Origin of the sequence: Pelagovum pacificum (genome assembly GCF_016134045.1) — a bacterium.
Lineage (GTDB): Bacteria > Pseudomonadota > Alphaproteobacteria > Rhodobacterales > Rhodobacteraceae > Oceanicola > Oceanicola pacificus_A.
Window position 1 is genome coordinate 2,787,487 of sequence record NZ_CP065915.1, and the last position, 56,785, is coordinate 2,844,271.

Here is a 56,785-nt window from a genome sequence, read left to right on the forward strand (position 1 = left end):
AGTTCGTCGGATCCGCAAACAGCTTGCGCAGAAGCGCGTTGGTCACCGAGTGACCCGCCCGGATGCCCGTATAACGGCCAAGCAGCGGCGCCCCGGCGAGTGCGAGGTCGCCGAGCGCGTCGAGCATCTTGTGCCGCACCGGCTCGTCCCGGTGGCGCAGGCCGCCGGGGGACAGGACGAGGTCGCCTTCGAAGACGACGGCATTCTCCATGGTGCCGCCGAGCGCGAGGCCATTGGCGCGCATCGCCTCGACATCACGATTGCGGCAGAAGGTCCGGCTGTCGCACAGCTCACGGACGAAGGCGCCGTTGGCCATGTTCAGCACTTTGTGCTGGTGGCCGATCGCGCCGTCGGTGAACTCGATCTCGAACTCGATCTGCAGGGACGTCGCAGGCGAAAGGCGCGCGTAGGCGTCGCCGACGCGGACCTCGACCGGACGAAGTACCTTGATCGCCGATTGCGCTGCGCCCTGCGTCGTGATCCCGGCATCGAGGATGCCTTTCACGAACGGCGCGGCGGATCCGTCGACGATCGGCGCTTCGGGTCCGTCGAGCGCGATGCGGGCGTTGGTGATTCCACATCCGGCGAGCGCTGCCATCACGTGTTCGACCGTGGAGACGTCAGCGCCCTCTTCCGACACGATGCGGGTCATCAGCGGGGATTGCTGGACAAGGTCCCAACGCGCCGGGATTCGGGCCGCGCCGAGATCGCCGCGTACGAAGACGATGCCGTGATTGACCGGCGCCGGGAACAGGCCCATGCGAACAGGCCGGCCCGTGTGCAGGCCGGTGCCTTTGAACCAGACAGGTTGTTCGAGCGTGCGTTGCAAGGGTCAGTTTCCGTTCAGGCGTTCGTTTTCGGACGGGTCAGTGTTTCGTTAACACCCGACGTAGTGGTGGGGTGCCAATCCCTCAACTCACTCTTTGCAACCGTCTGAAACATCGCTGCCGCAGTGCGGCAATCGGGACTCACCGGCCGGCTATGTCGCCTGCAAGCGCCTGCTTTTCATGCATTTTCCGGATCGACCGGGCGGCCTTCCGGATTCGCAACGCGGGCATGAAAATGGGGCCGGCTCTGGGGGAAGCCGGCCCCTTTCGACCCCTGGAGGTCGTCCGCCCGCCCCGCGCCTGAAACGGGGCGGCGGTAGGTCAGTTCGCCTGGCGGCGCAGGAAGGCCGGGATCTCGATCCGTTCCTGCTCGGGATCGGGCTCCGGCTCGGAGTGATCCTGATGCAGGGTGCGAACCTGCGGCTGCGGGCGCTGGTTCGGCTGCTCGGCGGCGTGGCCGGTCATCCGGTTGATCAGCGAATTGATCCCGAAGCGGGGGCGATCTTCGTCCTCGTCACGCTCGCGGCGTTCGCCAGCGACATGACCGCTGCTCCGCTCGGCCGGAGCCTTGGCAACGGCGGCGCGCAGGCGATCGACGGCCTCGGACGACGGCTGACCGGCGGACGGTGCGCGCGGTGCGATGAAGTTGTCGCTGTCGGCATCGAGCGACGGCTCGGGCCGGGGCCGGTAGGCCGGGGGCGGCAGTTCGTCGTCGGCGTAATCGTCCTCGAAGATGTCTTCGGCCTGCTCGGAGGCGGTTTCCTCGTCATCGAAGAGGCTCGGCTCGGGCTGCTGGCGCGGGGCTGGTTCGGCCGGGCGCGGGGTCGGGGCGGCAGCGGCCGGGGCCTGACGCGGAACCGGTGCGGGCTCGGGCGCGGCTTTGGGCTCGGGCGCGTTGCGCGGCGTCACCGACGACATCGCACGGCGCGGCACCGGCGTTTCGTTGGCACGCTCGACCGCGTCGATGCCGGTGGCGACGACGGAGACGCGCATCTTGCCTTCCATGTCGGTGTCCAGCGTGGAGCCGACGATGATGTTGGCTTCCGGGTCCACCTTCTCGCGGATCTGGTTGGCCGCCTCGTCGAGCTCGAACAGGGTGAGGTCGTAGCCACCCGTGATGTTGATGAGCACGCCCTTGGCGCCGTTCAGGCTGATCTCGTCGAGCAGCGGGTTCGCTATGGCCTTCTCGGCGGCCTGGATGGCGCGATGTTCGCCTTCGGCCTCGCCCGTGCCCATCATGGCCTTGCCCATTTCGTCCATCACGGCGCGGACGTCGGCGAAGTCGAGGTTGATGAGACCCGGACGAACCATGAGGTCGGTCACGCCCTTCACACCCTGGTAGAGCACATCGTCGGCGAGCGCGAAGGCTTCGGTGAAGGTCGTGTTTTCGTTGGCGAGGCGGAAGAGGTTCTGGTTCGGGATGATGATGAGCGTATCGACGACCTTCTGGAGGGCTTCGACGCCGTCCTCGGCCTGCTTCATCCGCTTGCCGCCTTCGAACTGGAACGGCTTGGTGACGACGCCGACGGTCAGCACGCCAAGCTCACGCGCGGCCTGCGCGATGATCGGGGCCGCACCGGTGCCGGTGCCGCCGCCCATGCCAGCGGTGATGAAGCACATGTGCGCCCCGGCGAGGTGATCGACGATCTGTTCGATGCTTTCCTCGGCGGCCGCAGCACCGACGGTGGCCCGGGCGCCTGCGCCGAGCCCTTCGGTCACTTTCACGCCCATCTGGATCTTGGCGGGCGCCATCGACTGCTGAAGAGCCTGGGCGTCGGTGTTCGCGACGACGAACTCCACCCCGTCCAGCTGCTTCTCGATCATGTTGTTGACCGCGTTGCCGCCCGCGCCACCAACGCCGAAAACGGTGATGCGCGGCTTGAGCTCTTCGTGCCCCGGCATGGAGAGATTCAATGTCATGTCAGTCCGCCTGTTCTTTTGCCGACCCGTCCCGCCAGGCCGTTTTTACCTCTATTGCACAATCCTAACGATCGTGACTCGGCTCGTCACGCCAAAACCGCAATAAATCCACAAAATATGCGCGAAACGACCTCGGAGCCGGCGACATCATGCCGGTTCTCCGATCTGTAGCGGGCTGAAGACTGCCGGCTACGATATATGGCGTCGTCAGGAATGCGCGCCGCAGCGCGCGCTGCGTCGGTCCCGGTCGGCGATTCTGGTCATGGCGACTGCTCGGTCTGCCGTATCTGGCCGCCTCTGCTGTGGGCGACTCTGTGGATATAGTCCTACCGCCGGGGATTCCGGGCGGCAAGGCATTTCGAAATGATGGCCGCGGCGGAGCGGCGAACGGCCTGTGCAGGCCGTTCCCCTGCCCTTACCAGTTGTCCTTGAACCACTTCACCGCGCGCTTGAAGCTGCGGGCCGGGTAGCGTTCGGCGGGGATCTCGAAATCCCACCATTCGTCCTGGGGATGGGCCGCGAAGAGCGACAGACCAACCGCCGACGCGAAGGCCGCGCCGGTCGCCGCCTGCGGCAGCCCCTGGACGCGCAGCGGACGGCCGAGCCGCACCTGCTGGCCGAGAATCTTGGAGGCCAGCCCGTCGAGGCCTGGGATCTGGCTCGCTCCGCCGGTCAGCACGATCTGCTGGCTCGGCAGATGCTCGAAGCCGGCGGCGTCGAGGCGGGCGCGTACTTCCTCGAGGATCTCCTCGACGCGGGGGCGCATGATGCCGATCAGCTCCGCCCGGCTCACCTTGCGGCGGTCGAGTTCCCAGTCACCGGTGTCGCCGCCGATCTCGATCTGTTCGCGGTCGTCCATGCCGGTGGCGACGAGGCCGCCGTAGAAGGTCTTGATGCGTTCCGCGACCGACATCGAGACCTGTAGCCCCATCGAGATGTCGCTGGTCACGTGATCGCCGCCAAGACGCACGCTGTCGGCGTAGATCATGTGCTTGCGCATGAAGATCGAAATGCCGGTGGAGCCGCCGCCCATGTCGATGCAGGCCGCGCCCAGCTCCTGCTCATCCTCGACCAGAGACGAGACGCCGGAGACATAGGCCGAACTCGCCAGCCCCGCGATGTCGAGGTCGCAGCGGTTCACCGCGTGGATCAGGTGCTGCACGGCCATGTCCTCGACCGTCAGCAGGTGCATGTCGCAGGTCAGCTTGTTGCCGATCTGGCCGCGCGGATCGGCGAGGCCGGAGCGATGGTCGAGCGCGAAGTTCACCGGCTGGGCGTGGATCACGTGCCGGCCGTGGCCGTAGTCGGGCACGTCGCAGTTGGCGAGCACGCGACCGATGTCGGCCTCTTCCACCATCTGCCCCTGCAGATCGATGGACCCGTCGAGCCCGTAGGACCGGGGCCGCGCGCCGGACATGCAGGCAATCACGTGGTCGACCCGGACCTGCGCCATCTTCTGCGCGGCCTGCACAGCGGTGCGGATCGCGCGCTCCGTCTCGGCCATCGCGTCGATCTCGCCGAAGCGCACCCCGCGCGAGCGGGTGGTCGCGGCGCCGATCACGCGGAAGGAGCTTTGCCCGGCCATGGAGCCGACGCCGTCGCTCTCCTTGAACCGTTCCGGTCCGTCGAACCGCAGGATGAGGCAGGCGATCTTGCTCGTGCCGACGTCGAGGATCGCAATCACCCCGCGTTGCATCGCCGCCCTGCGCACATTGCGCATCGCCCGCTGGCTTTCGTAGAGCTCCTTCATCGTCGTCCCGTTCCCCTAGTCTCCGTCGGTCTCGCTCGTCCGTCTCAGGGCCGCCATCGCGGGCGGGTTGAGACGGAGCGTCGGACGTTCGGCATTGCGCATGTCGACGGCCGAGATGTCCCGGCCAAAAAGATCTTTGGCCTCGTGCAGCGCAATCACGCGCTCGAGGGCCTGTACGGCGCCGTCCGATGGCAGCAGGACACGCTGGTCCCCTGCCAGAACGACGTCCCAGCGGCGCTCACCCATCCGGACGAGTCCGCGCATGTCCTCGCCAAGCGGGCGCGCGGCGGCATAAAGCGCGAGGGCCTCGTCGAGCGCGTCTCGCGCGCCGTCGCCCACGATGAGCGGCAGATCGGGCCGGTCGGCGCGCGCCTCCAGCGGTGCGATGAAGGCACCCGTGTCATCCACGAGCTTCAGCCCGTCCTGCGCACGCCACACCGCGACCGGTTCGCGCTGCACGACCTCGACTTCGAGGATGCCACCCGAGCGCACCTGCAGGCGGGCGCTCTCCACCGCGTTCACCGCCGAAACCGTCTCGCGCAGACCTTCGAGGTCGAGCTCAAACGAAGAGATCGGGAATTCGAGTTGCACGACCTCGCCGATCTGGCGGGCGAGGTCGGCATCCGCACCTTTCACGGCGAGTGAGCCAACCATGAATTCGGGGCGGTTGCGGAAGTCGTCGCGGACTTCGGCATACTTTTCCATCAGCAGTTCGCGGTTGGCGGGCTGCGAGACCCAGATCGCGGAGATTGCACTGACGAGGATGAGTGGCACGCCAGTCCGAAGGAAGCGCGTGAAGCCGGGCGACAGCATCAGGCGGTTGTACCGGTAGCGCCAGCGGCTCGGCGCCGGATCGCGGCGGGTGGTCTCGCGCCGGTTCGCGACGGAGGCGGCGGCGGCGCGACGTCTCACCGATCGCATGACGCGTCCTCCACCAGTCGGGCACAAAGGTCAGGGAAGGAGATACCGCGATGCGCCGCCTGTTCGGGCGCGAGCGACGTCGGCGTCATGCCCGGCTGCGTGTTGGTCTCCAACACGACAAGCCCGTCGAGCCCGCGGCTGTCGTCCCAGCGGAAGTCGGTCCGCGACAGGCCGCGGCAGCCAAGCACGCGATGCGCCCGCTCAGCGTAATCGGTGCAGGCCGCGTAGACGTCAGCCGGTACCTCGGCAGGCACGACGTGGCGCGAGCCGCCCTCGGAATACTTGGCGTGATAGTCGTACCAGCCTTCCGAATAGATGTCGGTGACGCAGAGCGCCTCGCCATCAAGCACGGAACAAGTCAGGTCGCGGCCGGGAACGTAGGTCTCGACCATGACCGTCTCCGGCATCTTCTCGTCCATCAGCGGCGGCCCGTTCGCGCCGTCCGTGACGAGGTAGACCCCCACGGAGGAGCCTTCGTTGTAGGGCTTCACCACGTAGGGCGGAGCCATCACGTGTGCGCGTCCGACCTCGGCCTTGCTGGCAAGCAGGCTTTCGACGACCGGCAGGCCCTCGTTGCGGAACGCGGCCTTGGCGCGCTCCTTGTCCATGGCCAGGGCGGAGGCGAGCACGCCGGAATGAGTGTAGGGAATGCGCAGCCATTCGAGCAGGCCCTGCACGCAGCCGTCCTCGCCCCACCGGCCGTGGAGCGCATTGAACACCCTGTCGGGGGCTTCCGCCCTTAGGCGCTGGACGAGGTCGTCACCGGCGTCGATCTCGACCACGGAATAGCCTGCGTCGCGCAAGGCAGCCGCGCACTCCTTGCCGGTCGACAGAGAGACCTCGCGTTCGGCCGAAGGACCGCCCATCAGGACTGCAACCAGTGCGGACTCCCCGCCTGTCATTCTGACACCGCCTCACGCGGGCCGTTCGCGCGACCCGTCAGTTTCTGCATTTCCGGAGTGCCTTGACCCGTTGCCTTCGGATCGCGGCGTACCTGCTCGTTTTGTTACGGGATCGGTTCGCCGACCCTCATGATTTCCCACTCTAGCGTGAGCCCGGAGGTTTCGTAAACCCTTTTTCGGACGGACTCGCCCAACGATTCAAGGTCTTGCGCGGTCGCATCACCGGCGTTGGTCAGGAAGTTGGAATGTTTCAGGTTCATCACGGCGCCGCCCACCGTCGCGCCGCGCATTCCCGCATCGTCGATGAGCTTCCACGCCTTGAGGTCGTGCGTGTCGTCATCCCGTCCGGTCGAGGAAAAGCCCGCCGGATTGCGGAAAGTGGAGCCCGCGGTGCGGTCCTTCGTCGGCTGCGTCTCGTCCCGCCGGGCGACCTGGTCCGCCATCTTCCTGGTCAGCGCATCGGCGTCGCCCTCGGGCGCCTCGAACAGCGCGTCCACGATCACGGCACCGTCTGGCAGCGCGGAGGAACGATAGGCCAGCGACAGCGCCTCGGCCGGCAGGACCTTCACCTCGCCGGAACGGAGGACGACCGTCACTTCGACCAGGTGGTCCTTGGTGTAGACGCCGTAGCAGCCCGCGTTCATCGTGACCGCGCCGCCGATCGTACCGGGGATCGTGCGCAGGAACGTCAGGTCGAGCCCCGCCGCTGCCGCGCGCTTCGCCACCTGCGCGTCGAGCGCGGCGGCCCCCGCCCGGACGCGGTTGCCCTCGATTTCGGTGCCATTGAAGCCACGGCCAAGCCGGATGACGACACCCCGCACACCGCCGTCGCGCACGATCAGGTTGGAACCGACACCCATCGGAAAATGCGGCACCTCGGGCGGAAGCGCGGCAAGAAAGTCGGACAGGTCGTCGAGATCGGCCGGCTGGAACAGCCAGTCCGCCGGCCCTCCGACCCGCATCCAGGTAAGGTCGGCGAGCGGGCGGCCTTGGGTCAGTCGGCCCCGGACTTCAGGAAGCTGTGTCATGGGGCGTTGTCTGCCCCGCTTTTCTCCGGCGGTAAAGGCCGGCGAGACCACCGACGAGGATGCCCACCGCGACCGGGGCGATCATCACGAAGGCGATGATACCGTAGCCGATCGCGTCCCAGCCGCTGTCCTGCGCCCTGCCCTCGAACACGAACCAGGCCGCGACGAGCGCCAGCATCACCATCGACAGGATCCACGGCAGGGTCCGCCCCTTGCGGGTCAGCACGAACCCCGGCCCGATCCCGATCGCGATGCCGATGAGAACGATGATCGTGACCTGGCCCAACGTGGCGATCCTCTCAGACGCGATTGCTCTCGCTGCGGGTCAGCTGACGCCGGACCCAGCGGGCGAGGAAATACATCGGCCAGCGCAGGATCGACATGCCCGCGGCGAGGCAGATCAGTCCGACCCACGGTCCGTTCTGCCAGGTCACGAAGCCGAGCAGCGGAATGCCGAGCACGATCAGGATGAAAGCACGCCGCCAGTGGCTGTCCTTCGACGGGATCATCGCCATGACGTGCGCGAGGATCACCCAGCTGCAGACAAGGATCAGGGACAGGCTCATCGCGGGATCTCCTCAGTGGGCAGGCCCGCGGCCTTGCGGATCAGGTAAATAAGCGGACGGCGGAACATCGACAGGAAGGCGAAGACGGCGAACGCGCCGAGCCACCAGCCGTGGTCGATGGACAGCCAGACGATCAGGACCGGCGCGGCGGCCAGGAGCGGCAGGCCCGTCCAGCCCTGCCGGCGGATCGGCAGCATCGCGGTGAAGGTCGCGACCACGACCCAGACGATGCCGGCGATGAGGGATGCTGTCATGGCTGCTGCTCCGGTTCGGAATGACGGACCCGCGGCGGGATAGAACCGGGATCTGGCACCATTATGGCACTCATCCGACCAGTCCCATCATAAGCCGCCGCATCGGGCGCATCGCGACGAGCCCGCCGCCGAGCACAGCGAACCCGGTCGCCGCCTCGCCGGGATCTTCATTCCAGTGCAGCAGGAGCAGAAGGCCGGCCACGACCGCGAAGGCCCAGACGGCCCGGCGCAGGATACGGGATACGCTCGCCCCGATGACCAGAAGCGCGACCCAACCAACGATCCACTCCCAGCTCATCTCGGCGCTCACTTCGCGAGCCGCTTGGGAAGGTTGTTCGCCCAGGCGCTAATCGTCCCGGCGCCGAGGCAGACCACGATGTCGCCGTCCCGCGCCTGCTCCCGTACCAGGCGTTCCAGATCGTCCTCGGAGGTGACGGCGCGGGCGTGCCGGTGGCCGGCGCGGATCAGGCCGGCGACGAGGTCGTCACGGCTCGCGCCCTCGATCGGGTCCTCGCCGGCGGAATAGACCTCGGCGATGGCGACGACGTCGGCCTCGTTGAAGCAGTTGCAGAAATCTTCGAACAACGAATGCAGGCGCGAGTAGCGGTGCGGTTGGTGAACGGCGATTACCCGCCCTTCGGAGGCCTGGCGCGCGGCCTTCAGGACAGCGGCAATCTCGACCGGGTGGTGGCCGTAGTCGTCGATGATCGTGACGCCATCGACCTCGCCCACCCGCGTGAAGCGGCGGTTCACGCCACCGAAGGCGGCCAGCGCCTCGCGGATTTCATCAATTTTCATGCCGAGGTGGCGCGCGACGGCAACGGCCGACAGGGCGTTGCTGACGTTGTGGTCGCCCGGCATGGGCAGGGTGCAGCCCTCGATCACCCGCTCCTCGTTCCGCAGCGCAATATCGAAGTGCGCGATGCCCTTGGCGTAGGTCAGATTCACCGCGCGCACGTCGGCCTGCGCGTTGAAACCGAAGGTCACGACGCGGCGGTCGGTGATCTTGCTCACCAGCTTCTGCACTTCGGGATGGTCGGTGCAGCAGACGGCGAGACCGTAGAACGGGATGTTGGAGACGAAATCGTAGAAGCCCTTGTGCAGCGCTTCCTCGGTGCCCCAGTGCTCCATGTGCTCGGGGTCGATGTTGGTCACGATGGCGATCGTCGCGGGCAGACGGTTGAAGGTGCCGTCGCTCTCGTCCGCCTCGACGACCATCCATTCCCCCTCGCCCACGCGGGCGTTGGAGCCGTAGGCGTGGATGATGCCGCCGTTGATGACGGTGGGGTCGAAGTTGCCGTGATCCAGCAGCGAGGCGACCATGGTGGTGGTCGTCGTCTTGCCGTGTGTTCCGGCGACCGCGACGTTGGACTTCAGGCGCATCAGTTCGGCCAGCATCTCGGCCCGGCGGACGACGGGGAGGCCACGGCGCCGCGCTTCGTCGAGCTCGGCGTTGCCGGGCTTGATGGCGGAGGAAATCACCACGACTTCGGCGTCAGTGAGGTTGTCGGCGGTCTGGCCCTCGAAGATCTCCGCGCCGAGCGACTTGAGCCGTTCCGTGATCGGCGTCGACTTCAGATCGGAGCCCTGCACGGCGTAGCCGTGGTTCAGCAGCACTTCGGCGATGCCGGACATGCCGATCCCGCCGATCCCGACGAAGTGGATCGGACCCACGTCCAGCGGCAGCTTCGTTGGCGCCATCATCTTAAGGCTCCCGTCCATCATGTCCCAGTTTTCCTCTACTTTGCTGCCGTCTCTTCGACCAGTGCGACGAGCCTCTCCGTCGCGTCCGGTATCGCCTGCCCCATCGCCGCACGCGCCATCTGGGAGGCCCCGGCCGGGTTGCCGAGAACGAGCTCGATCTGCTCGGACAGCGACTCCACCTGGAGCTTACTCTCGGGCATGAGGATCGCGGCGCCGGCCTCGACGAGGCGGCGGGCATTGGCGGTCTGCTCGTCCCGGATCGCGCTCGCCAGAGGCACGAGGATCGAGGGGCGGCCGATCACGCCGATGTCCGCGACCGACGAGGCGCCGGAGCGGCTGATGACCAGCTGCGCTTCGCTCATCCGGTCGGGAACGTCGTGAAAGAAGGTCTGCACGTCGGCGTCTATGCCCTCGCCGTAGTAATAGTCGGCGACGCGCTCGACATCCTCTTCGCGGGCCTGGTGGCTGACGCGGACATGCTGGCGGATCTCGCGGGGCAGCGCGCTGATTGCCGGCGGCACGATGTCGGAGAGGATGCGCGCACCCTGGCTGCCGCCCATCACGAGGATCGACATCGGGTAGTCGCCGGGGCTGATATAGGGCGCGCCCTGCCGGGCGAAGACCGCGCCGCGCACCGGGTTGCCGATGTGCGTGCCTTCGACACCCTCGGGCAGTTCGGTCGGCCACGTCCCGCAGGCGACCGCGTCGACCCGCTTGGCGAACAGCTCGTTCACCCGACCGAGGACGCCGTTCTGTTCATGGATCAAGCGCGGGATTTTCATCAGCGTCGCCGCCGAGAGCGCCGGGATCGTCGGGTAGCCGCCGAAGCCGATGACCAGCGCCGGCCGGTCCCGCTTCATCGACCGCCGGGCCGCCATCACGCCGCCTGCCACGCGGAACGGCACACCGACCTTCGCCAGCGGTCCGCCGCGCGCGAAGGTGGCGGAGGAGATCACTTCCTGCTCAACCGCGTCAGGAAAATTGCCGGTGTAGCGCGCGCCCCTCGCGTCGGTCGACAGCTTCACCCGCCAGCCGCGCTCAAGCATCGCTTCGGCCAGCGCCTGCGCGGGAAACATATGTCCGCCCGTGCCACCGGCCGCCATGATGAGAAGCGGGTCGGCCATACCTTACCGGCCCCGCCCGAGGAGGATATCGCCGAGATCGCCCTGCGGCCGCGTCCTAGTGAAGGCCAGCAACATGCCGACCGCGATGCCGCTGGCAATGACGGAGGAGCCACCGTAGCTGACGAAGGGCAACGTCATGCCCTTGGCGGGCAGCAGCCGCACCGCGACGCCGGTGTTGATCATCGCCTGGACGCCGAAGGAACAGGCCAGCCCGCAGCCGGCGAGGCGGATGAAGGGATCGCGCTCCCGCATCAGGCGGATCAGCGAGCGGACGACGACCGTGCAATACAGAAGGATGATCGCGAGGACGAGGATCAGGCCGTACTCCTCTGCCGCGACCGCGATGATGAAGTCGGTATGCGCGTCCGGAAGCGACCATTTCACCGTGCCCTCGCCGACGCCCGTACCGAAGAAGCCGCCCTCGCGGATGGCGTTCGTGGCGTAGCCGAGCTGCGTGCGGGGATCGACCTCGGGCGACAGGAACCCGTCGATGCGGCGCGCGAAGTGTTCGGAATTGTGGTAGGCGAACGTCCCGCCCGCGACGGCCATGCCCGCCAGGCCGAGCAGCAGCGCCATCGGCGCGCCGGCGACGAAATACATTACGCCCCACGAGAACAGGACGAGACAGGCCTGCCCGAAGTCCGGCTGCATCGCGAGGAAGGCGACGATGATGATCGCCAGCACGAAGGAATAGCTCTTGCCCGGCGGCCCGCCGAGCTCCTGGCTCGCCGCCATGAACCATGCGGCGACGACAACGAAGCCGGGCTTGAGGAATTCGGACGGCTGTACGGATGCGAAGCCGAAGGAATACCAGCGCACCGCGCCCTTACCGAAGTCGGTGCCGAAGACCGGCAGCAACATGACCGCGGCGAGCGCGGCGGCGAAGCCGATCGTCGCGATCCGCCGCACGAGCTGCGGCGACATCATCGACACGATGAACATCGTCAGCAAGGCGAGCGCGCCGAAGCCGAACTGCCGTTTCACGTAGTAGAACGCATCGAGTCCGTTCTTGCTCGCCAGCGGCGGAGACGCCGCGAAACCGAGCAACATCCCGATCCCGAACAGGATCAGGATGCAGGACATCGTCCATTTGTCTATTGTGCGCCACCAGCGCGGGAGGATCGGATCCCCTGCCGCCACTGGCACCGTGCCATGGACCATTTCCGTCATGGAAGCACCGCCGACTGCCTCTGCCTGTCCGGGTTATTCCCGGATCTGACCTGAAGCCTAACCTCAACTGCCCGGCTTGGCCAGTCCCTAGTGATTCGCCCCGCCCTTGCAGGCGGGGAGCCGTTCGCGCGCCCGGTCCGGGTGAGTGGAGGCCGGCCCGGGCGCAACGGGTCGGACAAGCGGCCGCATTGCCCGACTGTGACGTCGGAGCGCCGAGGGGCGCCCCGGTGTGGGGAGACGGATCAAACCAGCGGCAGCACGCCCGCCTGCGCGGCACGGACGGCGGCTTGGGTCCGGCTGGCCACGTGCATCTTCTCGAGGATGCGGCGAATGTGGGTTTCGACCGTATGTGCGGAAATGCCGAGCAGCGTCGCGATCTCCGCGCTCGACTGTCCTCTTGCGACCTGGGACAGGACTTCGATCTCGCGGGCGCTGAGACGGGAAACGGTGGATACGGGCGTCGCGTCGGTCGTGCCCTCGGGGGATTTGTGCATCATGGACGACTCCTTGGCGTCTTTCAGCTGCGCCCTATCAACGACCCCCGCCCCCGAACCCAGTGTCCCCCGGTTTCGCTACAGCCGATACGGCCTGTAACATCTGTGTAACAAGGGCCCGCACTGCGGTTTCGACAAAAGGAAAAAGGGCGGTATAGTGTCTGTAACCGAAATGTCGGTTGCTTCGGGACATCGGGTGACGGATGCCGGCAGACGACCCAGGACAGAGCAGACTCGCGGCGGAAGCGGCCCGACTGGCGGCAGCGCCTGCGCTGTCACGATCGGCCCGAAATCGCGAACTGCTCGACTACCTCGTCCGCGAAACCGAAGCGGGCCGCGCCGGACGGGTGACCGAGACGGCGATCGCGCAGGACCTGATGGACCGGGACGCCGGTTTCGACCCGGCGTCCGATCCGATCGTGCGGGTCCGGATGCGCCGTCTTCGGGATGCGATCGCCGCCGCCTATGCCGAGGAGCCCGAGCGCACTGGCGACCGGATCGAACTGCCTCGTGGCGGCTACACCGTGGTCCTTGTCGAAGGCAGTCCCGCGGAGCCCGCACCCGCCGCCGAGCCGACTGCCAAGACCAGGCGAAGACACCCTGCCCTGCTCGCCGCTGCCGTCTTGCTGCTGCTCGCGCTGATCGGCGGCTTCGCCTACTCGGGCAGTTCCCTCTCGCGGCTCATCGCGCAGTTCAGCGAGCCGGTGATCCGGGACTATCCCGTCGTGTCGGTCGAGCGCCTGCGCAACATGACCGGCGACGCGGCGAACGACGTCTTCGAGGCCGGCTTCCAGAGCCAGCTTGCCAGCGACCTCCAGCGGTTCGACCGGGTCCGTGTCGTTGCTCCGACTTCGTCCGGCGAGATGGAGATCAAGCCGGATTACCGTCTTTCGGGCGAGATCCTCGCGCTCGAACCGCAGGTCGACCTCGTCCTGCGGCTCTCGCGGACCGATCATGCCGGCGCACTTGTCCACCGCCGCTTTACCCGAACCGCCGGTGAAAACTATTTCGAACTGCTGGCCGAGATCTCTGAGGAAGCGAGCGGCCGCCTCGGCGGACCCGGCGGCGACTTCAGCCAGGCCGCCGAACAGACGATGGCGAAGAACCTCGGCCTGCCCGACAGCGACAACCTGGCCGCGTTCCGCTGTGTGATGGAAACCGATCGCTTCCTGTTCGACTACGAGCCCGAGCAATTCGACGTGGCGTGGAACTGTATCGAGCCGCTGGCCCAGGACTCGACCGATCCGACCGTGCTCGCGGCCTGGTCCGCCCTCGTCACCCATTCGGTGCCGGAGTTCCAGATGATGGACACCTCCGCCATCTCGACGCGCCACACGCCGGAAGAGGCGCTCAACGCCGCCGAGCACATCGTTGCCGTCAACCCGCTCAGCGACACGGCATTCCTGCAGTTCGGCGCAGTGCTGAACGTCCAGGGCAACAGCGAGGCGGCGATCGCCGCGCTCTCCCGCGCGCGGGCCCTGAACCCGGGAAACCCGACCGCCGCCGCAGTGCTGGCCTACGCCTACATGGCCAACGACCGGTTCGAGGAAGCCGGCACGGAGGCCGAGGCGGCGATCCGGCGCAGCGCTGTGCCCGCGCCCTACATGTACGTTCCCCTGTTCGTCGCCGCCGTTGTCGAAGGTGACGGCGAGGCGGCGATGGAAGCCGCCGAAGCCTATGCGCCACAGGCCGGGCCGGGGGTCGACACGGTCCGGCTGATCGCCGCAAAGGTCGCCGGCCGCTCCGATATCGTCGATGAGCTCGCCCCCGTCGTCGCACGTCTGGACGATCCGCTCTACGGCCTGTCGGCCTTCGTGCAGGGGCCGGTCGGCACCAGCGCCTTGAGGGACGCCCTGATCTCGACCGGGGTCAGCCTCGAGGACAGCTGAGGGCCATTGCCCTTCCCACCGCACCTGCCATAGCGTCGCCCCATGTCGGCCGATCGCCCTCTTCTCGGCATCCTGTTGATGCTCTGCTTCTGCGTGCTCGCCCCGCTCGGCGACAGCATGGCGAAACTGCTGGGCGGGACGATACCGCTCGGCGAGCTGATCTTCTTCCGCTTCGCCGTGCAAGGCTTCCTGCTATTGCCGCTGGCGCTTCTGCTCGGCAAATCCCTGCGGCTGCGTGCGAAAATCTACCGGGGTATCTTCTATCGCACAGTCGCGCATGTGGTCGGGCTGGCGGCGATGTTCGCCGCGCTTCAGTATCTGCCCCTCGCCGACGCGGTCGCCATCGCCTTCGTGATGCCGTTCTTCATCCTGCTGTCGGGCTGGATGTTCCTCGGCGAGGAGGTCGGACCGCACCGGCTGTCGGCCTGCCTTGTCGGGTTCGGCGGCACGCTTCTGGTGATCCAGCCGAACTTCACCGAGGTCGGCTGGCCCGCCTTCCTGCCGCTGATCGTGGCGATTGCCTTCGCTGCCTTCATGCTCACCACGCGCACCATCGCCCGCGAGGTCGACGCGGTGACGATGCAGGGCATTTCCGGACTGATGGCGCTGCCCATCGTCGCGGTCGCCATCCTGCTGCTGCGCCCCGCCCCGGTAGCCGAGATCATCCCGCCGCCACGCGACGTCTGGTGGCTCCTCGCGGCGTTCGGCCTGGTCGGGACCTTCAGCCACTTCTTCATGACGTGGTCTCTGAAGTTCGCACCCGCCTCGACACTGGCGCCGATGCAGTACCTCGAAATTCCGTTCTCCACCTTCTTCGGCTGGCTGATCTTCGGCGATCTGCCGGACGGGCTGGCCGGGCTGGGCATCGTGATCCTGGTAAGCGCCGGCCTCTACATCATCGCGCGGGAGCGGGCCATCGCGGTGCGTCCCGTTCCGCCAGCGCCGCCAGCGTCCTGACGACCTCGCCAAGCGCATCGCGCGCGAGGATCACCAGCATCCCTGGATCGTCCATCGCCAGCGTCACCGGCCCCGTCACTTCGTTCGACGTGCCGATCAGGTCGTCCGGCGTGAAGACCAGCCCGTCCAGCGGCCAGCGGAGCCCGTCGGACCGACCGGTCACGCGGCGCATCGGGAAAAGCGAGAAGACGTCCCGCGCCGGCAGGTCGAGCGTCAGTCGAGGCGGCGCGACGAAGGTCACGTTTTCTTCACCGAGGACGATGCAATAGCGATGCGGATGACGGACGAGCACCGTCATCGCGGCCAGCTCGTGGTCGAGTCGCCCGCCGGTCATGCCCACTGCGATGACGAGCGGTGCCTCGATGGACCGGAGCGCCTTGTCGAAGTCCGTGGTGGACTGTTCCGCGATCCTGTGGATTCGCCCCTCCAGGGCCTGAGACCCCTGTTTCGTAAGGCTGTCCATGTCCCCGATCACCGCTTCGGGCCACAGTCCGGCGGCGAGTGCATGGTCCCCTCCTCCGTCCACCGCCACGACTGTCGGCGCAAACGAAACGGCCGTTTCAAGCTCATTGTCGCGGGCGGGCGCCCCGCCGATCAGGGTGACGGGGGTGGGTGATCGAACAATGGGATCAATCAAGGCGGATTGTGTCCATATCGCTCAACATTCCCCAAAGTGGTCACTAAATGAACCCCCGTTACTCCTTATCCCGTTCCTTATTCGGAACCAATTCATGGTAAGCAAGCCTTGGTGGGCGAGAGAGAAAGTGAGTATCAGATGGCGGAACCGAGCAAGATTCTAACGGTATCCTACGGCACCTTCTCGTGCACCCTCGAGGGATTCGACGACGCGTTCGACACGATGAAGGCCATCGCGGAGTATTTCCGCGACCTTGCCGCGGACGATCGTTATTTCGGGGCGGAGCCGCCGACACCCGATCCCGAGATGCTTGCACGAATTGCCGAACGCGAAGTCGAGCGCCGGGTCGAGGCGCGGCGGGAGCGCGGTGGATATATCCTGCGTCCCGCCCTCGGCACCGCAGCGGCTGCAATGGCCCCGCAACAGCAACCTGCGTCCCAGCAGCAGCAACAGCCCCCGAAGTCCGCGCCGAAGGACGACGACAAGAGCGCCGTTGCCGCCGCGCTCGACACGTCGGACGCGGAGCAGGACGAGGCCGCGACCGAGGCCGACAAGGTCACAGACCTGTCCGCCCTCCTCTCCGAGGATAAATCCGCGCGCGCCGCCGAAGACGCGCCCGAGGAGACTGCCACGGCGGAAGAGGCTGCCGAAGAGCCTGCCGCCGCGCCGGAGCCCGAAGAGGAGTCCGTCGCTGCCGAGCAGCAGTCCGAAGCGCCCGCCGCGCCCGACGTCGAAGGTTCCGAGGACGAGACCCCGGAAGAGGTCGCAGACCTTGAGACGGACGCGCCGGAAGAGGCCGAGGCTGAGCCGGAGCCCGTCGAAGAACAGGTCGAAGACGCTGCCGATGACGACTCCGCCGCTGAGGTCGCCGAGGCGGAAGAGCCCGCCGCAGAGGCCGAACCCGAAGTCGCCGCGCCGCCCCCCGCGCCGGAAGCGCCCAAGCAACGCGCCTGGGCCGACCTCACCGACGACGAGAAGCGCTGGCAGCGCAAGGCCCGCGCCGCCAAACGCGAGCTCGAGCGTCGTGCCGAGGAAGAGCGCAAGGCAGCCGCTGCCGAACAGGCCGCCGCCGAAGCCGAAGAAGATGCCGCCGACGGGGCCGTTACCGAGGCGGAAGCCGTGGTCACGCCCACGCCGGCCCCCGTCCGCCGTGAAGCTGAAAGCGTTGCCGCCAAGCTCGCCCGCATCCGTGCCGTGGTCGGCCAGTCCTCCGACGATGACATCGAGGACGAACCCGAGGACGCCACCGCCAGCACCACAGACGAGAAGGTCGAAGATGAGGCAGCCGACATCGCCGCCTTCGAGGACGAGGTCGAAGACGACGTCGCCCTGACCGAAGTCGACACGGTCGAGGATGACGAGCCCGAAGACGCCCTTACCGCCTCGGATTCCGACGACGATCTGGCCGCCGCTGAAGAAGAAGACGACGATGACGGCGACTCCGTGCTCGGCAATCTGCTGGCCGAAGACGAAGCCGCCCGCACCGCCGCCGAAGAGCCCGCGCCGGTCGAAGTGGACGTTTCGGAAGCCGCAGACGAGACCGAGGTCGCCACAGACGAGTCGGACGAGATCGAACAGCCGAAACCGGCGCCGATCCGGGCCCGCGTCGTGCGCATGAAACGCAGCGACTTCGAGGCGAGCCTCGCCGCCGAGGCCGAGGACGACACCCCGGCTGCGGCCCAGGTGGACGACGAGGTCCGTCCCGGCGCCGACGTCGAACCGCCCGAGGACACCGCTCCGCTCCACGATCTCGCCAGCCTCGACGGCATCGACGAGTTCGACGGCCTGGTCGCGGGTGACGACCAAACCGAAAGCCAGCTTTCGGAAGAGGACGAGGCCGCCCTGCTCGACGAGCTTGCCGAGGTCGAACGCATCGGCCGCGCCGACGAGGCAACGACCGATCAGGCGTACGACGACGAAGACGAGGATGACGGCGTCTACGTACTTGAGAATGCGACGCCCGAGATCGCCGAAGAAGACGAGCCGGACACCGTCGCGGAAGAACGCCCCGCCGAGGAGGAGCACGACGTCGTCGCCCACGACGAGGATGACGATCTGCCCCGTCGTGGTCGTGGCTCGCTGCTGACCGGCTCCCCGGAGTCAGACGAAGCCTCGATGTCGCGCATCCTCTCGGAGACAGACGCCCAGCTTCAGGAGCCGGAAGGCAACCGTCGCCGGCAGGCCATCGCGCATCTCAAGGCGGCCGTCGCCGCGACCGAGGCGGCCCGTCGCCTCGGCGAAAACAGCGGTGGTGCGGCCGAGGGCGAGGAGAACATCTTCCGCGACGACCTCGATCAGGTGGTCCGCCCGCGCCGTGCCGTGCGGCCCGAGAACCGCTCCGACCGGCCGCGTCCGGCACCGCTGAAGCTCGTGGCGTCGCAACGCGTCGACGTGCCCGGCACCGACCGGCCGAGCGCCGACCACTCCGCCGAGGCCCCGGTTCGCCCGCGCCGCGTGACCAGCGGTGGCGCCGCGGCGCGACCGGTGGCGAGCTCCGAACAGGATGCCGACTTCGCCCGGTTCGCCGCGGACGTCGGCGCGGCGAGCCTGACCGACCTGCTCGAAGCGGCGGCCGCCCACGAAGCCTTCGTCGAAGGGCACGAGGACGTCTCCCGTCCGCACATCATGAAGAAGGTGCAGGCGATCATGACGGACGAGTTTACCCGTGAGGACGGCCTGCGCGCGTTTGGCACGCTGCTGCGGCAGGGTCGGATCGAGAAGGTCCGCAACGGGCGCTTCCAGGTCTCGAGCCAGACCCGTTTCCGCCCGGTGCGGGCCGCGTCCGGCGATTGACCGGGTGATGGGTTTCTAACCCATCCTACGAAAAAGGCCGGTCCCGAGGGGGCCGGCCTTTTCATTTTGCGATCAGCGCTCGTCCTCGGGCGGTTCCTGGCCGACACCCTCGAACACCTTCTTGAAGGGCAGCGCCCAGAGGATGCCGAGGACGGCATAGACGAGGAACTCGACCCAGATCGGCGGACGGCCGAGCAGGTTGAGGATGGTGACCGTCACGACAATGTAGACCGGCAGCCCGACCAGCAGGATCAGCAGCGCGCGGCGCCGTTTCTGCTTGTGCGTCAGGGCCATCAGTCGGCGAACGGATCGGTGACGAGGATCGTGTCTTCCCGCTCGGGCGAGGTCGAAACCAGTGCGACCGGGCACTGGATCAGCTCCTCGATCCGGCGGACGTACTTGATCGCCTCGGCCGGCAGGTCCGCCCAGCTGCGGGCGCCCGCAGTCGACTCGTTCCAGCCCTTGACCGTCTCGTAGACCGGCTCGACCCGGGCCTGCTGCTCGGAGGCAGTCGGCAGGTAGTCGAGCAGCTCGCCGTTCAGCCGGTAGCCGGTGCAGATCTTCAGCTCGTCGAACCCGTCCAGCACGTCGAGCTTGGTCAGCGCGATGCCGGACACGCCCGAGGTCGCGCAGGTCTGACGTACGAGGCACGCGTCGAACCAGCCGCAGCGGCGCTTGCGCCCCGTGGTGGTGCCGAACTCGTGCCCACGTTCTCCGAGGCGCTGGCCATCGTCATCGAACAGCTCCGTGGGGAACGGCCCCTCGCCGACGCGAGTGGTGTAGGCCTTCACGATGCCGAGTACGAAATCGATCGAGCCGGGACCGATCCCGGTGCCGGTCGCCGCCTGCCCCGCGATCACGTTCGAGGAGGTGACATAAGGATAGGTGCCGAAATCGATGTCGAGCAGCGCGCCCTGCGCACCTTCGAACAGGATTCGCTGACCGGCCTTGCGGCGGTCGTTCAGGACCTTCCAGACCGGCGCGGCATATTCGAGGATGCCGGGCGCGACCTCCCGCAGCTTCGCCAGAAGCGCGTCACGGTCCACAGGCTCGAGCCCCAGCCCGTTGCGCAGGGCATTGTGGTGAACGAGCGCGCGGTCGACCCGCCGCTCCAGCGTGGCATCGTCGGCGAGGTCGGCGACCCGGATGACCCGGCGCCCGACCTTGTCCTCGTAGGCCGGGCCGATGCCGCGCCCGGTGGTGCCGATCTTGGCGACGGAGTTCTGGCTCTCCCGCGCGCGGTCGAGTTCACCGTGAAACGGCAGGATCAGCGGGGTGTTCTCCGCGATCATCAGCGTCTCGGGCGTGATCTCCACCCCTTGGGCGCGGATCGTCTCGATCTCGCCGAGCAGGTGCCATGGGTCGAGCACGACCCCGTTGCCGATCACCGACAGCTTGCCACCGCGCACCACGCCGGAGGGCAGCGCGTGAAGCTTGTAGACCTCGCCGTCCACGACGAGCGTATGCCCGGCGTTGTGGCCGCCCTGAAACCGGGCGATGACGTCCGCCCGTTCGGACAGCCAGTCCACGATCTTGCCCTTGCCCTCGTCGCCCCACTGGGCGCCTACGACAACCACGTTGGCCATTGGCCCTGTCCTCCGCCGGAAAAACCGGCGCCGGTATAGGGCAAGCCGGAAGGGGGCGAAACCGCAATCTGTCGCCATCGCCCGCGCCGGGAAAACCGGGTGGACGGCACGCGCGCTCGCGGATTAGCTGGAGCCACCCGGAAAGAAGGACGTGTTCATGGGATTTCTCGTTCGCTGGCTGTTTGCGCTGATTCTGCTGGCCGCCACCTACAACCCGACCCAGTACAACTACGTCCGATTCTCGATGGCGAACTGGGACAGCAACACATCTATCGTTGTGCTGCTCGGGCTGCTGCTGCTCGTCGGCTTCATCATCTACGTCCGGGCAACCCTGCGATCGATCGGGCTGGCGGGAATGATCCTGATCCTCGCGCTCGTCGCCGCAATCGTCTGGGTCGCCTACGACCAGGGCTGGGTCAGCCTGCAGAACCCCTCCGCCAACACGTGGCTCGGCCTGTTCGCGATGAGCCTCGTGCTCGGCGTCGGCCTGTCTTGGTCGATCATCCGCAAGAAGCTGTCCGGCCAGATCGACATGGACGACGTGGACGAGTGAGCCACACCCGGCCGCAGGGGTCACGATCCCCGGATCCGGGGTTGCGTGACGAGAAGCGAGACTCTAGATACGGCCCGTTCCGGAACTGAAGGCCGATCCATGGAAACCGTCATTCTCGTTGTTCACCTGTTGCTCGCGCTGACCCTGATCGGCGTGGTCCTGATGCAGCGGTCCGAAGGTGGCGGTCTCGGCATCGGCGGCGGTGGCGGCGGCATGATGACCGGACGCTCGGCCGCGACCGCGCTCGGCAAGGTGACCTGGGGCCTCGCGATCGCCTTCATCTGCACGTCGATCGCGCTCACGATCATCGCAGCCAGCGACAGTGCGACGGGATCGGTTCTCGACCGGATCACCGAGCAGCCGGCGGCGGATGAGCCCGCGCCGACGCTCCCCGGCCTCGATGGCGAAAGCCTGCTGCCGCCGACCCCCGGCGAGAGCACCACCGACTCGCTGGTCCCGGAGGCCGACTAACCCTCTAATCCACAATTTGTTGAAGGTCGGTCTCGCCGACCAACAGCATATTGCGTCCCGACTTGCGGCCGGTTCACGAATCGGACTATCATGGAACCCCGTGATACCGACGTCCTCGACGTTCGGGACCCCTCGAAATTTGGCTGAACATGCATCAGCATCACGGGAGATAACCGCACATGGCGCGCTTCGTATTCATCACCGGCGGTGTGGTTTCGTCCCTTGGGAAGGGCCTCGCCTCGGCGGCACTTGGCGCGCTTCTGCAGGCCCGTGGCTTCTCCGTCAGGCTCCGCAAGCTCGACCCCTATCTCAACGTCGACCCCGGCACGATGAGCCCGTTCGAACATGGTGAGGTCTTCGTCACCGACGACGGCGCTGAGACCGACCTCGACCTCGGTCACTATGAGCGTTTCACCGGCGTCGCGGCACGCAAGACCGATTCCGTCAGTTCGGGCCGCATCTATTCGAACGTGTTGGAGAAAGAGCGCCGCGGCGACTACCTCGGCAAGACGATTCAGGTCATCCCGCACGTCACCAACGAGATCAAGGACTTCATCGCCATCGGCGAGGACGAGGTCGACTTCATGCTCTGCGAGATCGGCGGCACCGTCGGCGACATCGAGGGCCTGCCCTTCTTCGAGGCGATCCGCCAGTTCTCCCACGACAAACCGCGCGGCCAGTGCATTTTCATGCACCTCACGCTGCTGCCCTATCTCGCCGCCTCGGGTGAGCTGAAGACCAAGCCGACGCAGCACTCCGTCAAGGAGCTTCAGTCGATCGGGATCGCGCCCGACATCCTCGTCTGCCGGTCCGAGCAGCCGATCCCGCACAAGGAGCGCGAGAAGATCGCGCTGTTCTGCAACGTGCGCTCCGATGCCGTGGTGCCGGCCTATGACCTCAATTCGATCTACGAGGCCCCCCTCGCCTATCACCGCGAGGGGCTGGACCAGGCGGTGCTCGACGCATTCGGCATCTCGCCCGCGCCGAAGCCGAACCTCGACCGCTGGTACGACGTGGCCGACCGGATCGAGAACCCGGAAGGCGAGGTGAAGGTCGCGATCGTTGGCAAGTACGTCCAGCTCGAGGACGCCTACAAGTCTATCAAGGAAGCGCTGACTCACGGTGGCATGGCCAACCGCGTGAAGGTCAACGTGGAGTGGGTCGATGCCGAGGTCTTCGACCGCGAAGACGCCGCGCCCCACCTCGAGGGCTATCACGCGATCCTCGTCCCCGGCGGCTTCGGCGAGCGTGGAACGGAAGGCAAGATCAAGGCCGCCCAGTTCGCACGCGAGCGCAAGGTACCCTACCTCGGCATCTGCCTCGGCATGCAGATGGCGGTGATCGAGGCGGCCCGCAACGTCGCCGGCGTGGCGACCGCAGGGTCCGAGGAATTTGACCATGAGGCCGGCAAGAAGCGGTTCGAGCCGGTCGTGTACCACCTGAAGGAATGGGTGCAGGGCAACCACAAGGTCGAGCGCAAGGCAGACGACGACAAGGGCGGCACCATGCGCCTCGGCGCTTACGACGCGGTCCTGACCGAGGGGTCACGTGTGGCAGAGGTCTACGGCGCAACCGGCATCGAGGAGCGTCATCGCCACCGCTACGAGGTCGACACCAAGTACAAGGACCGGCTCGAGGACAAGGGCCTCTGCTTCTCCGGCATGAGCCCCGACGGACGCCTGCCCGAGATCGTGGAGTGGACGGACCACCCGTGGTTTATCGGCGTGCAGTTCCACCCGGAGCTGAAGTCCAAGCCCTTCGCGCCGCACCCGCTGTTCGCGGATTTCGTCCGCGCGGCGGTCGAGAACTCCCGGCTGGTCTGATCGGTCGCTTTCAGGTTTCCCACCTGCGAGGCGCCATGAGGCACCACGCAGGTCTCTGACCTTGCACTATTCCGATCAGGCGGCTCCCTGAACTTCGGGCTTCTGCTCTTTCGCCGGCTCGGACCGTGCTTTGCTCGGCGCGAGCGACAGGATCACCAGCCCCGCGATGGCCGAGATGGTGGAGCCGATCAGAACCGCAAGTTTCACCGCTTCGAGCTCCAGCCCCTCGAACGCAGCCGTGGCGATGAAGATCGACATGGTGAAGCCGACACCGGCAAGGCAGCCCGCGCCGATCATCTGCGTCCAGTTCACGCCGTTCGGAAGCCGGGCCAGCCCGATCTTCGCGGCGATGAAACAGAGGCCGACGATGCCGAGAGGCTTGCCGATCATCAGGCCCAGCATGACGCCCAGCGACTCTGGCGCGAAGGGCGAGAACTCCGACCCGATGATGAGAAGACCGGTGTTGAAGAAGGCGAACAGCGGCAGGATCAGGTAGTTGGTCCAGCCCTCCAGCGCATGTTGCAGATGCTCGCCCGGCTCGCGCAGTCGTTCGAAGGCGTTGGTGACGATGGCGAGCGCCCGGTTGCCGAATTCGAACCGGCCCTCGCCCGTTTCTTCCGCCTCCCGGTCGGCGCGGATCGCCTCCGCCTCGATCACGGCATGGGCCTGCGCGGCCACGCCGGCGGCGTTCGCGTTGGGGCGCGAGGGGATCGCGGCGGCCGTCAGCACGCCCGCCAGGGTGGCGTGCAGCCCGGATTCGTGGATCAGCACCCACAGCACCGCACCGAGGATCAGGTATGGTGCCAGCCCGTAGACCCGCACCCAGCCGAGGCCCAGCATGATGCCGAAGACCACCACCGCCCAGACGAAGGGCATGACGTGGAAACCCTCACCATAGAACAGTGCAATGACGAGGATCGCGCCGAGGTCGTCGGCGATGGCGAGCGCAGAGACGAAGACCTTGAGCGTCGAAGGCACGCGCCGCCCGAGCAGCGCCATCAGGCCGAGGGTGAAGGCGATGTCGGTCGCCATCGGGATGCCCCAGCCGTGAACCGTGTCCTGTCCGAAGTTGATCGTCACGTAGATCAAGGCCGGGACGATCATGCCGCCAAGCGCCCCGATTACCGGCATCGCCGCGTCGGCGGGTGACGACAATTCGCCCGAGACGATCTCCCGTTTGATCTCGATCCCGACGATCAGGAAGAAGAGCGCCATCAACCCGTCGTTGATCCACTCCTCGAAGGTCAGCAGGAACATCCCCTCGCCGAACACCAGTCCACTTTCGGTCTCGCGCAGCGCTTCGTAGGCGTCGTGGTAGCCGATGTTGGCGACCACCAGCGCGGCGAGCGTGGCCAGCACCAGCACGAAGCCGCCGGATGCGGCCCAGTTGAAGAAGGACTGCCGCGCCTCGCTCAGGCGGACGCCGAGCGGGCGGCGGATCGTCTCCTCGATCGAAGTCTCGTCCCAGGGGCCAAGGTAATGGTGCCCGTCGATAAACAGCGCGGGCGTGACCATGACGTTGGCCTCGGAGGCGGAATCGATGTCGGCTTGAAGCCGATCGGACGTCTCTTTGTCGTCCATCTCGCGAACGAAGCGCTCCACATCCAGCTCCAGCTCGCGCGCCGCCTCTTCCAGACTATCCTGATCGAATTTCTGGCGCGGGTGACACAGCCGGTCGTGCATCTTCCAGAAGGCATCCTGCCGTCCCGCCGCGATGGCTGCGCGGGCGGCCCGTTCCGCGTCCGGACGACCCGGACGGGGCCGTTGACGGAAGACGAAGCAGACGGCGGAACGCAGTCCGCTGTCGCCCGACAGGACAGAGCGGACCTTGCCCGTGCGCCCGTCGGTGTAATCCCCGTAGGCGATCAGCGAGACCGAAGCCCCCTCCTCACCCCACCAGAAATCTCGGGAATGGTCGATGTTCGGGACGTCGGCGGTCGTGGTGGTCACTGGGGCGTGTCCTGTCTTGAGTAGGGGTAGCTATGTCAAAAGCTAGTCCCTGCACCGCAGGTTCCAACCCGGAGCATCGCGCCGGGAGGATTCTTCATCGCACAGATTGGTTGCCCTGCCCAAAGGCTACGCGCCTCATGGCTCGCGCAGCGCCTCGCTGGAGCGGTAGAGCGGCTTCGTCAGGTAATCCAGCACGGTCTTGGAGCCGGTGTGAAGCTCGACCGTCGCCTGCATCCCCGGCCGGAGCTCGATGTCAGCCTGCCGGGGCGTGAGGGCGTCGCGGTCGATGGCGACGGTAACCCGGTAGTGGGCGTCCGCCTCGGGCCGCCTCTCATCCTTGAACGTGTCGGCCGACACCATCTCCACCGTGCCCGAGAGCGATCCGTGGATCGTGTAGTCGTAGGCCGTCAGCTTGATCGTGGCATTCTGGCCCGCCACGACATGGGCGATGTCCTTCGGCGCGACCTGCGCTTCGATATAGACGTCGTCGCCGGCGGGAATGATCTCGAAGATCTCCTCGCCGGGCCGGATGACGCCCCCGATGGTGGAGACACCCACCGCGTTGACGATGCCGCGCATCGGCGAGCGGATGACCGTCCGCTCGAGCTGATCCTGCACGAGCCGCAGCTCCTGCTTCAGCGTCGCAAGCTCAAGTAGCACTTCGGAATAGGCGGTCGCTTCGTCCAGCTCGTAGCTGGTGACGATCTCGTTCACCCGGTTCTCGGCGTCGGAGTTCGCCTTGCGCGCCTGCGTCACTTCCAGCAGCGCGACGATCTCGCGGTTGTAGAGGTCTTCGAGCGTGTCGAGCTCGCGCGCGGTTTCGGCCTGCACCCGGCGCGCACCCTCGACGCGGCTGGTATAGTCCGACTGGCGCGCATTGAGGAGCGCTCGCTCGGAGGCGACGATCTCCGGCGACGTCTCCGTGTAGGCGGCAGGGAGTTCGAAATCGAACTGGCCGGCCATCTCGGCCTCAAGCCGGAGACGGCGGATGTCGGCGGCGACGATCTGCTCGGAGAGGTCGTCCACGCGGGTCGAGAAGGTCGTCCCGCGCAGCCGGGCCAGCACGTCGCCCGCTTCCACGAGGTCACCCTCGTTGACGACCAGCTCGCCGAGGATGCCGCCTTCGAGGTTCTGGATGATCTGCGGTCGTGCGCCACTGACCACTTCACCCGAGCCCCGGACGATCTCGTCCAGCGAGGCGAACTTCGCCCAGCCGAGGAACAGCACCACCGTGGCGCAGACGATCCAGATCAGCGTCGACGCGCCGCGCGTCGCGCCGCGAAGGTCGGTGTCGATTGCAGCCATCAGCCCTGTCCCCCGGTCTTGCGCGACTGCAGGTGCGCCAGCACTTCGTCCCGCGGTCCGTCCACTGCCAGCCGGCCCTGCTGAAGGATCAGCGTCCGCGTGCAGAGCTGCAGGATCGGCACCCGGTGCGTCGCAATCACGGTGGTCCGCCCCTCGAGCCATGTGTGCAGGCGGCTCACCAGCGTCGCCTCGAGCGTGGTGTCGAGCGCGGCGGTCGGTTCGTCCAGCAGGCAGATCGGCGGATCCTGCAGCCACAGCCGCGCCCAGCCGAGCGACTGACGCTGGCCGATCGACAGCCCCTCGCCCCCGTCCCGAAGTTCGAGGTCCAGTCCCTTGGGATGGTTGCGCACGAACGGACCAAGCCCTGCGAAGTCGAGTGCGGCCAACAGGCGGTCGTCGTCCCGCTCCAGCAGGGTGAGGTTGAGGTTCTCGCGCAGGGTGCCGGCGAACAGCCGGACGTCCTGACCGAGGTAGCCGATACCCCGCCGCAGGTCCTTGGGCATCACCTGCCCCATGTCGACACCGTCGATCAGCACCCGGCCCTTGGTCGGCTTGTAGAGGCCCGACAGCAGTTTCAGCAGCGTCGACTTGCCCGACCCGTTCTGGCCGAGGATGGCGAGCCGCTGGCCCGGCGCGATCTTGATGGCCGGGATGTCGAGCGACTGTCCGCCTTCAGGATCGTAGGTGAAACCGATCTCGCGCAGCTCGTAGCCGCCCTTCAGCGTCGGGCGGCGCAGGTAGGAGCGGTCCTCTTCCCGGTCCTGCGGCGCATCGACCACGCCGTCGAGCGCTTCGAGTGCGGCCTTCACGTTCGACCAGCGCGACAGCGTGCCGGCCAGCTGCGTCATCGGCCCCAGCGTGCGGGAGGTCAGGATGCCGACGGCGATGATCGTGCCGACCGTGTATTCGCCTTCGAAGACCAGGTAGGTGCCGACGACCACGGCACTGACGTAGGTCGCCTGCTGCACGCCCTGCGCCCAGCTCGTCAGCATCGAGGCAAGTTTGCGCTGCCCGGACGTCGCAACGGAAGACAGTCCCGTCGTCTCGTTCCACAGGCGCCGGAAGCGGTCTTCGCCCCGCTGCGTCTTGATCGTGTCCGCCTCGTAGATCGCTTCATGCAGGATACGGTTCGACCGGGAGGACGCGCCCTGCGTCTCCTGCGTCAGCGTCATCATCCGTTTCTGCAGGAAGAGCGAGGGCAGCACCATCAGGATGCCGCCAGCCATCAGGACCCAGACGATATTGCCGCCGATCGACGCGACGAGTGCGAGGAACAGCACGAAAAACGGCAGGTCGGCGAGCGAGCCGATGGTCGAGGCGGTGAAGAACTCGCGGATGGAGCTGAACTCCCGCACCGCGGAGAAGGTGTTGTTCGGCGAATGGCCTTCCAGCCCGCGCCTCATGCCGAGCAGGCGGTCCATCAGCATCGACTGGATCCGCATCTCGATCTGCCGGCCCGCGCCGTCCATCAGACGCGCCCGCGCGATCCGCAGCGACGCTTCCATGATGAGCGCGATGAACGCCCCGATGGCGAGCACCCACAGGGTCGAGGTCGACTGGTGCGGGATCACCCGGTCGTAGACCTGAAGCGAAAACAGCGCGACGGCCGCCGCGAGCAGGTTCGCCACGAGCGAGCCGAGTGCGATCTCGGCGAAGTAGCGGCGCATACCCGCAAGCTCGCTCCAGAACCAGTGTGCGCTCTTCTTCTTGGCACCGTGCCGACGGGAGAGTTCTTCGAGCGCGACCTGCGCGGTCAGGGCGGTACCGCTAAAATGGGGGGCGAATTCCTCCATCTCGACCTCGGCCCGGTCGTCGGGGCAGGTCGTGTCGTAGATCTCGAGCGTGGTGCCGTCCTGGCGGAGAACCAGCAGCATCTGCCCGCTCGTCATCTGGACGAGCGCGGGCCAGAGCTGGGGCGCAGGCTTTGCCTTGCTCAGCACCCGGACCGAAAGGCCCGCATCGCCAAGCGCGCGCGCGATATCACCGGGCCCCGCATCAGCGTCGGCATCGAGCGCCAGCTGTTCGAGCAGGTCGGCGCGGACGAGATCGGTGCCGAGAAGCGAGGCATAGGTGACGGCGAGGTCCGCGCGGCGCTGCGTGCGTTCGGAGTACCGGGTGTCTGGCCGGGCGGCGGCGGCCGCTTCCGTCCCGTCTTCGACCGGTTCGACCGGTTTGAGGGTCGCGCCACGGGTCGAGGCGAGGTCGAAGGCGATCACGGGTCCACCGGTCATATCTTGTCTCCGTCCACCAGTGCGCCGACCGCTTCCGCGATCCGTGCCCGGGTCAGCGCGACATCGTAGCGGAGGGCGACGGCCTCCCGCTCGGTGCGCACGCGGGTCTCGAAAATGCCCACCACTTCGGGAACCGAGCGGCGGCCGGCGTCGAGTTGCGCGGCAAACAGCTCCCAGTTTTCGGCGGCGGCGCGGGCGTTGTCCTGCGCCTCCGCCGCCTGCCGCTCGAGCGAGGCGAGCTCGCCCGACAGCTGGCTGATGCGGCGGTTTGCGGTTTCCTGCGCCTCGCCGACGCGGCCCTGGGCGGCTTCACGGGTCGCCTCCAGCGCCTGTAGGCGGCTGCCGAGCCCGAAGCCGATCCCGTCGCCCCCGGCGACGAGGCCACCGGAATTGCCATCCGACGAGATCGTTCCGGTCGCGTTGAGGCCGGGCAGTTGTCCGGCGCGGGCGGCCGCGGCTTCGGCCACGGCGCGGCTTGCCTCGGCCTGTGCCTTCAGCACGTCGAGTGGGACGGCAAGCGGATCGGGCTGGCTGACCGGCGACACACCGCTGAGGTTCTGGACCGGCACGGCGGCCATCGCCTGAAGTTCGTTCATCGCGGTCGCGGCGGTCTCGAGATCGGCGGCGATCTCGGAGCGCATCCGGTCGACCTTCTGCGCAACGAGCTGCTGGTCCGCGCGGTCGGAAATGCCCGCCGCCATGCGCTCGTCCATCACGTAGAGAAACCGCTCCATCCGGCCGAGCGAGTTCTGCGAGACCGCGGCGCGCTCACGCGCGGCCTCGGCCCGCAGGTACAGCTCGAGCGCGGTGAGCACGCGTTCGTTGGTGTCCTGCGCGAGCGCGACGGCGGCGACTTCGACATCGGCACGGGCATAGTCGCGTTCCGCGATCTTGCCGCCGTTGTCGAACAGCACCGCGTCGACCACGAGGGAAGACACGACATCACCGAGCGAGGACAGGCTGATCTGCGGCCCGAGCGTCGGGAGCCAGTTCAGCTGCGCGGCCTCGGCCCTGAGGGTGGCGGCGCGAAGCTCCGCCTCCGCCGTCCGGCTGTTGGCGGCCAGCACCGCGTCCGCGACCGAGGCCAGCGGTCCCGGTTGCAGCACCGTGCGACGTGTCAGAAGGCCCTCGATCGTTTCGGACGCCGTGCCGTCTGCCATGTTGGCATCGAGCGCGGCGGGGTTGGCGGTCGCGGACGCGGGCACCGGCTGTGCCTCGGCGTCGTCCCGACCGAAACCGACGCGGTCGCGCGTCGCGGCGACCATCTCGCCCGGTCCCGGAATCGCGGCACACCCGGACAGGAGCGCCCCGACGGCCAGGATCACCGCCAGCTGCTTTCCGTTCCAGGTTGCACGCACGTGACCGCCCTGCCCTTCAACTCTCGTCATGGTGGGTCGGCCGCGCGACCACCGCGCGGCCCGGTCTTGTCGGATCAGATGACGACGGAGACGTCGTCGTCGATGATCACGCTGCCGTCGTCGCCGAGCGAGTAGACATCGTAGCTCCGTCCGCCGATCATCCGGGTCTCGCCGGTGGCGATCGCGCCGGTCATCGTGACCGTGTCGTCCGCACCGCCGTGGATCGTCAGCGAATTGTCGTTCTTCGACAGAGCCGCGAGGTCGGCCGCCGTGATCGTCAGCTCGCTGTCGAACGCCAGGTCGAGGTCGATGGAGCCGATGTTGAACTGGCTCATGCCCGAGAGACCGATGTTGACGGAGTCGCTGCCCGCCTCGTCGAGGACGAAGAGCGTCGCGTTCGAGTTGCCGGCCGCGTCGGAGGACGTGATGACCAGCTGCGAGCCGTCGGGCACGTTGTCCGCGAAGCGCAGGTCGTACTCGTTGTTGGCACCGTCGTAGTAGGTGTTCATCGCGAGGCGATGGCTCGAGCCGTCGGCTTCGATCTCGTGCACCGTCAGGCCCGGCTCGTTCTCGGCGATCGAGATCTGGCGGATGCCCTCGACCTTGCCGCGCTCGAACGCGGTGACCATCGGGATTTCCGGTGCGATCGTGTCAACTTCGACCGTCTGGGTCGCGGTGCGGGTGTTGCCCGCGGCGTCCGTGGCGGTGAGCTTGACCGAGGAGAAATCCTCGCCCGCCGGGAAGGTCCCGGCCGGAATGTCGATCGTCCAGTTGCCGTTCGTGGCGACCGTGGCCTGGCCGGAGAAGCCCTCGACCTCGACAAGGACGGAGGAGCCCTTCTCGACGACACCCGTGAGAGTGATCTTGGCCGCGGCCTCGGATGCGTTGACGATCTGGTCGGCCCCGCCCGCGTGGTTGGTGAAGGCGAGCTGGTTGACCCAGGTGTCGACACCCACGTTCATCGCGGTGGTGGCGGTGTTGCCGTAGATGTCCGTCGCCGTGGCCGTCGCGACGACCGAGCCCTCGACGTTGCCTGCGGGCAGCGCGGAGGCCGCGAAGTCGACGGTCCAGTTGCCCGTTGCGTCGACCGTCGCGAGCTGCGAGCGGCCGTTCAGCGTGACGGTAACGCTGGCGCCCGGCTCGGTGATCCCGGTGAGGGTCACACCATCCGCGCGCTCGGCGTTGTTGACTATGCCGTCCGTCTCGACCGGGGTCGAGGAGAACTCGACCATCGTTTCGGTGTCGATGTCGACCTTGCCGGTGGTGGAGGCGCTGTTGCCCGCCCGGTCGGTGGACTTGGCGGACACGTCGAGCTCGTACGTCCCTTCAGGGATGTCGCTGCGGCTGACGTTGACGCTCCAGGTGCCGCTGGCGCTCGCGGTGGTCGTGTAGTCCCGGCCGCTGACGGTCAGGGTCACGCGGGCGCCGGCTTCGGCGGTGCCGCCGATCGGAACGCCGTCCTGCCACTCGGCGTAGCTGACGACGCCGTCGCCTTCCACGGTCGAGGTGCTGATCGTGACGAAGGTCGTTGTGTCGATCTCGACAGTGCCGGAGGTGGAGGCCGTGTTGCCCACCGAGTCGGTGGAGCTCACGGAGACGTCCATCGTGTACTCGCCGCCGGTCACGTCCGCTGCCGGGATCGTGCAGGTCCAGGTCGTGCCCGTGACGGTCGCGGTGTAGTTCTTGCCGGAGACGGTCACGACGACCGTGCTGTTGGCTTCGACCGAACCGGACAGTTGCACACCGTCGGAGACTTCGACCGCGTTGGCGACGCCATCAGTCTCGACGATGTCCTCGTCGAAGGTGACGTAGGTCACGGTGTCGACGACCACGTTGTCGGCGTTGGTGCCGGTGCGGCCTTCGTCGTCCGTGATGATGACCGTACAGCCGGTGATGTGCTCACCGCTGCCCACGTCGCTGCCGTCGAAGGTCACCGTCCAGGTGCCGTCGGTGCCGACCGTCGTCGTCTCGATAACGCCGTTGATCTCGACCGCGACCTGGCAACCGATGGTGCCCGTGCCGGTGATCGTCACGCCGTCCTGGAAGTCGTCGTAGTTGACGATGTCGCCGGTGCTCTCGACGCCGCTGGTGAAGTCGACGGTCGGGTTCTCACCGTCGTCGCCATCATCATCGTCATCGTCATCGGTGGTGTCATTGTCGTCACCGCCGGTCGTGTCGTTGTCATCGCCACCGGTGGTATCGTTGTCGTCGCCACCCGTCGTGTCGTTGTCATCGCCGCCGGTCGTGTCGTTGTCGTCACCACCCGTGGTGTCGTTGTCGTCACCGCCGGTCGTATCGTCGTCCTCTTCGGGGCGATCGTCCTCGTCCCCGTTCACACCCTTGGAGTCGGAGTCGGAGCTTTCGCCACGGGTGAACTGGTCGGCCAGCACCGCGCCACCGACGCCGAGACCCAGAACGCCGAGGGGCAGACCGCCGCCGAGCGCGCCGAGGACCGGGTTGGCAAGCATGCCGACATCGTCGTCGCCCGCGACCGCGGTATCCGCGACGAGAATGTCCGGCCCGCGCAGGAAGAAGAAGTCGTCGAGCGGCGTCCATTTGCCGAAGTCGCCGGCATCGTCGTAGGAGGCGTAGAAGGTTCCGCCCTCGCCGGGAACGAGGTTCACCTTGCTCAGCTCACCACCGGCAGAGACGAACAGCTCGCTCGCCGTGCCGTCCATGGCGAAGAAGTTCTCGATGACGAGCACTTCGCCGTTGGCCAGAACCACGTTCAGGGCCTGGCCGTTCTGCTGGTAGCCGGACACCTGTCCGGAATACAGGTTAAGGGAGATGTCCGCCCCGGGGGCCAGGCGAACGTTAGCGCGTCCCGCTTCGGTCACGAGGGTACCGCGCTGGAAATCGCCCGCTGAATCGCGGACGACGAAATCTATCGTCGACATACTCTGCTCCGCCTCAATAAGACCCCGCATATTTTTTTACTGCTCGCGGGGCATTTGTTCTTTGGCTGGAACGCTAGCGAATGTGGATAAGCATTTCCAGCCTAATTCTGGCCACATTGTCAGCGAGGGGGATGCGTAACATTCCTGCCACGGCAACCGCCTGCATTAGACCATTTTCTCAGGGATTCCCGGGAGGTTACGGCCGAACCGACGGGCCGGAGTCACGCTGTACGGAAGCAGCAGACCCTGCCTTTTTTCGGGGTCTCGCGCCCTGTCCTCGACCGCCAGGTCACGCAGGGAGTCGACGATCGCGCGGCCCCCGTCGGTGGCTTTCGGGCCCTTCGAGATGGTCCAGTGATCGAGGCAGCGCTGCAGCAGCAGCTCCGCCGTGGCCGCATCCTCGAGTCGCAATCCCGCCTCGGTGTCCCACGACAGGCTGCGCCCGTTCAGATTCGCCGAGGAGACGATCGCACGCTGCCCGTCGAATACCGCGAGCTTGGCGTGGACGTAGATGATAGGCGCACCGTCGAGGTGGTCGCGCCGGGTCTTCGGCTCCCCCTGCCGCGCGGAGCGGGCGGGCGAAGCGAAGAATACGCGGGGCCCGAAGGCCTCCGTCACCTTCATCACGGCGCGGGCCTGCTGGAACTCGCCGAAGCGCGCATCCGGCCCCGCGTCGCCCATGAAGGCGACATCCTCGGGCGCGGCCGGCAGGACCGCGACCATGTGAAGATCGGGATAGGTGCGCGCGGCCTCGGCGAGCGCCTTGGCGATTCGCCGGTCGCGGAAGAACTGGGTCTCGATGTAGATCAGGTTCCGCGCCGAGGCGATGCCGTCGAGGTTCGTGTGCAGAAGCTCTTCGCTAATCGTCTTGGGCGAAATATGCGCCAGCCCGGTGGTTCGCTTGGCCGACAGCGTCCGCCGGAACGTATCGCCGGCCAGGCCCGGCCGGTGCTTGGCGTTGTTGACGTCCTCGAACTCGGACAGGTGACGTTCGGCCTCCGCCACGACGGGTCCACGGACCAGCACCTGCACATCGTGCCACGTCAGCTCCGGCGCCTGGTTGTGCATCGGCGTGTCGTAGCGCCGTTCGTCGAGGTCGAGCCCGCCGATATAGAGCCACTCGCTGTCGATCACGGCGAGCTTCTGGTGGTGGGTCGCAGGCACCAGCGGCGACGGCGGCCAGAACCGCGCGCGCTTGTTGGTCTTGTCGAGCAGTGGCGCGAACAGCGGCGACAGGCTCAACGCCTCTTCGCGGCCCTCGACGGACATGGTGTCGAGCTTCTTCACCTCGCGCCGCACAAGGTGCCGCACGTAGGGCCAGAACAGCGCCCGCATCAGGTAGCCCGACCGGGCGGGATGCATCAGCGCCCGTGCCTTGAGGTTCTCGGGATGCCCCGAAGCCTCGCCCGCCGCCCAGAGGGCGCGCAGGCTGGCCCATGTCTGCCGGTGCAGGTCGGTCCGGGCGACCGGGTCGAAATCGGTCAGCCGCAGTTCGATGCTGACCCCTTCGGCCAGCTTGCCGACGAGCAGGTCGAACCAGTCGTTGCCGTATTTCTTCGCCGCGTCCGACCTCAGCCGGGTGAAGGGGTCGAAGATGCGGAACGACGCGTTGATGTGCTTTTGCGCCGACGCCACCCGCTCTTCGAACGCGGGATAGGCTTCCGCCGCCGTCAACAGAAGCTGGATGTCCTGAATACCGCTCATCAGAAATCCGGTGTATCTGGAAGCGCGACGAGCGCTTCGAAATCGAGGACAAGGCGATAGCGACCATCCGGCAGCGTCTCGCGCTGCGGACGTCCGCCCAACTGACCGGCAAGTGCGTCGATCAGGTGGTCGCCGATGATACTGCTGTCGGCCTCGGACTCGGGTGCGCCGGGATAGTCGACCACGAGCTGCACCATATCGCCTTCGGTGAACTTGAGCGTCAGATCGGTCATCTCGCCGGTATCGGCCCGCCGTACACCCGACAGACATTCCGCGAGCAGAAGCGACAGCGGTACCGCCTGCGGCGGCACGAGAGAGATATCGTCGACCTCGAGGCCAAGACGCCCCTGCCCCGGTGCGAGGCCTTGTTGCGCACATATGTCGCCGATCAGCGCGGGCACGCTCACCGTCGTCATGTCCGAAGACTGGTAGAGGTTGCGGTGGATCGCGGCGAGGCTGAGGATCCGGTCCTGCAGCCGGCCGAGCACGGTGCGTGCTTCTTCGCTCTTGGCCTGACGGCGCTTCATCGAGGTGATCGAGGACAGAAGCTGAAGGTTGTTCTTCACCCGGTGGTGGATTTCCTTCAGCAGGATGTTCTTCTCGCGCACCGAGTCTTCAAGCTGGGCCTCGTCGCGCAGGACGTTCTCGGCCATTGCCATGAACTCGGCATCCATCTCGCGGAACTCGGACGGGATGCCGGGGCGCGGCACCGTTTCCGTCAGGCGGCGGTTGCGGCCGAAGCTGCGCATCTTCTTCTGAAGGCGCTGGACGTGGACGATCACGAGCTGGTGCATCGCGATCGAGCCGACCATGAGGCTGGCCAGCCACATGATGCCTGGAAACAGGATCGCGGCGAAGGCCGCGGGCAGACTGGCGATCGTGCGGTCCTCGATCTCCCAGACGCCGAGGGCGTAGACCGCGTCGGGCACGACCGTGGTGATGGCGTAGATCCGGGGCTCCCCGCCGCGGCTCGTCGCGGTGAAGGCGCGCGCGCCGAAGGCGGCGACATCTGCGAGCTCCTGTCGGGGGAGGTCCTCCTGCCCGACCTGCGGCACGCCGGTGGCGCGGCTCAGGATATTCCCGTCGGCATTGAAGGTGACGAGCTGCAACGGCCGGGACTGGGCGTCGAGCAGCACCGGCTCGATCTCACCGCGCGACAAGAGGCGGTGCGGGATCGAGATGGAAATCCAGCCGACATACTCGTCTTCGACGAAGACAGGTTCAGCGACAACGATGACCCACTCCCCGGAAACGGCACCGTCCGGCGTAGCTTGCACCTGCCGGACGGGGTTCTGTCTGAATGTCTCGTAAAGTGGAGAGCCTGATAGATTGACCGCTCGACCTGAACTTGAACATTCGAGATTGCCGTCAAGCTCGACGAACCCCGCAAAGACGTAATTGTCTTCTTCAGCGAGGAACTGGGCCATCCGCTCAGAGCAGGTCTCGGGGTCGTCGGCCAACAGGTCGACCACCTGCGCGAGGCTCGCGGCAGACCCGACGGCATTTTCGATGATCGAGGATTCCCGCGCGGTGGCGCGTTCGGTCAGCGCAAGGAGCGCGAGCTCGGACCGGCGGAGCGACTCGCGCTCATAGCCTCGCGTCTGGATTACGGCGATCAGGCCAAGCGGCAGCAGCGCGATCGAAAGAAGGATTATGACGCGGAGGGTAAGTCCCAGTCCGCGTCCATCGCTCGACCTGTCCCGGAAAATCACAGATGGCCCGTTCCGTTCGAGGCGAGAACGGCCAGGGTGGCCCCGTCCGTCATTTCCATTTCCTCGTTTTCGGACAGGCCGAGGAGTTCGGCCAGCCGGACGCGACCGCGGTTGGCGCGGCTCTTGATCGTACCGATGGCGACGCCGCACATCCCGGCCGCTTCCTCATAGGAAAAGCCCTGCGCACCGACGAGCGTCAGCGCCTCGCGCTGTTCCTCGGGCAGCTTGGAGAAGGCCCGGAAGAAATCGTTCATCTGCAGTTTGCCGTCATGTTCCGGCTTCTCCGCAAGGCTGCCGGTGAAGGCGCCATCGACATCCGCCACTTCCCGCTTCGACTTGCGCCGGCTGGAGTAGAAGGTGTTGCGAAGAATGGTGAACAACCACGCCCGGAGGTTGGTGCCCGCCTGGAACTTGTCGAAGTTGGACCACGCCTTGACGACCGTGTCCTGCACGAGGTCATCAGCCGACGAACTGTCACGGGTCAGCGAAAGCGCAAAAACCCGCAGGGCCGGCAGATGCTCTACCAGCTCTTCCTTTGGATCTCGGGCTGTCATTCATCGTCCTCCGCGTTCGCGGACGCGTTGACCCGCTCGGAGGCCGGGGCGCGGTCTTGCTGCCTCAGCTCTTCGAGGAGATTAAGCAGCTTGTCCGGCACCGCTTCGTTCTCGATTTCGGAAAACGCGCGCTTGAGATGCGCGTCGATGTCTTCCATTCGCCCCTTGTCGTTTGTCATTGCCTTTTACCGATCCCCGAACCGAGAAATAATATTCACAAAAGCACGCCTTTCTTTCCCCAATCGGGAACTGAACGGCTTACCGGAACGTTTGGTTCCGAACTAACGCAGAAAAAAGGGTTCCTTCATGACCGCCACCGCCGAGGCGAACAATCTGGCCAGCATGATTGGCAATGAGCTTCCATACCTCCGGCGTTATGCGCGTGCCCTGACCGGCGCGCAGCAGTCCGGTGACGCGTATGCGGCCGCCACGCTGGAAGCGATCCTCGAAGATCGCAACGTCTTTTCAAACGGTGTATCGCCCCGCGTCGCGCTCTTTTCCGTCTTCCACGGCATCTGGACGAGCTCCGGCCAGCCGGTCGCTGAAGGTGAGACGGGTCTCGCCAAGGCGGCGCAGGCTCACCTCGCCAAGCTGACGCCGAACACGCGCGAAGCGCTGCTGCTGCACACGATCGAGGACATGAGCCCCGACGAAATCGCGCACGTGATGGGCACCGACAAGGACGAGGTCACGCACCTCATCAGTCTCGCCGAGCGCGAGATGGCTGACAGCGTGTCCGGCCGTGTCATGATCATCGAGGATGAAGCGATCATCGCGATGGACCTCCAGGCGATCGTCGCCGACATGGGTCACGCGATCACCGGCGTCGCACAGACGCGGGATGCCGCGACCGCCCTCGCCCGGACCGAGCGTCCGGACCTTATCCTCGCCGACATCCAGCTGGCCGACAATTCCAGCGGGATCGACGCGGTGAACGACATCCTGGGCGAGCTTGGCGATCTGCCCGTGATCTTCATCACGGCGTTCCCCGAGCGTCTGCTCACAGGTGACCGTCCGGAGCCGGCGTTCCTGATTTCCAAGCCTTACCGCGAGGACCAGGTGCGCTCTGCCGTCAGCCAGGCAATGTTCTTCTCCTCCACGGAGACGCTGCATTCCTGAGCCCGGGTTCCAAAGTTCGGTCACACCCTGCGGAACTCCGCAGGGTGTGACCGCGTTCGGGAACTGAACTTCATCAAAGGAGACAGCGATGGCGACTGCATCATCCGGTAATCCCGAATCCAAGGTCACCGAACTCAAGACGGAAGCGAGCCTGAAAGACATCTCTCAGCAGCTCGAAGCCCTGAAGGCCGACCTTTCCAACCTCGCCGGCGCCATGGGCGACTACGGCAAGGGCAAGGCCAAGCAGGCCCGCTCCACCGCGGAAGGCTATGCTCACACGGCCCGCAACACGGCCGAAGGTCAGTACGACTACCTGACCACAGAAGCCGAGCGTTACGGCCGCGAAGCGCAGCGCATGGTGCGTGAACAACCCGCTGCCGCTCTTGGCGTCGCCGCCGGCATCGGCTTCCTCGTCGGCCTCTTCGCGTCGCGTCGATGAACGGACTGCTCTACGCCGTCGAAGCACGGGCCGCGCTTGCGGCCCGTCGCGCCGCGTTCGGGGTCGTCGGTCTTGTGCTGATGCTGATCGGGCTTGGATTTCTGTCCCTGTCCGGGTGGCTGGCGCTCGCCGCAGCCACCACACCGATCCAGGCGTCGCTGATCATCGGGGGTGCCTATTTCGGCGTTGGCCTGATCGTCCTCGTCATCGCTTCCGTCCGCCGCTACCGCGTGCCGGCGTCCGGCTCGACCGCCGCGATGGCCAGCGCGACGCCGAACGGGAACATGCTTCCCGCCGCCGTTCAGGCCTTCATGGTTGGGCTGACCGCTGGGATGACGTCCGGTCGGAGACGCTGAGACAGGCCGTTACGTGACTGGCCACCTCGGTCGGCGAAAAAGGAACCGCCAAGTGCGAGACATGGGCGGGCAGCACCGCCCTGTCGAACGAATCACCGATCGCGACCATGCGGCTTGCGCGGGACGAGAAGTATTCGAATTGTTTCATCCGCTCTTCGCCTGACACATCAAGCGCCCAGAACACCAGGTCCGGCTCGGACATCTCCGGCCAACCGGTGTTTCCTTGCCAGATCTCGATCGTGGCAGTCGGCGCCGCGGCGCGTGCCTCCTCCTGAAGATCCAGCGCGATAATCTGAATTGTTTCAGCAATCAGAATATTTAACGGTCGTGTGTCTTTTGAATCGATCATGGCCGCAACATGGAACGTGTCGAAGTCTCACGCATTAAACTACGACATACGTGAGGTATTGAATGCCGGTAGCCTGCCGAAACTGTCCGCTGCGGCGTCGCGAGATTTTCGCACCGCTCTCCGATCAGGAACTCGCCTTTGTACAAAGGTTCAAATCAGGCGAGTTGAAAGTGGCGCCCAACATGCAACTTTTGATGGAAGGGTCGAACTCACCGCAGCTTTACACCGTCCTTTCCGGCCAGGGCCTACGTTACAAGACGTTGGAAAACGGGCATCGTCAGGTGCTCAACTTCGTCTTTCCGGGCGATTTCCTCGGCCTCCAGGCCGGGATGCTGGGCGAGATGCATCACTCCGTCGAAGCAACGACCGAGATGGTGCTCTGCGTTTTCGATCGCAAGGAGTTCTTCCAGATCTTCCGCCAATATCCGGAGCGGGCTTACGACATCACGTGGCTCGCCGCGACGGAAGAACACTTTCTTGGTGAATCCCTTGCCTCGATCGGCCAGATGGCCGCCGTCGCGCGGATGGCGTGGGCGCTCCAGCGTCTACATGCGCGAGCGGAGGCGCTCGGCTTGGCCAATGGTGACAGCTTCCCCATGCCCTACCGGCAGCAGGACCTCGCGGATGCGCTCGGCCTGTCGCTCGTCCACACGAACAAGACACTCGCCCGCCTTCGCGACCGCCAGATCGCGAGCTGGGCCGAGGGGCACATCAAGATCCATTCGCTGACCGCCCTGCGCGAACTTGCCGGGGGCACCGACGAGTCGGCGACCATGACCCGCCCGCTGATCTAGCTGCCTGCCGTCGCCCCGCCCTGCGCGACTGCATCGGCGGCCTGACGGTCGGCTTCCGCATCGCGGGTGAGCCTCTCACGATGCAGCTTCTCCGCCTTCTCCGCGCGCCGGAGCCGCCGGATTGCGGCGTTCAGCGCCGCACCGGCCAACACCAGGAGCGCGGAAATATAGAGCCACATCAGAAGCGCGATGACTGCGCCGAGCGAGCCATATACCTCGTTGTAGCGGCCGAAGTTCGACACGTAGATCGTGAAACCGATGGACGCCACCAGCCAGCAGATGACCACGATGACCGCACCGGGCGAGATCCATCCCGGCCGGTCGCCGCGCGCGTTCGGCCCGAAGCGGTAAAGGATGCCGAGTCCGGCGAGCAGGATGAACATGGCCGCAAGCCAGCGCAGCCCTTCGAGCGCCCATGCCGTCACCGGGCCAAGCGGCAGGAAGGCCAGCAGCACCGGCATAACCAGAACGATCAGCATAGTGCAGACCGCGACGCCGATCAGGCTCACCGTCACCGCCAGCGCGACGAGGACGCTGCGCAACCCGCCCCGTGGGCTCGTGCCGTGGATCGCGTTCAGACCGCTCATCATCGAGGCGACGGCCCCCCGCGCAGACCAGAGCGCGACCATGATCGACAGCGCCGAGGCCCAGCCGAGCTGATCGGTGCGCGCCGCCAGGAGGGACTCGATCTGCGCCTCGAAAAGCTCGTAGGCGTCGGGTGGAATGACCCCCTGCAACAGCTCCAGCTCGTTGCGCACGACCACCGGGTCGGCGACGAGGCCGAAGATCGCGATCAACGCGGCGATAGCGGGAAAGATACCGACGAGCCCGAAAAAGGCGCAGCCGGCGGCGATGAGGCTCAGGTCCTTGCCGTCGACTTCCCGGATCGCATCGCGGGTGGCACGCCACCATAGGGTTCGGGTGATCATCGGGGCTCCAAACAGCTCTTGTCCATTGCCCCGATTAGGCAATTTCCTCGCCGCAGGTGCAACCTCGGCGGGCTCAGTGACGGCGCAGCGCCTCGATGAGCGCGTCCTTGTTCATGTTTGACCGGCCCTCGATGCCGATCTCGGCCGCACGGTCCTGCAGATCGTCGACGGTCCACTCCTCGTAGGGAGGCGCCTTGCCACCGGCCTTCGACGGCTTGTCACCGGCGGCCTTGGCATTGGCGATGCGGGCGGCCTTTTCCTTGGACTCGCCCTGCTTGCGGAGTTCTTCGTAGGTGTCGTCGTCCTTGATGGACGAACCGTGATCCTTGGTCATGTGAGGGGTCCTTCTGACGAAAGAACCGCGACCAGATGCAGCCAGAGGGACGAGGGGACAGGGATGGGCTGCATCCGATCGCGGTCTTTTCTCGGAGGCCTAAATCAGTCTCCGTTATTTAGTGAACTCACGTCGCTGGCCCCGGTTCCAAGGCAAGTCACGAATTTTCTTCGGGGTAATATTCGTCGCGGACCTGACCCCAGGCCATCGCGGCGAAGATGAGTGTGCCGCCGACGATATTGCCCGCCAGCACAGGTAGGAAGAACCCGAAGAACGCCCGGATGATGCCGAGTTCACCCTCCACGATCAGGAACGCCATTTCGACCGAACCGGCGACGACGTGCGTGAAATCGCCCAGCGCGATCAGGTAAGTGAAGGTCGCGATGACGAAGAACTCCGACCCTTCCGACTGCGGCAGCATCCAGACGATAGCCGCGACCAGAATGCCGGCCGGCACGGCCCGCTTGAAGCCTTCCCAGGCGCCCATGCCCGTCGCATGTTCCGACAGGTCGCGCAGGTTCGGCAATACCTCGTCAGGGAGCAAACCGATCTGGCTCAGCCACCAGCCCGCGACGAACGCCCCGAGCACGTTGGCCGCCAGCACGATCCCCCAGAGCCGCATGACCGATCCGAACAGCCGCATCGAGGGCGCCTGCATGAAGGGCAGAACCGTCGTGATGGTGTTCTCGGTAAACAGCTGCATCCGCCCGAGGATCACCAGCAGGAACCCGAGTGAGTACCCCATGTTCTCGATCAGAGGCACCCAGAGCGCGTTCGGCGGCAGGTAAGTCCGCAGCAGGGCTTCCCCGATGACGGAAAACGAGATCAGGACGCCGGCGGCGACGCCCGCCCAGAACAGCGACCGCTTGGTGCGTGACAGTTCTTCTTCGCCGTCACGGCGGATGACTTCGTAAACCAGCTTGGAGGATAGCTTCGCGGCCTCTTCGACCGTCTCTTCCTCGGCCTCGGCCTTTTGCCGATCTTCGTATTCCTTCAACGCCAACCGCGTTTTCCTTCCGTCTGAACCGCTTATCAACATTGCGGCGACGGAACGGGTTCCCTCACGGCATCATGGTCGTGGTTGCCAGCGCTGCGCTCCGACGACGATCGGTCAGGCGACCTTCATCTGCGGCTGGCTTTGAAGCGCGCGCAGGAAGTTGTCGGTCCACCAGTCGATATCGGTCTCACGGATCACCTGCATCATCGACAGCCAGCGCGCCCGCCGCTCGTGCAGCGACATGTCCAGAGCCTGCTTGATGGCCTCAGCCATGCTGACGGTGTCGTAGGGGTTCACCATGAGCGCGCCATCGAGCTGCTCCGCCGCACCGGCGAAGTGCGACAGGATCAGAACGCCGGGATTGGTCCCGTCCTGCGCAGCGACATATTCCTTTGCAACGAGGTTCATCCCGTCCGCCAGCGGCGTCACCAGGCAGACGTCGGCACGGCGATAAAGCCCGGCCAGCGTGTCGCGCGGCAGGGGCCGGCGCAAGTAGCGGATCGGCGTCCAGTCGATCTCGGCATACTCGCCGTTGACCGACCCGGCCATCGACTCGAGCTCCTGGCGAATGTCGCGATACGCCTCCACGTCCTCGCGCGAAGGCGGCGCGACCTGGAGCATCGTGGCGCGTGGCGCATCCTCGTCGCGCATCGACAGGTACTTGCCGAAGGCCTCAAGCCGGTTCGGCAGCCCCTTGGAATAATCGAGCCGGTCGACCCCCAACACCAGCTTCTGCTGGGGCGGCAGGTCCGTGATCGTGATGTCTGCCTTTTCCGCAGCCTGCTGGAATCCTTCGACATCGATGCCGATCGGGAAGCTGCGCACCTCGAAGCTGCGGGAGTCGAGCCGCATACGTCCGCGCAGAGTGAACTCCGCATCGGTATCCGCGCGCAGCCATTCAAGGCAGTTTGACACGTCGCGCTGCGTCTGCAGGCCGATCAGGTCGTACGCAGACAGCCAACCGCCGAGCTGACGCCGGTCGGGCAACGCCGCGATGTCCGAGGGGTTCGGGAACGGGATATGCAGGAAGAACCCGATGCGATTGCTGATCCCGAGGCTGCGAAGTTCGGAGGCGAGCGGCAGGAAGTGGTAATCGTGGATCCACAGGATGTCGCCCGGCTCGACCACTTCGGCGACCATTTCCGCGACACGCCGGTTCACGGCGAGGTACTGCCGCCGTGCTTCCTGATCGACGTCGATCAGGTCGGCGCGGTGGTGAAACAACGGCCACAGAACCGAGTTCGCGTGACCGAGGTAGAAGCCTTCGTGCTCCGCCTTCGTCAGATCATAGGCGAGGCGCAGGTACTTGCCCTCGGCGATTTTGTGGAGGCCGTTACTCTCTTCAACCTGGTTGCCGGACGATCCGATCCAGACCCCGCCGCGATGCTCGAGCGCTTCGTGCAACGCTACGACGAGGCCGCCCGATGGCGTGCCTTCCGTCGGAATACGGTTGGAGACGACGACGAGACGCCCCTCTGAAGTCATGGTTTACTCCCCGATCCAACCCGCGAGGATCTTGCGGACCCCGCTCGGATCGTGAACTCGATAATTGGCGGCGGTTTCACCGGAGCCGACCTTGGCGGCGATCCCGTCGGGCTGATGGGCGATCCAGGCGAGCGCGGGCTCATCGGTAACGTCGTCGCCGAAGAAGATCGGACGGCGACCGGCGAAGCGCTCATTCTCCATGATCCGCTTGATCGAGTCATCCTTGCTGATCCCGATCGGGCGAAGCTCGTAGGCCATCTTGGAATGGTGCAGCTCAAAGCCCTCGTGGCTCTGCTCGAGCGCCGACAGGAACGAATAGACCTGCGGCTCCTGCTCGGGCACCTGGCGGAAATGCAGGACGACACCTGTCGGTTTGCGTTCCGGGACGAGGCCCTCATGCGTGGCGGCGAAGGCTTCGACCATGTCGCCGAGGCGAGCGACGGTGTCGGAGCCGGCAAGCTCATGTGCCGTGTGGTTGCCCTCGAACCGCTCTTCAGCGCCGTGCGACCCGATGACGTGGCCATCGTAGCCGCCGAGAAACGTATCCACCGCCTCGATCGGGCGACCGGTCACGACGACGAGTCGCCCTTCGGTCGCATCGTTCAGGCCCTTGAGAAGACCGGCGAGATCGGCAGGGACATCGACGCCGTCCGGCGTATCGGCGAGATCGATCAGCGTGCCGTCGAAATCGAGGAAAATCGCGGACTTCGCGAGCTCCACCTCCGGAAATTCGGTTTCTGCCGGAGTGTCGCCGTGGGGCTCTGCCATGAAGCCGATCATTTCGTAATACATCGTGATTTCCCTGTGTCGCCTCTCGCCACCCTTATAACCCAAAATCCACCCCTACGTTCCCCACCTGCCAAGAAATTCGACAGCGCGTTGATCGGCGCCCGAAAATTGGTCGTCATGGCGATCAATAAGGCGGATTGAGGCCCGCGTGCCACGACCCGCGCGCTCATCCAAACCGGTCGTTGCCAGCCTCGTCGAGGGCGGTGTCTTCTGAGACCAAAAACAAGACGAACGCCGAGGCAGAAGAGCATATCCGCATCAGCGCGGCCCAGGTGGCCAAGACGGCAGCAACCTGACGATAGTCAGCAGGACGTTCGATCAACTCGCAACCCGCGCTGTTGACCAGTCCGCCGGCGTGATCGACAACGGGGCCCTGCCGTCCGACCCGCGGCCCGTCCGCTTCGCAAACGGCGCTCGGCGGCCCGTTCGGGACTGACCCTTTCGGCGGCAAGTCGCGCGGCGCGTCATGTCGCCGTCGAAACAGGCCGGCAAGACGCGGTAGAAGGTCGACCGGCAAACAGGCAAAAGGTGTTTTCGTTGTGCTGAATGTTACGAGCGAAGTGAACCTGCTCGCCGAGGCGGTCCATGCCGCCCGCGAGGACCGGCAGCGCGTGCTCGTCGCGATTGCTGGCGCCCCCGCGTCGGGCAAGTCGACGCTCGCCGCCGAACTTCTCCGCCGGATGCGCAACCAGAAGGTCCGCGCCGAAGTCGTGCCGATGGACGGCTTCCACCTCGACAACGCGGTGCTCGAGGCGCGCGGCCTCAAGCTGCGCAAGGGCGCGCCCGAGACGTTCGACTCGCTCGGTTTCCTGAATGCCGTGCGTCGTCTGAAAGAGGGCGAGGAAGTCGTCCTGCCGCTGTTCGACAGGCCGCGCGACCTGGCGATCGCCGGGGCCGTGGTGGTCGAGCCCGACTGCCAGGTCGTCATCGTCGAGGGCAATTACCTCCTGTTCGATGAACGACCGTGGCTCAACCTCGCCGGGCTCTGGGACATCTCCGCCCGGATCGACGTGCCGACCGCCGACCTGCGCTCGCGGCTCATCCAGCGCTGGCTGAGCCACGGCTTCTCGCGCACCGCCGCGACGCAACGGGCCGAGCGCAACGACATGCCAAACGCCCTCCGGGTGATCGAGAAGTCCCTGCCGGCCGACTTTATTCTTTGAAGTCGCGCCCTAGTGTGTTCCCCTGATCCGATTAAGGGGAGGAGCCTAGGGCCCATGGGTGCAATACGGACGCAGCCGATCGACGCCGAAACGGCTGAGGCCCTCGCGGAGGCCAGGCATCCCGAGCCCTGCGCCGTCCTTGGACCGCACCCCTCCGGTAAATCCTTCATAGTGACGGCGCTGGACCCCTGGGCGGACGAGCTGTTCGCCGTCAGCGAGGGCAAGCGCCATGCACTGGCCCGCATCGCCGGCCCGGTTTTTTCCGGCAAGGTTCCGTCGGACGAGTATCGCCTCCTCGGCGTCGGAGAGGACGGCGCGACGTGGGAATACGACGACGCCTACCGCTACGGCCCGGTGATGACCGAATTCGACGAGTACCTGCTCGGCGAAGGCACCCACCAGCGGCTTTGGGAAGCGCTCGGCGCGCGGGTGATCGACCATGAAGGCGCAAGCGGCACCTGCTTCGCGGTCTGGGCGCCGAACGCCGCGCGGGTCTCCGTGATCGGGGACTTCAACGCGTGGGACGGTCGGCGCCACGTCATGCGCCGGCGCGGCGGCACCGGCGCCTGGGAGCTGTTCATCCCCGATGTCGGCGATGGCGCGGCCTACAAGTACGAGATCATCACCCGTCACGGCGAACGCCTGATGAAGGCCGACCCGGTCGGCTTCGGGGCGCAGCATCCGCCGGAGACGGCGAGCGTCGTGCGCGACATATCCGGCTATGGCTGGAAAGACGACGACTGGATGGGCCGCCGCGACGTCGCCCACAAGCGGGACGCTCCGATTTCCATCTACGAGGTCCACCTGCCCTCCTGGCGGCGGATGTGGAACGAGAACGGCCGCCCGTTTTCCTACAAGGAGCTGGCGGAAGAGCTCATCTCCTACGCGTCGTGGATGGGCTTCACCCACCTCGAATTCATGCCGGTCAGCGAATATCCGTTCGAGGGCTCATGGGGCTATCAGCCGATCGGACTCTACGCGCCGACGATCCGCATGGGGCCGCCGCACGAGTTTCGAGACCTCATCGACGCCGCGCACGAGGCCGGGATCGGCGTGCTGCTCGACTGGGTGCCGGGGCACTTCCCGACCGACGCGCATGGCCTCGGCCGGTTCGACGGAACCGCACTTTACGAACATTCCGACCCGCGCGAAGGCTTCCACCAGGACTGGAACACGCTGATTTTCAACTACGGCCGCCGCGAGGTCGCCAATTACCTCGTGGCGAACGCGCTCTACTGGCTGGAGGAATATCACGTCGACGGCCTGCGTGTGGATGCCGTCGCCTCGATGCTCTACCGCGACTATTCGCGGAAGGCGGACGAATGGGTGCCCAACAAGGACGGCGGCCGCGAGAATTACGAGGCGATCGCCCTGCTCCAGCGGATGAACACGCTCGCCTACGGGGAAAATCCCGGCGTGATGACTGTGGCCGAGGAAAGCACCAGCTTCCCCGGCGTCTCGCGTCCGGTCGATCACGGCGGCCTCGGCTTCGGCTACAAGTGGAACATGGGCTGGATGAACGACACGCTCGACTACATCAGCCGCGACCCCGCCTACCGCAAATACCATCACCACCAGATGACCAACACGATCAACTGGGCCTTCTCGGAGAACTTCATCCTGCCGATCAGCCACGACGAGATCGTGCACGGCAAGGGCTCCATGCTGGAGAAGATGCCCGGCGACGAATGGCAGAAATTTGCAAATCTGCGCGCTTATTACGGCTACATGTGGGGGCATCCGGGCAAGAAACTGCTCTTCATGGGGACCGAATTCGGCCAGGACCATGAGTGGAACCACGACAGCCAGATCGACTGGGAGGCCGCGCAACGGCCGATGCACAAGGGCGTCCAGTCGCTCGTCCGCGATCTCAACCGGGTTTACCGCGAAACCCCCGCGCTGCACGTCAAGGACTGCGAGCCGGACGGCTTCCAGTGGGTCGACTACACCGACGCCGACCAGTCGGTGCTGAGCTGGCTGCGGTTCGGCGGTCCCGACGACGCACCGGTGCTCGTCGTCAGCAATTTCACCCCCGTGGAACGGTCGAGCTTCCGCCTCGGCGTGCCGGAGGCGGGCTTCTGGGCCGAGATCCTGAATACCGATGCCGCCGAATATGGAGGCACCAATGCTGGCAGCATGGGTGGCGTGACCGCGGATGCGGAACCGGCACACGGTCAGGCACATTCAATTTCCATCACCCTGCCGCCGCTGGCGACGGTGATGTTCCGCCTCGAGAGGGGCGCAAGCTGATACTGGGAGGGAATTCATGGATCATCGCCGACTGACGCAACGAAGCCTGGCGTTCGTGCTCGCCGGGGGCCGCGGCTCTCGTCTGAAGGAGTTGACGGACAGGCGCGTCAAGCCTGCCGTCTATTTCGGCGGCAAGGCCCGGATCATCGACTTCGCCCTCTCGAATGCGATGAACTCCGGCATCCGGAAGATGGCGCTCGCGACGCAGTACAAGGCGCACTCGCTGATCCGGCACACCCAGCGCGGCTGGAACTTCTTCCGCACCGAGCGGAACGAGTTCATGGACATCATGCCGGCATCCCAGCGCATGGGCGGCGAGGCCTGGTATCGCGGCACGGCGGACGCCGTGACTCAGAACTTCGACATCGTGGACGATTACGACATCGACTACGTCATCATCCTTGCCGGCGACCACATCTACAAGATGGACTACGAGATCATGCTTCGCCAGCATGTGGATTCGAAGGCCGACGTGACCATCGGCTGTCTCACCGTCCCGCGGATGGAGGCCACGGCCTTCGGCGTCATGGCGACGGACGAGAGTGGCCAGATCACTGATTTCCTCGAGAAGCCCGCCGATCCGCCCGGCACGCCGGACGATCCCGAAGTCGCGCTCGCCTCGATGGGGATCTACGTCTTCTCCTGGAAGCTGCTGCGCGAACTGCTGCTGAAGGACGCCGAGGATCCGAACTCCTCGCACGATTTCGGCAATGACCTGATCCCCGACCTCGTGAAGAACGGCAAGGCGATGGCCCACCGCTTCGACGACAGCTGCGTCCGCGAGGAAGGCGCCCCCGCCTACTGGAAGGACGTCGGCACCGTCGACGCGTTCTGGCAGGCCAACATCGACCTCACCAACTTCACGCCCGAGCTGGATCTCTGGGACCGTAAGTGGCCGGTCTGGACCTATTCCGAAAGCGTGCCGCCCGCGAAGTTCATCCATGATGAGCGCGACCGGAGGGGCATGGCCATCTCCTCCATGGTCTCTGGCGGCTGCATCATCTCGGGCACCGAGGTGCGCAATTCCCTGTTGTTCACCAACGTTCACACCAATTCCTACGCCGTGCTCGATCACGCCGTGGTGCTGCCACGCGCCGTCGTCCATCGCTCTGCCCGGCTGAGAAAAGTCGTCATCGACAGTGGTGTCGAGATTCCCGAAGGGCTCGTCGTGGGCGAGGATCCCACCGAGGACAGCAAGTTCTTCCGGGTTTCGGACAAGGGCGTGACCCTCATCACGCAGCCGATGATCGAGAAGTGGAAGGCCGCGCAGTGAAGGTCCTCTCGGTCACGTCCGAGTGCGCGCCTCTGGTGAAGACCGGCGGTCTCGCGGACGTTGCCGGCGCGCTTCCGGGCGCGCTCGGCCCGCTGGTGGTCGACATGCGCACGCTGCTCCCCGGCTATCCGGCTGTTCTGAAGGCTGCGAAAAACGCAGAGGCGGTCACCGAGTATCGCGATCTCATGGGCGGCCCCGCGACGCTTCGTGCGGCAAAGGTGCGCGACCTCGACCTGCTGATCCTCGATGCGCCGCACCTCTTTGATCGTGAAGGGTCGATCTACCTCGGTCCTGACGGCAAGGACTGGCCCGACAACCCCGAACGTTTCGCCGCCCTGTCGTGGGTCGCGGCGGAGATCGCGCGGGACGGCGCGGCAGACTGGACGCCCGACGTCGTCCATTGCCACGACTGGCAAGCGGCTCTCGCACCCTACTACCTGCGCAACAGCGATATTCCGACGATCCTGACGATCCACAACATTGCCTTCCACGGCCTCGCCCCGGCGGACCGGATCGGCCCCCTCCGCCTCGCGCCGGAGGATTTCGACCGCGAGGGTTACGAGTTCTGGGGTCAGGTCAGCGCCCTGAAGGCCGGTCTCGTCTGGGCGACCAAGCTTACCACCGTCTCCCCCACCTACGCGCAGGAACTGATGCGCGAAGAGTTCGGCATGGGCCTGGACGGGGTCATGCGGGCGCGCCGGGCGGACCTGTCGGGCATCCTCAACGGCATTGACGAGCAAACCTGGAACCCGGCAACCGACCCGCTGGTCACCACCTACAAGGCCCCGCGCGGCAAGGCGAAGAACAAGGCCGAGCTGCGCCGGATCATGGGCCTGCCGGAGTCCGACGGCCCGCTCTGCGTCGTGATCTCGCGCCTGACGGAGCAGAAGGGCCTCGACATGCTGATCGACGCCCTGCCCGCCCTGACAGAGCGTGGCGGCCAGCTCGCGCTTCTCGGCTCGGGCAGCGCCTATCTTGAGTACGCGTTCCACGCCGCCGCCGGGCAGCCCAACGTCGCGGTCCGCATCGGCTACGACGAGGCGCTGTCGCACAAGATGATCGCCGGTGGCGACGCGATCCTCGTTCCCTCCCGGTTCGAGCCCTGCGGTCTCACCCAGCTCTACGGCCTGCGCTACGGCACCGTGCCCGTGGTCGCGCTGACAGGCGGGCTGGCGGATACCGTCATCAATGCCTCTCCGGCCGCCCTCGCGAAGGGTGTGGCGACCGGCATCCAGTTCTACCCGGTGACGACCGATGCCCTGTCGGGCGCACTCTCCCGGTTGTGTGACCTCTGGGAACTGCCTGAAATATGGACACGGCTCCAGAAAAACGGGATGTCTCAGCCCGTCGACTGGAAATTAAGCGCCGAGGCCTATGCTTCGTTATACGAGGTCGTAAAAGCCTGAGACATGGCAGGAAACGTAACGGTCCAATCAGGTCGGCCCTACCCGCTGGGCGCGACGTTCGACGGCGACGGGGTCAACTTCGCCGTGTTCTCTCAACATGCCACACGCATGACGCTCTGCCTGTTCGACTCGTCAGGCAACGAGACGCTGAACGTGAACCTGCCCGAATGCACCGGGCACGTCTGGCACGGCTACCTGCCCGCACTGCAGCCCGGACAATTGTACGGCTATCGCGCGCACGGTCCCTACCGCCCCGATGAGGGGCACCGGTTCAACGCCAACAAGCTGCTGATCGACCCCTACGCCAAACAGCTGTCCGGCTCGGTTCGCTGGGACGGGTCTCTCTTCGGCTACGACGTGAACGCCCGGCACGCCGACCTCACCTTCGACACCCGCGACAGTGCCAACCACATGCCGCGCTGCGTCGTGACGGTCGACGACGATTTCGACTGGCAGCACGACCGTCGCCCCGACACGCCGATGGAAGAAACGGTGATCTACGAGGCGCACGTCAAGGGCCTCACCCGGATGAAGGAGGGGGTCGAGAACCCCGGCACCTACCTTGCGATGTCGTCCGACCCGATGCTGGAACACCTGACAAAGCTCGGGATCACGGCGATCCAGATCATGCCGATCCACGCCTTCCTAGACGACGAACACCTGCTCGAGAAGTCGCTGAAGAACTACTGGGGCTACCAGACCATCGGCTTCTTCGCGCCCGAACCCCGCTACATGAGCGGCGGCCAGCGCAATGAAGTGAAGGAGATGATCCGCCGCTTCCACAGCGCGGGGATCGAGGTGATCCTCGACGTGGTCTACAACCACACCGGCGAGGGGAACCACCTCGGCCCGACCCTGTCGTTCCGGGGGCTCGACAACCTCAGCTACTACCGGCTGGCGGAGAGCGCGCGCTACTATTTCAACGACAGCGGCACCGGCAACTCGCTCAACACGCAGCACCCGATGGTGCTGCGCATGGTGCTCGACTCGCTGCGCCACTGGGCGGAGGAGTACCACGTCGACGGCTTCCGCTTCGACCTCGGCGCGTCGCTCGGTCGCTACGGCAACGGCTTCGACCGCAACGCGCCCTTCTTCCAGGCCATCGCGCAGGACCCGGTCCTGTCACGTCTGAAGATGACGGGCGAGCCGTGGGACGTCGGGCCCGGCGGCTACCAGCTCGGCGCGTTTCCGGCCCCTTGGGCGGAGCATAACGACAAGTACCGTGACGAAGTGCGCAGCTTCTGGAAGGGCGACGCCGACAAGATCCGCACGCTCTCCGCCCGGATCGCCGGGTCGGCCATGCATTTCGACCACGACCGCCGCGCGGCCTCGGCCTCGGTCAACTTCATCACCTGCCACGACGGCTTCACGCTGATGGACACCGTCAGCTACAACGAGAAGCACAACGAGGCGAACGGCGAGAACAACAGCGACGGCCACGACCACAACGCCAGCGACAATTGCGGAGTCGAAGGCCCGACCGACGACGCCAAAATCAACGACCTGCGTGCGCGGCGGCGGCGCAACCTGCTCGCGACTTTGCTGCTGTCGCAGGGCACACCGATGATTCTGAGCGGGGATGAGCTCGGCAACAGTCAAGGCGGCAACAACAACGCCTATTGCCAGGACAACGAGATCGGCTGGGTCGACTGGTCCTCCACCGATCCGCAATTCCTCGATTTCGCGCGCCAGATCATCGCCTTCCGCAAATCGCACCCGATCCTGCGACAGAAACGGTTCCTCCACGCACAGGAGCGGCTGGTCGACGGAGTGCCCGACCTGTTCTGGCGCAACGCCGACGGCTCCGACATGACGCCGGAGGACTGGGCCGACCCGGAACGGCGGCATCTCATCGCCGAGATGCGCACGGCATCCGGCACGCCCGAATACGCCACCCTTGAATACGCGATCATGGCGGTCTTCAATGCGGGTGAGGCCCTGACGGTGACCCTGCCGAAACCGCAGGAAGGCTGGATCTGGATCCGCGAACTCGACACCGCCGATCCCGCGCTCGGACCTTTCCCTGTCACGAAACCGTTGGAGGTTCATGAGAACTCGGTGGTCGCCCTGATACTGAGACCCGAATAAGCGAGGGAGGTGCGCGCGTGGACATCCAGACGGTCGAAACGGGCCCGATCAACGGCCAGAAGCCCGGAACATCGGGCCTGCGAAAGAAGACCAAGGTCTTCATGGGGCCCCACTTCCTCGAAAACTACGTGCAGTCGATCTTCGACGGCATCGGCGGCGTCAGCGGCAAGACCCTGATCGTCGGCGGCGATGGGCGTTACTTTAATGAGCGCGCGATCCAGGTGATCCTGCGCATGATGGCCGCCAACGGCGCGTCCCGCGCGATCGTCGGCCAGAACGGGCTTCTGTCGACTCCCGCCGCTTCGAACCTGATCCGCAAGCGCGGCACCGACGGCGGCCTGATCCTGTCCGCCAGCCACAACCCCGGCGGCCCGGACGAGGATTTCGGCCTCAAGTACAACGGCCCCAACGGCGGCCCGGCGTCAGAGGGCGTGACGGACAAGATCTTTGCCCGCACGACCGACATCACCTCCTACAAGATCGTGGAGGGCGAGGACGTCGACATCGCTTCGACCGGCGACAAGACCCTCGGCGACATGGTGGTCGAAGTGATCGACCCGGTTGCCGACTACGCCGCGCTGATGGAAAACCTGTTCGACTTCGACGCGATCAAGGGCCTGCTGTCTTCCGGCTTCACCATCAGCTTCGACGCGATGCACGCGGTGACCGGGCCCTACGCCAAGGCGATTCTCGAGCACCGGCTCGGCGCGGCGGAAGGCTCCGTCGTGAACGCCACGCCTTCCCCCGACTTCGGCGGCGGCCACCCCGACCCGAACCCGATCTGGGCGAAGGAGCTGATGGACCGGATGCATGGCCCCGACGCGCCGGACTTCGGCGCTGCGTCGGACGGCGACGGCGACCGCAACATGATCGTCGGCAAGGGCTGCTACGTGACGCCGTCCGACAGCCTCGCCGTGCTCGCCGCGAACGCCACCCTCGCCCCCGCCTATCGCGACGGGCTGAAGGGCATCGCGCGCTCCATGCCGACCTCGGCGGCCGTCGACCGCGTGGCCGAGAAGCTGGGCATCGATTGCTACGAGACGCCGACGGGCTGGAAGTTCTTCGGCAACCTCCTCGACGCTGGCCGCGCCACCATCTGTGGCGAGGAAAGCGCCGGCACCGGCTCCGACCACGTCCGCGAGAAAGACGGTCTCTGGGCCGTGCTGCTCTGGCTGAACATTCTCGCCCAGAAGCGCCAGCCGGTCGCACAGCTGATCGCCGACCACTGGACGCAGTTCGGGCGCAACTACTATTCCCGCCACGATTACGAGGCGGTGGAGAGCGACCTTGCCAATCGCCTGATGGACGACATGCGCACCAAGATGTCCGACCTTCCCGGCACCGAGGTCGCCGGCCTCAAGGTCGAGGCGGCGGACGAGTTTTCCTACAATGACCCCGTCGATGGGTCCGTATCGAAGAACCAGGGCCTCCGCTTCTACTTCGAGGGTGGCGGGCGAGTCGTCTTCCGCCTCTCCGGCACCGGGACCGAGGGCGCTACGATCCGCGTCTATATCGAGCGGCTGGAGCTTGACCCTTCGGCGATGCAACAGGACGCGCAAGAAGCGCTAGCCCCGATCATCAAGGCCGCCGAGACCCTGTCGCGCATCAGGGCCGAAACGGGCCGCAGCGGCCCCGATGTCGTCACCTGACGCCTGCCGCCGCTTCGCCGTCTACTATCTACCGGTCGGCCCACTGGGTCGGTTCGGCTCCGACTGGCTAGGCTGGGACGTCGCCGCGGGCCGCCCGGCCGCAGGTGTCGACGCGGGGTTGCCGGATGCTGACGAAGTCACGGCCGTTCCCCGCAAGTATGGCTTCCACGCGACGCTGAAGCCGCCGTTCCGTCTGGCGGAGGGCGCGACCTACGTGGCCCTCCGGAACGCCGTCGCCGCGCTTGCCGACGACCTGGTCGCCCCGGTCGCCGACGGGCTCGCCCTTGATCGGGGGCGTTTCCTGTCGCTGCGCCCGACGGGGGACCAGAGCCAGATTTCAGCCGCCGCAGCCCGGATCGTCACCGAACTCGACCATTTCCGCGCGCCCCTGACCGAACACGACCTCGCGCGCCGCCGCGCCGCTGGCCTCACCGACCAGCAAGAAGAACACCTGGCCCGCTGGGGCTACCCTTACGTGCTCGACCAGTTCCATTTTCACGTCACTCTCAGCGGTCCGCTTGCCGCCCCGGATCGTGACCGGGTCGCCGATGCGCTGGCGCCCCTCCTGTCACCGTTGCTGCCGGACCCGTTCGCCATGGAGAGCATCTCCATCGCGGGGGAGGCCGACGACGGTCGCTTCCACGAACTCGCCCGGTTCCGCCTTGCCTCGACAAGCTGAGGGTAAAATTGTGCATAACTTGTCATAGGCCCGAAACATCGGGCCGCTAGTGTGCCCGGAACCGTCACACCAGTTCCGGCAGTTCGTGTTCATGTCCCATCACCCTCCCCCGTTCCGCATTACCGGCGCGACCGTGCTTCGGGATGGAGTTTTGCAGGACCGCTCGATCGCTGTGACCGACGGGCGTATCACCACCGGTCCATTCCCTGCCGTCGACCTGTCGGGCTATTTCGTCCTTCCCGGCATCGTCGACACCGGCAACCTGTCCCTTGAACGTCACCTGTACCCTGCCCCAGGCCTTCGCCTGCCTCTCGACCTCGCGCTTCGCGCGCTCGAGCGTGAGAGCGCGGCGAACGGGATCACGACCGGCTGGATCGCGCAGGACTGGACCTGGGGCCTCGGCCCGGGCAGTCCCGACCGGGCCGAGGCCCTGCTCCATGCCGTCGACCTCCAACGTGCAGACGCAGCAATTGATCTGCGTGTCCAGCTTCGTTACGAGACGTTCGACCACGACAGTGCAGAGCGCATGGTCGCCGCAGTTCGCCGCTACGGCGTCGATTTCGTCCTGTTCCAAAGCGCTTGCGACAGGGTGCTCGACCTCTACGCCGCCGACCCCGACAGCTTCGCCCGTCACGCCTCTGCCCACGGATTGGCCTCCGACCACTTCCTCGACCTGCTTGAACGCGCCCGCGACCGCCGCAAGGAAGTGCCGCGCAGGCTCTGCCGCGTGGCCGAGGCGTTCGACGTGCTCGGCGTGGTCTACGGCAGTACCGGCGACCCGGACGGTGAGACACGGGAGTACTTCTCGATGCTCGGCGCAAAGGTCTGCGACCGGCCTACCTCCTTCCAGGCGGCCTCCGTCGCGCGCGCCGTCGGCGACCCCGTCGTGATGGGCGCCCCGCAGGTTGTCCTGCCGGACAGCACCCGATGCGCCGTCTCCCCGCTCCCGCTTATCCGCGCGGGCAAGTGCGATGCCCTCGCATCCGACGTCTGGGGGGAGTCGCCAGTCCGCGCGGCGTTCCAACTGTCCGACCTCGGCATCCTGCCGTTCGCCGCCGCTTGGTCGCTGCTGTCCAGTCGACCCGCCCGTATCCTGCGGCTGCCCGACCGCGGAGAAATCGCGCCCGGCAAGCGAGCGGACCTGATCGTCGTAAACAAGGCGACCCGCGCCGTCGAGGCAACGTTCGCCAACGGTCGTCTGGCCTTCGCCACGGGCGAGGCTGCAACCCGTCTCATCGGTGGAGACACCGCCGTCGCGCTGGCCGCAGAGTAGATCCGCCCTCCGTCCGACGCGTTTCCCGGTGAAGTGGCCCTGACCCGGGATACATTCGGCCCGGAGATAAAGCAGAGGGCCCTCCACGCGCGGGACGGACAAGTCAAGCAAGCCTTCGTGTCCATGGCGAACAACGTACCGCGCGAGAACGTGCGTGGCGTCTTGCGGCGCAAGATCCCGGAAAAAACGCCCACCCGCATCGTACAGACGCTGAACGCAGAAATCTTCGCGCCCGACGCCGACCGACGGACGAGCGACAATGGTGCCCTGCGCCGTACTGGCGGCCTCTGATCTCACCGAACCTCGCATCAGAACAGCGTCACATCGGGCTCG

Annotated in this window: 52 protein-coding genes (2 of these 52 running past the window's edge); 19 read left to right on the forward strand and 33 right to left on the reverse strand. The window is 66.2% G+C overall.

Going from position 1 to position 56,785, the window contains the following annotated elements:
• The 14 genes from lpxC to I8N54_RS13725 form a co-directional block, all read right to left on the reverse strand.
• A protein-coding gene (gene lpxC / locus I8N54_RS13660; protein WP_140197517.1) for a UDP-3-O-acyl-N-acetylglucosamine deacetylase crosses the window boundary here: on the reverse strand, nt 1-829 show its 5' portion. The gene continues 86 nt to the left of window position 1, outside the view; 829 of the gene's 915 nt are visible here — the first part of the coding sequence; it begins with the start codon at nt 827-829; the stop codon falls past the left edge of the window.
• Nucleotides 830-1,148: 319 nt separating this feature from the next.
• Entirely contained in the window at nt 1,149-2,747 is a 1,599-nt protein-coding gene (ftsZ, locus tag I8N54_RS13665) for a cell division protein FtsZ (RefSeq protein WP_140197516.1), read from the reverse strand.
• 415 nt (nt 2,748-3,162) lie between these two features.
• Nucleotides 3,163-4,497 carry a cell division protein FtsA gene (gene ftsA / locus I8N54_RS13670; RefSeq protein ID WP_140197515.1) on the reverse strand — a complete coding sequence of 445 codons (1,335 nt, stop codon included), beginning with the start codon at nt 4,495-4,497 and terminating at the stop codon, nt 3,163-3,165.
• A 15-nt stretch (nt 4,498-4,512) separates the two neighbouring features.
• The gene (locus I8N54_RS13675) at nt 4,513-5,418 is read right to left on the reverse strand and encodes a cell division protein FtsQ/DivIB (protein WP_140197514.1); all 906 of its coding nucleotides are present in this window, start codon (nt 5,416-5,418) and stop codon (nt 4,513-4,515) included.
• Complete coding sequence (locus I8N54_RS13680) at nt 5,406-6,320, reverse strand: D-alanine--D-alanine ligase (RefSeq protein WP_232790398.1); 915 nt, start codon at nt 6,318-6,320, stop codon at nt 5,406-5,408. Before I8N54_RS13680 ends, I8N54_RS13675 begins: the two co-directional genes overlap by 13 nt.
• A gap of 104 nt (nt 6,321-6,424) precedes the next feature.
• Nucleotides 6,425-7,348 (reverse strand): UDP-N-acetylmuramate dehydrogenase, encoded by a 924-nt coding sequence (murB, locus tag I8N54_RS13685; protein WP_140197512.1) that lies wholly within the window; start codon nt 7,346-7,348, stop codon nt 6,425-6,427.
• A complete protein-coding gene (locus tag I8N54_RS13690) occupies nt 7,332-7,634 on the reverse strand; it encodes a hypothetical protein (RefSeq protein WP_140197511.1) in 303 nt (100 codons plus the stop codon). The genes murB and I8N54_RS13690 overlap by 17 nt, the downstream gene beginning before the upstream one ends.
• Nucleotides 7,635-7,647: 13 nt before the next feature.
• Nucleotides 7,648-7,914, reverse strand: coding sequence for a DUF2484 family protein (locus tag I8N54_RS13695; protein WP_140197510.1), 267 nt, complete (start codon nt 7,912-7,914; stop codon nt 7,648-7,650).
• A complete protein-coding gene (locus I8N54_RS13700; RefSeq protein ID WP_140197509.1) occupies nt 7,911-8,168 on the reverse strand; it encodes a DUF2484 family protein in 258 nt (85 codons plus the stop codon). Before I8N54_RS13700 ends, I8N54_RS13695 begins: the two co-directional genes overlap by 4 nt.
• A gap of 70 nt (nt 8,169-8,238) precedes the next feature.
• Entirely contained in the window at nt 8,239-8,466 is a 228-nt protein-coding gene (locus tag I8N54_RS13705) for a hypothetical protein (protein ID WP_140197508.1), read from the reverse strand.
• A gap of 8 nt (nt 8,467-8,474) precedes the next feature.
• Nucleotides 8,475-9,872: a UDP-N-acetylmuramate--L-alanine ligase gene (gene murC, locus I8N54_RS13710; protein WP_140197507.1), complete on the reverse strand. Its 1,398-nt coding sequence runs from the start codon at nt 9,870-9,872 to the stop codon at nt 8,475-8,477.
• A gap of 35 nt (nt 9,873-9,907) precedes the next feature.
• Nucleotides 9,908-10,996, reverse strand: coding sequence for a UDP-N-acetylglucosamine--N-acetylmuramyl-(pentapeptide) pyrophosphoryl-undecaprenol N-acetylglucosamine transferase (locus I8N54_RS13715; protein WP_140197506.1), 1,089 nt, complete (start codon nt 10,994-10,996; stop codon nt 9,908-9,910).
• Between the two features lie 3 nt (nt 10,997-10,999).
• Nucleotides 11,000-12,166, reverse strand: a complete 1,167-nt coding sequence (gene ftsW / locus I8N54_RS13720) for a putative lipid II flippase FtsW (protein ID WP_140197505.1) — start codon at nt 12,164-12,166, stop codon at nt 11,000-11,002.
• A gap of 242 nt (nt 12,167-12,408) precedes the next feature.
• Nucleotides 12,409-12,663, reverse strand: a complete 255-nt coding sequence (locus I8N54_RS13725; protein ID WP_140197504.1) for a response regulator transcription factor — start codon at nt 12,661-12,663, stop codon at nt 12,409-12,411.
• Nucleotides 12,664-12,863: 200 nt separating this feature from the next.
• Here I8N54_RS13725 and I8N54_RS13730 point away from each other — a divergent pair, with 200 nt between their 5' ends.
• Both I8N54_RS13730 and I8N54_RS13735 read left to right on the forward strand, forming a co-directional pair.
• Nucleotides 12,864-14,549, forward strand: a complete 1,686-nt coding sequence (locus I8N54_RS13730) for a tetratricopeptide repeat protein (protein WP_140197503.1) — start codon at nt 12,864-12,866, stop codon at nt 14,547-14,549.
• Between the two features lie 42 nt (nt 14,550-14,591).
• Nucleotides 14,592-15,506 carry a DMT family transporter gene (locus tag I8N54_RS13735; RefSeq protein ID WP_140197502.1) on the forward strand — a complete coding sequence of 305 codons (915 nt, stop codon included), beginning with the start codon at nt 14,592-14,594 and terminating at the stop codon, nt 15,504-15,506.
• Here I8N54_RS13735 and I8N54_RS13740 read toward each other — a convergent pair.
• Nucleotides 15,445-16,143 carry a thiamine diphosphokinase gene (locus tag I8N54_RS13740; RefSeq protein ID WP_140197501.1) on the reverse strand — a complete coding sequence of 233 codons (699 nt, stop codon included), beginning with the start codon at nt 16,141-16,143 and terminating at the stop codon, nt 15,445-15,447. The genes I8N54_RS13735 and I8N54_RS13740 overlap by 62 nt on opposite strands.
• Nucleotides 16,144-16,281: 138 nt before the next feature.
• Between I8N54_RS13740 and I8N54_RS13745 the strand changes: the two genes are divergently transcribed.
• On the forward strand, nt 16,282-18,936 hold the full coding sequence (locus I8N54_RS13745) for a hypothetical protein (protein WP_140197500.1): 2,655 nt from the start codon (nt 16,282-16,284) through the stop codon (nt 18,934-18,936).
• Nucleotides 18,937-19,008: 72 nt separating this feature from the next.
• Here I8N54_RS13745 and I8N54_RS13750 read toward each other — a convergent pair whose 3' ends face one another.
• Together I8N54_RS13750 and I8N54_RS13755 are read right to left on the reverse strand one after the other, a co-directional pair.
• On the reverse strand, nt 19,009-19,230 hold the full coding sequence (locus tag I8N54_RS13750) for a DUF2842 domain-containing protein (RefSeq protein WP_140197499.1): 222 nt from the start codon (nt 19,228-19,230) through the stop codon (nt 19,009-19,011).
• Nucleotides 19,230-20,522, reverse strand: a complete 1,293-nt coding sequence (locus tag I8N54_RS13755) for an adenylosuccinate synthase (RefSeq protein WP_140197498.1) — start codon at nt 20,520-20,522, stop codon at nt 19,230-19,232. Before I8N54_RS13755 ends, I8N54_RS13750 begins: the two co-directional genes overlap by 1 nt.
• 157 nt (nt 20,523-20,679) lie before the next feature.
• Between I8N54_RS13755 and I8N54_RS13760 the strand changes: the two genes are divergently transcribed.
• The 3 genes from I8N54_RS13760 (at nt 20,680) to I8N54_RS13770 (ending at nt 23,369) form a co-directional block, all read left to right on the forward strand.
• Nucleotides 20,680-21,075, forward strand: coding sequence for a DUF6524 family protein (locus tag I8N54_RS13760; RefSeq protein WP_140197497.1), 396 nt, complete (start codon nt 20,680-20,682; stop codon nt 21,073-21,075).
• A gap of 99 nt (nt 21,076-21,174) precedes the next feature.
• The gene (secG, locus tag I8N54_RS13765) at nt 21,175-21,546 is read left to right on the forward strand and encodes a preprotein translocase subunit SecG (RefSeq protein ID WP_140197496.1); all 372 of its coding nucleotides are present in this window, start codon (nt 21,175-21,177) and stop codon (nt 21,544-21,546) included.
• A gap of 179 nt (nt 21,547-21,725) precedes the next feature.
• Nucleotides 21,726-23,369 (forward strand): CTP synthase, encoded by a 1,644-nt coding sequence (locus I8N54_RS13770; protein WP_140197495.1) that lies wholly within the window; start codon nt 21,726-21,728, stop codon nt 23,367-23,369.
• 75 nt (nt 23,370-23,444) lie between these two features.
• On the opposite strand, the gene nhaA is transcribed toward I8N54_RS13770, so the two are convergent.
• The 9 genes from nhaA to I8N54_RS13815 all read right to left on the reverse strand — a co-directional run bounded on the left by nhaA (nt 23,445) and on the right by I8N54_RS13815 (nt 37,238).
• Nucleotides 23,445-25,319: a Na+/H+ antiporter NhaA gene (gene nhaA / locus I8N54_RS13775; RefSeq protein ID WP_140197494.1), complete on the reverse strand. Its 1,875-nt coding sequence runs from the start codon at nt 25,317-25,319 to the stop codon at nt 23,445-23,447.
• A 135-nt stretch (nt 25,320-25,454) separates the two neighbouring features.
• Nucleotides 25,455-26,624 (reverse strand): HlyD family efflux transporter periplasmic adaptor subunit, encoded by a 1,170-nt coding sequence (locus I8N54_RS13780; protein WP_140197493.1) that lies wholly within the window; start codon nt 26,622-26,624, stop codon nt 25,455-25,457.
• On the reverse strand, nt 26,624-28,855 hold the full coding sequence (locus tag I8N54_RS13785; protein ID WP_140197492.1) for a type I secretion system permease/ATPase: 2,232 nt from the start codon (nt 28,853-28,855) through the stop codon (nt 26,624-26,626). Before I8N54_RS13785 ends, I8N54_RS13780 begins: the two co-directional genes overlap by 1 nt.
• Nucleotides 28,852-30,243, reverse strand: a complete 1,392-nt coding sequence (locus I8N54_RS13790) for a TolC family protein (protein ID WP_140197491.1) — start codon at nt 30,241-30,243, stop codon at nt 28,852-28,854. The genes I8N54_RS13785 and I8N54_RS13790 overlap by 4 nt, the downstream gene beginning before the upstream one ends.
• 44 nt (nt 30,244-30,287) lie before the next feature.
• Complete coding sequence (locus I8N54_RS13795; RefSeq protein ID WP_140197490.1) at nt 30,288-33,110, reverse strand: Ig-like domain-containing protein; 2,823 nt, start codon at nt 33,108-33,110, stop codon at nt 30,288-30,290.
• 165 nt (nt 33,111-33,275) lie between these two features.
• Complete coding sequence (locus I8N54_RS13800) at nt 33,276-34,814, reverse strand: phospholipase D family protein (RefSeq protein ID WP_197097694.1); 1,539 nt, start codon at nt 34,812-34,814, stop codon at nt 33,276-33,278.
• Nucleotides 34,814-36,526 (reverse strand): sensor histidine kinase, encoded by a 1,713-nt coding sequence (locus I8N54_RS13805; RefSeq protein WP_140197488.1) that lies wholly within the window; start codon nt 36,524-36,526, stop codon nt 34,814-34,816. The genes I8N54_RS13800 and I8N54_RS13805 overlap by 1 nt, the downstream gene beginning before the upstream one ends.
• Nucleotides 36,523-37,080: an RNA polymerase sigma factor gene (locus tag I8N54_RS13810; RefSeq protein ID WP_140197487.1), complete on the reverse strand. Its 558-nt coding sequence runs from the start codon at nt 37,078-37,080 to the stop codon at nt 36,523-36,525. The genes I8N54_RS13805 and I8N54_RS13810 overlap by 4 nt, the downstream gene beginning before the upstream one ends.
• Nucleotides 37,077-37,238 carry a NepR family anti-sigma factor gene (locus I8N54_RS13815; RefSeq protein ID WP_231592778.1) on the reverse strand — a complete coding sequence of 54 codons (162 nt, stop codon included), beginning with the start codon at nt 37,236-37,238 and terminating at the stop codon, nt 37,077-37,079. The genes I8N54_RS13810 and I8N54_RS13815 overlap by 4 nt, the downstream gene beginning before the upstream one ends.
• A gap of 148 nt (nt 37,239-37,386) precedes the next feature.
• Between I8N54_RS13815 and I8N54_RS13820 the strand changes: the two genes are divergently transcribed.
• The 3 genes from I8N54_RS13820 to I8N54_RS13830 all read left to right on the forward strand — a co-directional run bounded on the left by I8N54_RS13820 (nt 37,387) and on the right by I8N54_RS13830 (nt 38,994).
• Nucleotides 37,387-38,199: a response regulator gene (locus tag I8N54_RS13820; protein WP_140197485.1), complete on the forward strand. Its 813-nt coding sequence runs from the start codon at nt 37,387-37,389 to the stop codon at nt 38,197-38,199.
• A gap of 88 nt (nt 38,200-38,287) precedes the next feature.
• Nucleotides 38,288-38,638 carry a DUF883 family protein gene (locus I8N54_RS13825; protein ID WP_140197484.1) on the forward strand — a complete coding sequence of 117 codons (351 nt, stop codon included), beginning with the start codon at nt 38,288-38,290 and terminating at the stop codon, nt 38,636-38,638.
• Nucleotides 38,635-38,994 carry a hypothetical protein gene (locus I8N54_RS13830; RefSeq protein WP_140197483.1) on the forward strand — a complete coding sequence of 120 codons (360 nt, stop codon included), beginning with the start codon at nt 38,635-38,637 and terminating at the stop codon, nt 38,992-38,994. The genes I8N54_RS13825 and I8N54_RS13830 overlap by 4 nt, the downstream gene beginning before the upstream one ends.
• On the opposite strand, the gene I8N54_RS13835 is transcribed toward I8N54_RS13830, so the two are convergent.
• Nucleotides 38,948-39,343, reverse strand: coding sequence for a hypothetical protein (locus I8N54_RS13835; RefSeq protein ID WP_140197482.1), 396 nt, complete (start codon nt 39,341-39,343; stop codon nt 38,948-38,950). The genes I8N54_RS13830 and I8N54_RS13835 overlap by 47 nt on opposite strands.
• A 62-nt stretch (nt 39,344-39,405) precedes the next feature.
• Here I8N54_RS13835 and I8N54_RS13840 point away from each other — a divergent pair, with 62 nt between their 5' ends.
• Nucleotides 39,406-40,137, forward strand: a complete 732-nt coding sequence (locus I8N54_RS13840) for a Crp/Fnr family transcriptional regulator (protein WP_140197481.1) — start codon at nt 39,406-39,408, stop codon at nt 40,135-40,137.
• On the opposite strand, the gene I8N54_RS13845 is transcribed toward I8N54_RS13840, so the two are convergent.
• The 5 genes from I8N54_RS13845 to otsB form a co-directional block, all read right to left on the reverse strand.
• The gene (locus I8N54_RS13845; protein ID WP_140197480.1) at nt 40,134-41,066 is read right to left on the reverse strand and encodes a YihY/virulence factor BrkB family protein; all 933 of its coding nucleotides are present in this window, start codon (nt 41,064-41,066) and stop codon (nt 40,134-40,136) included. The genes I8N54_RS13840 and I8N54_RS13845 overlap by 4 nt on opposite strands.
• Before the next feature lie 73 nt (nt 41,067-41,139).
• A complete protein-coding gene (locus tag I8N54_RS13850) occupies nt 41,140-41,400 on the reverse strand; it encodes a DUF7218 family protein (protein ID WP_140197479.1) in 261 nt (86 codons plus the stop codon).
• A 157-nt stretch (nt 41,401-41,557) separates the two neighbouring features.
• Entirely contained in the window at nt 41,558-42,403 is an 846-nt protein-coding gene (locus I8N54_RS13855) for a formate/nitrite transporter family protein (protein ID WP_231592777.1), read from the reverse strand.
• Between the two features lie 108 nt (nt 42,404-42,511).
• On the reverse strand, nt 42,512-43,882 hold the full coding sequence (locus I8N54_RS13860) for an alpha,alpha-trehalose-phosphate synthase (UDP-forming) (protein WP_140197477.1): 1,371 nt from the start codon (nt 43,880-43,882) through the stop codon (nt 42,512-42,514).
• A 3-nt stretch (nt 43,883-43,885) separates the two neighbouring features.
• Nucleotides 43,886-44,674, reverse strand: coding sequence for a trehalose-phosphatase (gene otsB, locus I8N54_RS13865; RefSeq protein WP_231592776.1), 789 nt, complete (start codon nt 44,672-44,674; stop codon nt 43,886-43,888).
• 536 nt (nt 44,675-45,210) lie between these two features.
• Here otsB and I8N54_RS13870 point away from each other — a divergent pair.
• From I8N54_RS13870 to I8N54_RS13910, 9 genes are all read left to right on the forward strand, one after another.
• Entirely contained in the window at nt 45,211-45,834 is a 624-nt protein-coding gene (locus I8N54_RS13870) for a nucleoside/nucleotide kinase family protein (RefSeq protein WP_140197476.1), read from the forward strand.
• A 54-nt stretch (nt 45,835-45,888) separates the two neighbouring features.
• On the forward strand, nt 45,889-48,084 hold the full coding sequence (gene glgB, locus I8N54_RS13875) for a 1,4-alpha-glucan branching protein GlgB (protein WP_140197475.1): 2,196 nt from the start codon (nt 45,889-45,891) through the stop codon (nt 48,082-48,084).
• Nucleotides 48,085-48,100: 16 nt separating this feature from the next.
• Nucleotides 48,101-49,357 (forward strand): glucose-1-phosphate adenylyltransferase, encoded by a 1,257-nt coding sequence (gene glgC, locus I8N54_RS13880; protein ID WP_140197474.1) that lies wholly within the window; start codon nt 48,101-48,103, stop codon nt 49,355-49,357.
• On the forward strand, nt 49,354-50,763 hold the full coding sequence (gene glgA / locus I8N54_RS13885) for a glycogen synthase GlgA (RefSeq protein WP_140197473.1): 1,410 nt from the start codon (nt 49,354-49,356) through the stop codon (nt 50,761-50,763). The genes glgC and glgA overlap by 4 nt, the downstream gene beginning before the upstream one ends.
• A 3-nt stretch (nt 50,764-50,766) precedes the next feature.
• Nucleotides 50,767-52,851 carry a glycogen debranching protein GlgX gene (glgX, locus tag I8N54_RS13890; protein ID WP_140197472.1) on the forward strand — a complete coding sequence of 695 codons (2,085 nt, stop codon included), beginning with the start codon at nt 50,767-50,769 and terminating at the stop codon, nt 52,849-52,851.
• A 17-nt stretch (nt 52,852-52,868) separates the two neighbouring features.
• Complete coding sequence (locus tag I8N54_RS13895) at nt 52,869-54,500, forward strand: alpha-D-glucose phosphate-specific phosphoglucomutase (protein WP_140197471.1); 1,632 nt, start codon at nt 52,869-52,871, stop codon at nt 54,498-54,500.
• Nucleotides 54,487-55,179 (forward strand): DUF1045 domain-containing protein, encoded by a 693-nt coding sequence (locus I8N54_RS13900; RefSeq protein WP_140197470.1) that lies wholly within the window; start codon nt 54,487-54,489, stop codon nt 55,177-55,179. The genes I8N54_RS13895 and I8N54_RS13900 overlap by 14 nt, the downstream gene beginning before the upstream one ends.
• 172 nt (nt 55,180-55,351) lie before the next feature.
• A complete protein-coding gene (locus I8N54_RS13905; protein ID WP_232790399.1) occupies nt 55,352-56,452 on the forward strand; it encodes an amidohydrolase family protein in 1,101 nt (366 codons plus the stop codon).
• 123 nt (nt 56,453-56,575) lie between these two features.
• Nucleotides 56,576-56,743, forward strand: coding sequence for a hypothetical protein (locus I8N54_RS13910; protein WP_197097693.1), 168 nt, complete (start codon nt 56,576-56,578; stop codon nt 56,741-56,743).
• 17 nt (nt 56,744-56,760) lie between these two features.
• Here I8N54_RS13910 and I8N54_RS13915 read toward each other — a convergent pair whose 3' ends face one another.
• Nucleotides 56,761-56,785, reverse strand: partial view of a chemotaxis protein CheD gene (locus tag I8N54_RS13915; RefSeq protein WP_231592775.1) — the 3' end only. The gene runs 356 nt beyond the window's last position; 25 of the gene's 381 nt are visible here — the last part of the coding sequence; its start codon lies beyond the right edge, outside the window; its stop codon occupies nt 56,761-56,763.

What these genes read in the sequence shown, in the direction of transcription:
- ftsZ (WP_140197516.1), bottom strand. Translation starts at nt 2,747, where the DNA reads ATGACATTGAATCTCTCCATGCCGGGGCACGAAGAGCTCAAGCCGCGC.
- ftsA (WP_140197515.1), bottom strand. Translation starts at nt 4,497, where the DNA reads ATGAAGGAGCTCTACGAAAGCCAGCGGGCGATGCGCAATGTGCGCAGG.
- I8N54_RS13675 (WP_140197514.1), bottom strand. Translation starts at nt 5,418, where the DNA reads ATGCGATCGGTGAGACGTCGCGCCGCCGCCGCCTCCGTCGCGAACCGG.
- I8N54_RS13680 (WP_232790398.1), bottom strand. Translation starts at nt 6,320, where the DNA reads ATGACAGGCGGGGAGTCCGCACTGGTTGCAGTCCTGATGGGCGGTCCT.
- murB (WP_140197512.1), bottom strand. Translation starts at nt 7,348, where the DNA reads ATGACACAGCTTCCTGAAGTCCGGGGCCGACTGACCCAAGGCCGCCCG.
- I8N54_RS13695 (WP_140197510.1), bottom strand. Translation starts at nt 7,914, where the DNA reads ATGAGCCTGTCCCTGATCCTTGTCTGCAGCTGGGTGATCCTCGCGCAC.
- I8N54_RS13700 (WP_140197509.1), bottom strand. Translation starts at nt 8,168, where the DNA reads ATGACAGCATCCCTCATCGCCGGCATCGTCTGGGTCGTGGTCGCGACC.
- I8N54_RS13705 (WP_140197508.1), bottom strand. Translation starts at nt 8,466, where the DNA reads ATGAGCTGGGAGTGGATCGTTGGTTGGGTCGCGCTTCTGGTCATCGGG.
- murC (WP_140197507.1), bottom strand. Translation starts at nt 9,872, where the DNA reads ATGATGGCGCCAACGAAGCTGCCGCTGGACGTGGGTCCGATCCACTTC.
- I8N54_RS13715 (WP_140197506.1), bottom strand. Translation starts at nt 10,996, where the DNA reads ATGGCCGACCCGCTTCTCATCATGGCGGCCGGTGGCACGGGCGGACAT.
- ftsW (WP_140197505.1), bottom strand. Translation starts at nt 12,166, where the DNA reads ATGACGGAAATGGTCCATGGCACGGTGCCAGTGGCGGCAGGGGATCCG.
- I8N54_RS13725 (WP_140197504.1), bottom strand. Translation starts at nt 12,663, where the DNA reads ATGATGCACAAATCCCCCGAGGGCACGACCGACGCGACGCCCGTATCC.
- I8N54_RS13730 (WP_140197503.1), top strand. Translation starts at nt 12,864, where the DNA reads ATGCCGGCAGACGACCCAGGACAGAGCAGACTCGCGGCGGAAGCGGCC.
- I8N54_RS13735 (WP_140197502.1), top strand. Translation starts at nt 14,592, where the DNA reads ATGTCGGCCGATCGCCCTCTTCTCGGCATCCTGTTGATGCTCTGCTTC.
- I8N54_RS13745 (WP_140197500.1), top strand. Translation starts at nt 16,282, where the DNA reads ATGGCGGAACCGAGCAAGATTCTAACGGTATCCTACGGCACCTTCTCG.
- I8N54_RS13750 (WP_140197499.1), bottom strand. Translation starts at nt 19,230, where the DNA reads ATGGCCCTGACGCACAAGCAGAAACGGCGCCGCGCGCTGCTGATCCTG.
- I8N54_RS13755 (WP_140197498.1), bottom strand. Translation starts at nt 20,522, where the DNA reads ATGGCCAACGTGGTTGTCGTAGGCGCCCAGTGGGGCGACGAGGGCAAG.
- I8N54_RS13760 (WP_140197497.1), top strand. Translation starts at nt 20,680, where the DNA reads ATGGGATTTCTCGTTCGCTGGCTGTTTGCGCTGATTCTGCTGGCCGCC.
- secG (WP_140197496.1), top strand. Translation starts at nt 21,175, where the DNA reads ATGGAAACCGTCATTCTCGTTGTTCACCTGTTGCTCGCGCTGACCCTG.
- I8N54_RS13770 (WP_140197495.1), top strand. Translation starts at nt 21,726, where the DNA reads ATGGCGCGCTTCGTATTCATCACCGGCGGTGTGGTTTCGTCCCTTGGG.
- I8N54_RS13780 (WP_140197493.1), bottom strand. Translation starts at nt 26,624, where the DNA reads ATGGCTGCAATCGACACCGACCTTCGCGGCGCGACGCGCGGCGCGTCG.
- I8N54_RS13785 (WP_140197492.1), bottom strand. Translation starts at nt 28,855, where the DNA reads ATGACCGGTGGACCCGTGATCGCCTTCGACCTCGCCTCGACCCGTGGC.
- I8N54_RS13790 (WP_140197491.1), bottom strand. Translation starts at nt 30,243, where the DNA reads ATGACGAGAGTTGAAGGGCAGGGCGGTCACGTGCGTGCAACCTGGAAC.
- I8N54_RS13795 (WP_140197490.1), bottom strand. Translation starts at nt 33,110, where the DNA reads ATGTCGACGATAGATTTCGTCGTCCGCGATTCAGCGGGCGATTTCCAG.
- I8N54_RS13800 (WP_197097694.1), bottom strand. Translation starts at nt 34,814, where the DNA reads ATGAGCGGTATTCAGGACATCCAGCTTCTGTTGACGGCGGCGGAAGCC.
- I8N54_RS13810 (WP_140197487.1), bottom strand. Translation starts at nt 37,080, where the DNA reads ATGACAGCCCGAGATCCAAAGGAAGAGCTGGTAGAGCATCTGCCGGCC.
- I8N54_RS13815 (WP_231592778.1), bottom strand. Translation starts at nt 37,238, where the DNA reads ATGGAAGACATCGACGCGCATCTCAAGCGCGCGTTTTCCGAAATCGAG.
- I8N54_RS13820 (WP_140197485.1), top strand. Translation starts at nt 37,387, where the DNA reads ATGACCGCCACCGCCGAGGCGAACAATCTGGCCAGCATGATTGGCAAT.
- I8N54_RS13825 (WP_140197484.1), top strand. Translation starts at nt 38,288, where the DNA reads ATGGCGACTGCATCATCCGGTAATCCCGAATCCAAGGTCACCGAACTC.
- I8N54_RS13830 (WP_140197483.1), top strand. Translation starts at nt 38,635, where the DNA reads ATGAACGGACTGCTCTACGCCGTCGAAGCACGGGCCGCGCTTGCGGCC.
- I8N54_RS13835 (WP_140197482.1), bottom strand. Translation starts at nt 39,343, where the DNA reads ATGATCGATTCAAAAGACACACGACCGTTAAATATTCTGATTGCTGAA.
- I8N54_RS13840 (WP_140197481.1), top strand. Translation starts at nt 39,406, where the DNA reads ATGCCGGTAGCCTGCCGAAACTGTCCGCTGCGGCGTCGCGAGATTTTC.
- I8N54_RS13845 (WP_140197480.1), bottom strand. Translation starts at nt 41,066, where the DNA reads ATGATCACCCGAACCCTATGGTGGCGTGCCACCCGCGATGCGATCCGG.
- I8N54_RS13850 (WP_140197479.1), bottom strand. Translation starts at nt 41,400, where the DNA reads ATGACCAAGGATCACGGTTCGTCCATCAAGGACGACGACACCTACGAA.
- I8N54_RS13860 (WP_140197477.1), bottom strand. Translation starts at nt 43,882, where the DNA reads ATGACTTCAGAGGGGCGTCTCGTCGTCGTCTCCAACCGTATTCCGACG.
- otsB (WP_231592776.1), bottom strand. Translation starts at nt 44,674, where the DNA reads ATGTATTACGAAATGATCGGCTTCATGGCAGAGCCCCACGGCGACACT.
- glgB (WP_140197475.1), top strand. Translation starts at nt 45,889, where the DNA reads ATGGGTGCAATACGGACGCAGCCGATCGACGCCGAAACGGCTGAGGCC.
- glgC (WP_140197474.1), top strand. Translation starts at nt 48,101, where the DNA reads ATGGATCATCGCCGACTGACGCAACGAAGCCTGGCGTTCGTGCTCGCC.
- glgX (WP_140197472.1), top strand. Translation starts at nt 50,767, where the DNA reads ATGGCAGGAAACGTAACGGTCCAATCAGGTCGGCCCTACCCGCTGGGC.
- I8N54_RS13900 (WP_140197470.1), top strand. Translation starts at nt 54,487, where the DNA reads ATGTCGTCACCTGACGCCTGCCGCCGCTTCGCCGTCTACTATCTACCG.
- I8N54_RS13910 (WP_197097693.1), top strand. Translation starts at nt 56,576, where the DNA reads ATGGCGAACAACGTACCGCGCGAGAACGTGCGTGGCGTCTTGCGGCGC.